Consider the following 57,671-nt stretch of genomic DNA (forward strand, 5'->3'; position numbering starts at 1 on the left):
GCCGTCGGAGATCTCCTTGAGATAGCGACCGGTGCCGGTGATGGTGCCGCCGGTGCCGACACCCGCGACGAAGTGCGTGATGGTGCCGTCGGTGTCGCGCCAGATCTCCGGGCCGGTGGTCTCGTAGTGACTCTGCGGACCGGCGGGGTTGGAGTACTGGTTGGGCTTCCATGCGCCGTCGACCTCGCGGACCAGACGATCGGAGACGCTGTAGTAGCTGTCGGGGTGTTCCGGCGGGACGGCCGTCGGGCACACGACAACCTCGGCGCCGTAGGCGCGCAGGACGTTGCGCTTGTCCTCGCCGACCTTGTCGGGGCACACGAAGATGCACTTGTATCCGCGCTGCTGCGCGACGAGCGCCAGCCCGACGCCGGTGTTGCCCGACGTCGGCTCGACGATCGTGCCGCCGGGCTTCAGCTCCCCCGACTTCTCCGCGGCGTCGACCATCCGCACAGCGATCCGGTCTTTGCTGCTGCCGCCGGGATTGAGGTATTCGACCTTGGCCGCGACCAGCCCCGATCCGGGGGAGGTCACCGAGTTGAGCTTGACCAGTGGTGTGTTGCCCACCAGGTCGACGACGTGATTGGCGATGCGCATACCCCTATGGTCCCAGAGCGTCGCAAGCCGTCCACATTCGACTTGCCGCTAAGCTGGGACGCGTGTCCGATTCGCGTCACGTCCTCCGCGATGTCGGTGCCGCAGCGACCGCGACGGCCGCAGGGGCCGGCGCCACGTGGGCGGCATACAACGTGCTGGTCTGGCAGGCGCAACAAGCCAGAACCACCATCCCGCACCGCACCGACAACGCCCCGAACGGCGACGGCATCTACCTCCCCGACGGCGGCGAACCGCTACGCGTCACCCGCGACACCCCTGCCGATCTGCACCTGACGGTGTTCGGCGATTCGACGGCCGCGGGACTCGGCGTCGAATCGGCAGACGACACCCCCGGCGTGCGCGTCGCCCGTCGCGTCGCGGCCGACACCGGTCGGGTCATCCGCTACAGCAACAAGGCCATCGTCGGCGCGACGTCGAAGGGCCTCGGCGCGCAGATCGACGCGATGTTGATCGCGGGACATCGACCCGACGTCGCGGTCATCCTGGTCGGCGCCAACGACGTGACCGCCACCAATGGCATCCGGGCGTCGGCGAATCGTCTGGGCGCCGCCGTCCGCCGACTGCGCGAGACCGGCGCCGTGGTCGTCGTCGGTACCTGCCCCGACTTCGGCGTGATCACCGCGATCCCGCAGCCGCTGCGGTCGGTGCTGCGTATCTGGGGCCTGCGGCTTGCCGCCCGCCAGCAGTCAGCGGTGCGCAGCGCGGGAGGCGTCGCCGTTCCGCTGGCCGATCTGCTCTCCGAGGAGTTCAAGGCGAAGCCCGATCACATGTTCTCGCCCGACCACTTCCACCCGTCCGCGGCCGGATACGAGCTCGCCGCGGCGATCCTCACTCCCCCTGTCCTCGAGGAGATCGGCGAGTGGGGACCGGCACCGCTGCCCGAGCCCCCCGAGATCTCGGAGACCGTGCCCGCCAGCAAATTCATGTCCCGCCTGCTGCGGCGCGCACGGACCGTCGAATGACGCACATCGATCTCAACAGCGACGTCGGCGAGTCGTTCGGCCGCTGGGAGCTCGGCGACGACGACGCCGTGCTCGAGGTGGTCACCAGCGCCAACGTTGCGTGCGGTTTTCACGCGGGCGATCCGAGTACGTTGGCACGAACATGTCGCAGCGCACTCGCGAACGGTGTCCGCATCGGCGCACAGGTCAGCTATCGGGACCTCGCGGGCTTCGGTCGGCGATTCGTCGACGCCACGCAGATCGAGTTGACCGACGACGTCGTCTACCAGATCGGCGGACTGCAGGCCATTGCTCGCGCCGCTGGCGGCACGGTCAGCTACGTCAAGCCACATGGGGCGCTGTACAACACGGCCGTTCACCACGACGTGCACGCGCGTGCCGTGGTCGAAGCGATAGCCGCGGTCGACCCGCACCTCCCCGTACTCGGCTTGCCGGGTTCGCGGCTGCTCGAGATCGCCAGAGATCGCGGAATCCCCACCGTCCGAGAAGCTTTCGCCGATCGGGCGTACCACTCCGACGGCACCTTGGTCTCCCGACGTGAACCGGGCGCAGTCCTCGACGATCCCGCGGTGGTCGCCGGGCGGGTGATGCGCATGGTCTCCGATGGCGTCGTCGACTCCATCGACGGCGACACGATACGCATCGACGTCGACTCCGTGTGCCTGCATGGCGACAGTCCAGCCGCTGTCGCGATGGCGGTGGCAACCCGTGAACTGCTGACCTCCGAGGGCATCGAGATCACGCCGTTCACGTGAGCGCAGGCCGCGACGGCAGCATCAGCGCGAGCACGGCGCCCACCAGCGCGAACACCACCGACCACCAGAACGCCGCGGAGAAACCTGCTGCCACGGAGGCAGCCGACATGACCACGACGGCGAGGATCGCGGTACCGAAGGAGCCGCCGAGTTGCTGGGTGATCCGGGTGAGCATGCTGGTGTCCTGACGCGCGGAGTCGGGGACGCCGATGAAGCCTGCGGCCATGATCGGCGACAACAGCAACCCGAGCCCGAGGCCACGGAACAGCAGGGCGATCATCAACCAGATCATCGAGGTTCCCGCATCGGCGAACGCGAACGGCACGGTCGCGGCAGCCACGATCACGAACCCGCACGCCGCCACCCAGCGTCCGCCGAACCGGTCGGTCAACTTACCCGCCAGCCCGCGGGTCACGAATGCTCCGACGCCCTGCGGGATCAGATAGAGCGCCGCCCGGAGTACCGAATCGCCGAACACCTGCTGAAAGAACAAGGGCAGCAGGAACATTGCCCCGAACGATGCGATGCCGAACGCGAACAGTCCGGCCGACGACGCGGCAACTGCGCGATGAGCAAGAATCCGGATATCGACGATCCCCTGGCGCGCAAACACCAGGCTGCGCACCACGAACACTCCCAGCGCGATCACGCCCACCGCCAGCGGAATCATCACGCTCTGACTGACGAAGCCCGCGTGGGCGTTGGAGAGTCCGAGCAGGATCAGCGCCAAACCCGGTGCGAGAAGCAGTAATCCGACGACATCGAGGTGAGCGTGGTGCTCGTCGGCGCCGCGGGTGCGGTCGTCGTCGGGGATACGCCGCGCGAGGTAGAGCGCGACCGCCACGATCGGGACGTTGATCAGAAAGAGCCACCGCCAGTTGAGCCAGTTCAGGATCACGCCGCCGAGCACGGGACCCAGGATCGGCCCCAGCGCGGTCGGCATCGACACCAGAGCGATGACCTGTCCGAGCGCCACTCCACGACTCGCCGACACCAGGATCGACATCATCAGCGGCATGATCAGTCCGGCGCCGAGGCCCTGTAGAACGCGAAATGCGATGAGCGACGGGGCATCCCATGCCATTGCGCACAGGATCGAGCCGAGCAGGAAGATCAGCAGCCCCGCGATCCAGGCGACGCGTGACCCGAATCGCGTTGCCGCCCAACCCGCCAACGGCACCGCGACGGCGAGCGCCAGCAGGTATCCGGTACTGACCCACTGGATCGTCGACACCGGAACGTCGAGGTCTCGGCCGAGCGTCTCGAGCGCGATGGTGGTGATCGTGGTGTCGAGAATCGGTGCGATCAGACCGATGATCACAGCCCATGCGACACGACGCGTCGCAGGATCGATGGTCTGCGCCGGGGACGCTGTTGCCGCCATGGGAACCCCTTTAAGAATCAGTTGTGTATCCTATTTCCGACGATAGGCCGGCGCGATAAGATGCGCAAGTGGATCTTGAACACCAGGACGCCAACCCCACACGACGCCGCGGCGCCGAACTCGAGGCCGCCATCCTCGACGCCGCGTGGGAGCAACTGCTCGACCGCGGCTACTCGGGGCTGACCTTCGAGGCCGTCGCCGAACGAGCCGGAACCAGCAGGCCCGTGCTCTATCGCCGGTGGGCAACACGCGGCGACCTGCTGCGCGCCGCGATCTCCCATCGTGGGCGGCAGGTCGAGGTCGTCGTACCCGACACCGGAAATCTGCGTGACGACGTCCTCGAAGCGCTGCGCGACATGAACGACACTCGCGCCGATTTCGTGGTCATGATGGCGTCGAGTCTCGGCGAGTACTTCGCCGAAGGCGGCACCACCCCGCGTGAGGTTCGCGCGCTGTTCATCGGCGATCGTGCGTCGACCATGGCCACCATCGTCGAACGTGCGATCGCTCGGGGCGAGGTGAACCCGGCACATGTGACCGAGCGGGCCATCACTCTGCCTGCCGACCTCTATCGCTACGAGGTACTCATGTCCCTGAAACCCGTGTCCGACGACGTCCTGCGCACCATCGTCGACGACGTCTTCTTGCCTCTCGTCCAACCGGATACCGCATCGAAGGCTCCGCGCTCCGACGAGTGACAAATCCGGCTCATCTGACATCCGAGCTGTCCAGTAACGTGTTTCACATGCCTGAAGCTGTCATCGTTGCCCATGCCCGCTCCCCGATCGGCCGTGCCGGAAAGGGATCCCTCAAAGACGTTCGTCCCGACGAACTCTCTCGCCAGATCGTCACCGCACTTCTCGCCAAGGTCCCCGAGCTCGACCCCAAGGAAATCGAAGACATCCACTGGGGAATCGGCCAGCCCGGCGGCCAGGGCGGCTACAACATCGCCCGCGTGCTCGGCGTCGAACTCGGCTTCGACCACATCCCCGGCGTCACCGTGAACCGCTACTGCTCGTCGTCGTTGCAGACCACCCGCATGGCCCTGCACGCCATCAAGGCAGGCGAGGGTGACGTGTTCATCTCCGGTGGCGTCGAGAGCGTGTCGAGCTTCGCCGTCTCCGGCGGCGCCGACGGTGCGCCCGATTCCAAGAACCCGCTGTTCGACGAGGCGCTGGCCCGCACCGAACGCTCCGCCGAGGGCGGCGCTCCCGCGTGGCACGATCCCCGCGAAGACGGCCTGATCCCCGACGTCTACATCGCGATGGGTCAGACCGCCGAGAACGTCGCGAGCTTCACCGGCATCTCGCGTGAGGACCAGGACCACTGGGGCGTGCGCAGCCAGAACCGCGCAGAAGAGGCCATCAAGGCCGGATTCTTCGAGCGCGAGATCGACCCGATCACGCTCGCCGACGGCACCGTCGTCAGCACCGACGACGGCCCCCGACCGGGCACGACCTACGAGAAGATCTCGCAGCTCAAGCCCGTCTTCCGCCCCGACGGCACCATCACCGCCGGCAACGCCTGCCCGCTGAACGACGGCGCGGCCGCGCTGGTCATCATGAGCGACACCAAGGCAAAGGAACTCGGCCTGACCCCGCTCGCCCGCGTCGTCGCCACCGCCGCGACCGGACTCTCACCCGAGATCATGGGCCTCGGCCCCATCGAGGCCGTCCGCAAGGTGCTTCGTGTCGCGGGTAAGTCGATCTCCGACATCGACCTGTTCGAGATCAACGAGGCATTCGCCGTGCAGGTCATCGGTTCGGCAAACGAGCTCGGCATCGACCACGACAAGCTGAACGTGTCCGGCGGCGCCATCGCGCTCGGCCACCCCTTCGGCATGACCGGTGCGCGTATCACCACCACGCTGCTCAACAACCTGCAGACCTACGACAAGACGTTCGGCATCGAGACGATGTGCGTCGGCGGTGGCCAGGGCATGGCGATGGTGCTCGAGCGCCTGAGCTGACCAGACCCCATCACAGCACCGCGGCCCCGCACTCCACGAAGAGTGCGGGGCCGCGGTGTATCTGAGGGGGCGAACTAGTTGTTGGAGTTGAAGTAGCTCAACAGACGCAGGATCTCGACGTAGAGCCACACCAGGGTGACCGTCAGGCCGAGCGCGACGCCCCAGCCCGCGCGGGCAGGTGCACCAGCACGGATCAGACGATCAGCGGCGTCGAAGTCGACGAGGAAGCTGAAGGCCGCCAACGCGATGCAGACCAGCGAGAAGATGATCGCGATCGGACCACCGTCGCGCAGCACACCAGCTCCGCCGGTGAACAGACCGATGATCAGGTTGCCGATCATCAGCACCATCACACCGATGAGACCGGCGAACAGCATGCGCGTGAAGCGCGGTGTCACACGGATGGCGCCGATCTTGTAGACCAGCAGCATTCCGAAGAACACGCCGAAGGTGCCGAGAACCGCCTGGCCGATCAGCGCGCCCGCACTGGTGTCGCCACTGACCATCCAGTTCGCGAACACGAACGAGATCGAACCGACGAACAGTCCCTCGAAGGCCGCGTAGGCGAGGACGATCGCGGGATTGTCCTGCTTGCGACCGAACGAGGCGACCAACACGAGCACGAGGCCCACGATCGCGCCGATGCCCATGAGGGGTCCGGCCAATGCGTTGTTGTAGCTGCTGATGACGTAGCTGAGGATTGCGGTGACGGTCAGCACGCCGAGAGTGATCGCCGTCTTGGTGACGACGTCGTCGATGGTGAGCTGGCGTCCGACGGCCTGCGGCGGCGCATACTGCGGCGGCACCTGCTGACCGTACTGGTTGTACATCGCGGCCTGCCCGGCCCCGGCCGCGTTCGACCCGAAGCCGGCGTAGCCGCCGGGATTCTGGTTATCGCGGACGACGCCGCGCATCACCGGGTTACTGCTGTCTCGCACAGGTGCTCCTTTTATGGACGTGTACGTCTCATCAACGGGGATCGACCCGTTCGAGTTCCGACTTTACCTTCTCTTGACCAATTGAGTGATCCGACGGCGCACTCAGTGAGTCGAGGAACACGCGGACCTCGTCGGGTGACTCGTACTCACGAATCGACAGCACCGCTCGCCCCAGACAGATCGAGCGCAGGGTCTGCGCGGCAATGGCGAAGTCATCGCCCCAGCCCAGACCGGGCTTCGCGATCATCAACGACGCCAGGCCATGCGCAGCGGTCCACAATTCGAGGACGACGTCACCGACCTCGTCGGGGCCGAAGATCCCGGCGTCTGCGAGTTCGCTGACAGTTCCGGTGAACCGCACGAACGCCGACGCCGCGAGCACCTCGTCGACCTTGCTGCGCTCGGCCACTGGCGAGACGTGATGAAACGCCTCCCGGTAGAGCACGGGCGTGGCGACCGCGAATCTCACATAGGCGATGCCCATCTGCAGAGCCCGTTCCAGCGGATCGTCGATACCTTTCGACGCCGCGGCCAGCTCCTCGTCGAGACGTTCGAAGTATCGAGCGCAGACGGCTTCGAGGAGTGCGTCCTTGTCGTCGAAGTGCAGATAGATCGACGGCGGGGTGACACCCACCCGGTCGGCGACGGCTCGGATGGACACGGCCGACGCGGCTTCGGAGTCGAGCAGCAGTGACGTCGCGGCGTCGATGATCTCGTCGGCCAGCAACTCACCCGACCCGCGGGGCGAGCGGCTTCTGCGACTGGTCCGTGTCACTGTTCTCCTGCGTGTTGTTCTCGTTCTCGGTGGTCTCGTGTGCGCCCGTGTCGGCGACCGTTGTCCGCTGCGGCTCGTCGTCGACCTCCTCGGACAGCCCGAAGCGGTCATGCAGACGTCGCAGCGGTGCGGGTGCCCACCAGTTCACGCGCCCGGCGAGGCGCATGAACGACGGAACGAGCAGCATCCGGATCAAAGTGGCATCCATCAGCACCGCAAGCGTGAGTCCGACACCGAACATACGCATGAACGACACCTCGGACGCCGCGATTCCCGCGAACACGATGCTCATCAGTAGCGCCGCTGCGGTGATGACGCGACCGGTCCTCGCAATACCGAGCGCGACGGCCCTGTCGTTCGCCGCGCGCGACCTGTCCGACGCGAGCCACGATTCGCGAATCCGGCCGAGCAGGAACACCTCATAATCCATGGACAACCCGAACGCGATGCAGAACATCAGGACGGGCATCGTTGCCGCGAGGTACCCGGTTGACGTGGTGCCCAATCCGTCGAGGTGCCCCTCTTGGAAGAACCACACCATCGCCCCGAACGTCGCCGACAATGACAACACGTTGAGCACCAACGCCTTCACCGGAAGCACAACGCTTCCGGTGAAGAGGAACAGCAGCACGAACGTCGCGATGGCGATCGCCCCGAGTACCCACGGCAGGTGCGCGTAAATGGAGTCGACGGTGTCGACGTTGGTCGCCGCAGAACCCGTGAACTTCACTGTCAGTCCCGTGGGCACCGGCACGTCTCGCAGCTGAGCCAGTTGATGCTCGCCCGCGGGCCGCATCGGTTCAAGGTTGGTGGCGACCGTGATCACTCCGACCTCGCCGCGTTGGTCCGCGGGATTCGCCGGGGCAACAGCCTTCCCGTCGACGAAGGTTCCGCCCGCGCCCGACACCGATTTGACGTCGGCAACCCGCGACAGTTCCTGCGCATACGACGCCCTCGTCTGCGCGGAGACGTCTCCGGTCGCGACAACGGTGACCGACGACGAGAGGTTCTGGGCGAAGTCGTCGCGGATCTCGTGCTGTATCTGATGGGCGCTGGCGCTGGTGGGCAGCACGCGGTCGTCGGGGAAGCCGAACTTGATCGACAGGAATGGTGCGCCGAGCACCAGCAGAATGACGACGACCGTCGCGCCGACCGGTGCCGCTCGTTTCAACACCCACGACGCCGCGCGGTACCACCAGCCCTCTTCGACCGGGCGTGGTGTCGGTTCGGGACGGCCCAGCAGCTTGCGGACGCCGCGGCGCACGTCGAGGGAGTCGATCCGGTCGCCGAGGAGCATCAGCACCGCGGGCGTGATCACCAGCGACGTCACGGCGGCGATCACCACGACGCCGAGTCCTGCGTACGCGAAGGAACGCAGGAAATACATCGGGAAGATCGCCAGTGCGGCAAGCGCGAGGGCAACGGTCACCGCAGAGAACGCGACGGTGCGTCCCGCTGTCTGCATTGTGCGCAGGATCGCCGACGCTCTGTCGCGGCCGTCGGCCACTTCTTCGCGATACCTCGTCACCAGCAGCAGCGTGTAATCGATCGCGAGCGCCAAACCCATTGCGGTGGTGAGGTTCAACGCGAAGATCGACACGTCGGTGACGGTGCCTATCAGACGCAGCAGCGCGAACGTCAGCACGATCGCGATGATGCCGACGCCGATCGGCAGCATCGCCGCGATGACGCCCCCGAATACGACGATGAGAACGAGGAAGCTGATGGGGATCGCTATCGCCTCTGCGACGGCGAGGTCGCGCGTGGTCTGCTCGTTGACCTGCTGGAAGACCATGCCCTGGCCACCGACGCGGACCGTGATGCCGTCGCGAGTGCCTTCGAATCGGGAGGCGACCTCCTTGGCATGCGCAGGAGCCTCGGCTTCCCCGCCGTCGAGCGTGGCGATGATCAGCGCCGAACTGCGGTCCTTGCTGACCAGGCCCGGCGCGAGCGTCGGGTCTTGCCACACCGACAGAACCGGTTGCTGCACATAGGGAAGGGCGGCGAGTTCGGAGACGATCGACTTGCCGACCGCGGCGGCCCGCTGGTCCTTCTCCATGTCGGTGCCTGCAGGTGCGTCGAGTTTGATGACGACCTGCAGGCCCCCACGCTTGAAGGTGTCGTCGATTTGCTGCGCTGCCTGCGCCGACTCGCTGTTCGGATCGGAATACCCGCCTGCCAGCAGGTGCTGCGATGCCGACGCTCCGTAGATTCCACAGAGCACGAGGAACAGGAACGCCAGTGCGAGAACACGTTTGGGCGCAGATATAGCCACTCGGGTAAGTCTTGCCAACATGCGAGTCCCCTAGCGCGTCGTGGTCACTTACCCACGTTAAGTTATCGGCATTAAGTCAGCGCGTCAAGGGTTCGTCGGCTGATTGCAGGATGCGCCCTGGGTCACAGGTGCACTGATTTCCGGACAGACAGGGGGCGACCTCTTCTGCGTTACGATGGGGTGTGGTCTACCTCTCACTTGCTCTCGCCGCCGTCGCGGTCGGAGCGTGGGTGCTGTCGTACCACCGATCGTCACAGCCGCGCCGCAGCCCCGATCTGTTCATCGCCCTCTCCGAGCTCAACGACTCGACATCGGACCATCAGCGGCACGCGGCAGAGGTCATCGACGAGAAGCATCACCTCGAGGCGCGCGCAGGCTGGCCGTCGGCAGTGATCGGCTTGCTGTCGGTCATGGCAGTGGTGTTCATGGTCCAAGATCCGTCGAGCACCGTCAACGGAAATCGGCTCGTGTGGATGACAAGCGAATTGCTGGTGATCGCACTGATCTCGGCGGTGTGGACGGTGTGGTGCGTTCAGCGCGCCGCGCGCCTGACTGTGCGCCAAGCCGGGCTCCATCGCTGGTGACGCTCCTCTGCCGCTCCGATTCCGCCGCCTAGGGTTTCGTTCGATCGGGCCGAGGCCACATGGCATGCTTGTCGACGCGCCCCTATAGCCCAATTGGCAGAGGCAGCGGACTTAAAATCCGCACAGTGTCGGTTCGAGTCCGACTGGGGGCACCCGGCGAAAGTTGCGTGGGATCCTCGGGGGCATTTTTGCACCCCTGGATCCCACGCAACTCGACGTCAGCTTGTCTCCAGCGGCCGCGATGGGTCGGACGTCCACGCGTTCATCGAGCCGTCGTAGACCGATGCGTCGTCGCGGCCAACCGCCGCGAGGGCGAAAGCTGCTGCGGTGGCGGCGATTCCGCCTCCGCAGTAGGTGACGGGTCGCACCGAGTCGTCGAGGGCGCCCACCGCGTCGAAGATCGCTCGAAGCGCGGGAACGTCTTTCAACGTGCCCCGCTCGTCGACCAATTCGCCGAAGGGCACGTTCACACTTCTGGGGATGTGGCCGGCCGCGAAGGTGTCTCGGTCGAGGCGTTGATCAATAGCACGCCCGAGTCGTCGACGTCGGTGACCACCTCGTCGGTGGTCTCGATGCGTTCCTCCCGCCTCTGAGCTGTGAATTCTGCAGGCGGATAACCCGATTCGCCGCGGTCGACGGGGAAGCCCGCGTCAACCCACGCCTGCAGGCCCCCGGCGAGCACGGCGACGTTGTCGAAGCCCTCGAGACCGAACTGCCACCACAGCCTGGTGGCCCAGATTCCGTTCTCCGAGTCGTAGACCACGACGCGCGAGTCGTCACCGACACCCGCCGCACCCACGGCTGCAGCGAACTGTTCCGACGACACGACGGCGAACGGCGCCTCCCCGTCGGGGTCGGTGAGCGCGAGCAGTTGATCGACGAACACCGCGCCGGGAATGTGCCCGGCCAGGTACGACTCCTGCCCGGACTCGATCTGCGGCGCTCCGTCACCGAATCGGAGATGCACGGTCGCGTCGACGACCCGCAGCTTGGGATCATCGCCCAGATCGCGCAGGTCAGAAGCTGTGATGAGATGTGGCGTGCCCATACCCCGACACTACCGGCGACCGGCGCACACCCCGCCGATCAACTCTGTTCCCCGCGCAGGTTCTCGAGCAGCCTGAGCCAGATCTCACTGATCGTGGGATACGACGGGACTGCGTGCCACAACCGTTCCAGGGGAACCTCGCCGACGACGGCGACGGTGGCCGAATGCACGAGCTCTGCGATGTCGGGTCCGACAAACGTGGCTCCCACCAAGACGTTTCGCGCGCGGTCTATGACCAGCACCGCGTGGCCGCTGTAGTTCTCGCGTGCCAGCGCCGACCCTGCGACCTCGATGTCGAGTTCGGAGGTGACAACATCGATGCCCGCGTCGCGGGCGGCACGCTCGGTCAGCCCGACCGACCCGACCTGCGGCTCGGTGAACACCACCTGGGGCACCGCCGCGTGGTCGGCTGTGGCCAGAAAACGCTCGCCGTCGAGTGAACGGACTTCTGCGCGTGCGGCGATCACGTCACCGGCGACCCGCGCCTGATACTTGCCCATGTGCGTGAGTGGCGCGCGGCCGTTGACATCGCCGACCGCATACAGCCAGTCGTGCCCGGCGACATTCAGGTGATCGTCGACGTCGAGCTTGCTCTTGGGATCGATGCCGAGTGTCTCGAGTCCGACGCCGACGGTGCGGGGTCGTCGACCTGCGGCGACAAGGATCTCGTCGACCTCGAGTCGATCGACGACGTCGCCGTCGCGGTTGGCGAGTTCGACGACGGCCGGCCCGCCGTGCACTCGCCCGTAGCCGGTGTCGTCGACCTCCGGTCGCGCCACCGACCCAAACGTCGTGCCGAAGCGGATGTCGACTCCCCTGTCTCGCAGACCCGACAAGACTCGTTCCCCGACAAAGGGTTCCATCGACGGAAGCAGTGCGTTGCCTCGCACGACCATCGTGACCACACTCCCGAGCTCCGCGAGCCACGTCGCCGCCTCGCAGGCAACGACACCCCCGCCGAGGACCGCGATGCGTGCGGGAACCTCGACGAGATTCGTCGCATCACGCGACGTCCACGGCGCAGCATCGGCGAGACCCGGGATCGGCGGGATCGACGCGTCGCTCCCCGTCGCCAGCACCACCGCCTCGGTGGCGCGCAGGCGTCGACCCTCCACCTCGACCTCCCGCTCGCCCACCAGCCTGCCGACGCCGCGCACGACGTCGATGCCCGCGCCCCGCGCCCAATCGACCTGCGACGAGTCGTCGCGGTTGTGGGTGAACGAGTCGCGCCACGCCAGCAGACGGCCGGGTTCGGGCTGATCGTCGACGATTCGCGTCCGCGAACCGGGCAGCCCCGTCGCAGCCTCGAGTGCGGCGCCCGCCCCCAACAACGCCTTGCTCGGCATGCACGCCCAGTACGAGCATTCGCCGCCGACGAGTTGACTCTCGACGAGCACTGCACGACGGGCACTTCCGCGGATCGCGTAGTCGGCTGCGTTCTCGCCCGCCGGTCCTGCGCCGAGCACGATGACGTCGTAGGTGTCGGTGTCTGCCATGAAATCCACGGTAGCCCCGCCTGAATGGTGCGGACTGGCTGTAACACTTGCTGACCGCGGAACGACCACTAACACATCGGGTCCGCTCACCGCAGGAGAACCATGCCAATTTCACCCGAATCCGCTGCCGGCGATCCTCGCGATCAGTGGATTACCTACGACGCCCCCGTTGCCGACGAGTCGACGGCCCCGGGTAACCGAACTCCCGGTCCACGCCGAATCCGGCGCAGGCTCGTCGGTCTCGCCACTGTGCTCACCCTGACCGCAGCCCTGCTGGGCCTGAGCGCGGTGATCGGCAAGGACGACCGCGCCTCGGCGCTCGTCGGACACCCCGAGGTCCTGCGCAACGGCTGCACGTGGGACTCGTCGGGAAACTACGTCCAGAACTGCAAAGTGTGGTCGCCGTCACAAAACAAGTGGGTCGTCGTGCAGATCCGAGCGTCGAGCGGCAGCGACAAGGGCGTGTACCTCCTCGACGGCATGCGTGCCCGCGACGACCGCTCCGCGTGGACCACCGACGTGCAGGCCGCCAAGGTCTACGACGGTAAGAGCGACACGACACTGGTCATGCCCGCGGGCGGAGCGTCGTCGTTCTACACCGACTGGGACGCCGGAGCCGGCGACAAGAACGTCAAGATCAAGCAGGAGACCTTCCTGACCGACGAACTGCCCGCATATCTCGCGACCAATTTCGGTGTGAGCCGATCGAACAACGCGATCGTCGGGCTGTCGATGTCGGCCGGGCCTGCTGTCACGCTTGCCGAGCGGCATCCTGAGCAGTTCAAGGTGGTGCAGGCGATGTCGGGCTACTACCAAACCGACAATCCGATCGGCGCGCTCGGAGTGTTGGCAACGCAGACACTCGTCTCCAACTACACCAACGGGATCGTCAACATGTGGGGCGCGCCGGGAAGCGCACGGTGGACCGCGAACGATCCGTCGAAGAACATCGACAAACTCAAGCAAAACGGTCAGACGCTGATCATCTCGTCGGGAAGCGGCTTTCCGAGCCCCGCCGATATGGCGAAGCTCTCGCAGTCGGATCTGATCAACGCCATCGCGTTGGAAGTCCTGTCGGCGGTATCGACGGTGCTCATGCAGTTGCAGCTCGCACAGTCCGGGGTGTCGGTGATCTCGCTTCCGAACTACGGGGTCCACAACTGGGCCAACTGGGATCGCAGCCTGGGCGCAGGCAAGAACGACGTGTTGGGCGCACTCAACAAGACACCTGCGGTGACCGCGAAGACCCAGCTCGTCAGTGCTGCGGGATCGCCGGAACCCGACGGCGTGGCCAAGGCAACTGCTGCCGCGCGTGTCGCGGCGTCGCAGCAGGTGCAGTCCCCGGCGGTACTCGCAGCGGTGGCGGCAGACAAGGCGTCGAGTACATCGAGCACTACATCGACCTCGACCTCGCCGTCGGAATCCGCCCGATCTGCCGGCTCCACAACCGAATCGACGACCAGCACTCCTTCCGAGGAGACCACGACAACCACAACCCCTGCCCCGACGGGCTCCAGCACATCGAGCCCGAGCAACTCGACGCCGCCGCAGTCGACGACTTCTGACTCGACGACGACTACAACAACGACGACAGTCGCCACACCGTCGCCGTAACCCTGCAGGCCGGGGGAAGCCGCTAGGCGCCCAGCATCGTCGTGCCCGTCCGCTGACGGATCGGCTCGAATGATCTACTCAAGGGCATGACGCCTTCACCGAGCGCCCTGGTCCTCGCCGCGGATCAGGGCGAGGTCGCAGTACTCACACTTGCCATCGCGCTCTACTCGGCGGCCATACTCATCGCGATCGGCGTGGGTATCAACGCCGTCAACCGCAAGCGTCGACGCCTCGCCATCGCGATGGCGATATGCGTCGGGGTGCTGGTGGTTGCCGGCGTCGTAGTCGCGGTGATGAGCAGTATCCACTGACGGCTAGCCGTCCCTAGCCACTGACGGCTCTGCCGTCCCAATCCCACTGACGGCTCGCCGTTCACCTGCACCGACGGCCTGCCGTCCACCACCTCGACGCCCCGCGTATGCGCGAACGCTCAACGGTATTCACCGAGGGGGCTTAGACTTCGGCGGTTACGCTCTGCCGCGGGGGACGCAGCCCGTAGACCCGACGGTGGAATCGATCTGATCAGGGGTGTGTATGTCAGAGATGCCGTTCGGTGGGTTGAGTCGTCGCGAGTTCTTGTCGCGAGTTGCCGCGGTCGGCGGGGGCGCACTGCTCACGTCGTGGGCCGCGCCGATCATCGACAAGGCCTACGCCCAGGCCGACCCTGCGGGCACGGGATCACTCGACGACATCGAGCACATCGTGCTGTTCATGCAGGAGAACCGCAGCTTCGATCACTACTTCGGCACCTACTCGGGTGTGCGAGGATTCGGCGAGTCGACGCCGCTGTGGCGCCAGCACGGCTGGGCACCCGGCGTCGGACCGACCAAGTCGGGATACACGATGCCGTTCCGCCTCGACACCGAGAACGACGCCAACCTCGACGGCGAGTGCATCAACGATCCCGACCACTCGTGGGCCGGGCTCCATCACGCGTGGAACGGCGGCCGCAACGACGGTTGGCTCCCCATGTCGATCGATTCGGTCGGTCCCGCCAACGCGCCTGCACTCATGGGCTACTACGAGCGCGAGGACATCCCTGTCCACCGGACGCTTGCCGAGGCATTCACCATCTGCGACGCCTACCACTGCTCAGTACTCGGCCCCACCGACCCCAATCGCCTGTACTGGATGAGCGCAACGCTCGACCCCGAGGGCAAGCACGGTGGTCCGCTTCTCGAAACACCAACGCTCATACCCAAATTCGCCTACAGCTGGCGCACCATGCCGGAGAACCTCAGCGAGGCGGGCGTGAGTTGGAAGATCTACAACAACAAAGACCTCGGCCCGGTCTCGTCGGTTGTCCTCGACGGCATGATGGGCTGTTTCAAGCAGGCGCAGAATCCCAACTCGGAGTTGGCTCGACGCGGTATCGACCCGACCTACCCGAACGACTTCCGCGCCGACGTCGCCGCCAACCGGCTACCCAAGGTGTCGTGGGTCGTCCCACCGGCGATGGAGTGCGAACATCCCGCGCTGCCCGCGGCTTTGGGCGCTGTCGGCATCGTGCAACTCCTCGACATCCTCACGTCGAATCCCGCGGTCTGGGAGAAGACGGCTCTGATCATCAGCTACGACGAGAACGGCGGCTTCTTCGACCACGTCGTTCCCCCGACGGCACCGCCCGGCACCAAGGGCGAGTACGTCAGCGTGCCGAACATCAACAAGGTCTCGTCGTCGAAAGGCATCCGCGGGCCGATCGGACTCGGCTACCGCGTGCCGTGCTTCGTGATCTCGCCGTACAGTCGTGGCGGACTCGTCGCGCGCGAAACCTTCGACCACACTTCGCAATTGCGACTCATCGAGAAGCGCTTCGGCGTCGACGTCCCGAACCTGACCGCGTGGCGCAGGCAGACCGTCGGCGACATGACGACGGCGTTCGATTTCGCGCACCGCCCCAACTCGGCGCGACCACGCCTCGGCGACCCGAACCCCAAGGCACAGAACGCTCTGTTGAAGTGCGGCCCCAACATTGCAGCGGGCACGGCCGGGTATGGCAAGCCGTATCCGGTGCCGCCCAACAGCATGCCGCGCCAGCAGCCCGGCACGCGTAGATCGCCGAGCGGCATCGTCTGACCCGTTCTCACGCCGCGGCGGGCAGACGTCCGTCGAGAACCGCCGCGGCTGTGCGCGTGAACACGGTCGTCCATGCGGCGACGAGAACAACCAAGAGCATCGCCGCGGCAACGCGAAACATGGTGACGTCCAGGGCCGTTGCCAGTGCGGCCAAGCCAGTCACGCAGGTGCCGATCGGAAAGGTGAAGCTCCACCATGTCAGCGCGAACGGCATGGAACGTCGGATGTTGTGCACAGTGACAGCGGTGGCGAGCGCGAACATCACCACGCCCAAGCCGGTCGCCGCGACTCCGTAACCGACACCGAAGATCCGCAAACCCGTTGCGATGGTGTGGGACTCGGAGGTGTACCCGGCGAGCGCGGAGTCGGCATGCGCGGCAAGCGAATTCGCCGCCGTGATGGACTGGCCGATGACGCCGAGCGTGATCCAGATCGTCGGTGCGGCACACCCGGTGGGTACGGTCCCGTGAACCAGGCGGCCATAGATCATCGACAGTGTGATCAGACCCAGGAACAAGCTGAGTCCAAACAGTAAGTAGCACAACAGCAGAAAGCTCACTCGCCACTGCCCCGCCGGAACGTGGTCGACCAGCAGCGCACCCGTCGTCGCCGACACCATCGGCGGGACGACCGGCATCAGCCATGCCGGTAGCGCGACGAGGTCGGAGCGTCGACGATGGCGCGTCATCATGAGAAATGGCACGGCGATCGCCGTGCCGAGCCCCAGGAGGGTCCCGACCGACCACAGGGCCGCGTCGACGACAACCCCCGCGTCAGACCCGAGGAGCGACACCCCAACGGTGATGGTGCCCGCTCCGACGGTCAACAGCGCCATCGGGATCGCGCCGTAGAACTGAACCATCACAGGGTCGGCGGCGTAATGTCGCGCCTGCGCGGGATGCCGCACCCAGTGCACACCGAACGCCGCGGCGATCACTACCAGCAGCACCGCCGCGAGCAACCAGATCGCCGTCGCGAAGCCGCGGACCGCCGGTACATCTCCGGCAACACTGATCGCCGACGTCGCCACGATCCCGGTACCCATCACCGCCGCAAACCAGTTGGGCGTGATGTGGGCGAACGCCTCGGCGCGACGCCTCCCCGACGATCCGCTCGACGGAACGTCGGGGGTCAGCGGGCGGTCGAGGATCTCGGTCATGGTTCCCAGCATCGATCGCCGGGCGACCCGCCGGAAGACGGCTCAACGTTGTGGGGTCACAAGCGCTGGTTGTGGCTCCGCGCGCCCGCTCGACGCGACGAAGCGCCCAGTCGACGGAATACTGCGGCCACTCGGCCGCGCTCCCTGTCGAGTGGGCGCTTCGTTCAGCCCACTGGGCAGGTCAGTCGACAGCCATCTCGCCGAGCTCCGACCAGCCGTCGGCGTCGACGGTCGTGTTGATGATTTCCGGTGTGGCGACGAGGAACTGCGGCAGTTCGGCGGTCGCCTTCGTGAAGTGATCGCTCGAGACGTGAGCGACGGCGGCGTCGTCGTCGAACGCCTCGATGAGGACGTATTCGTTGGGGTCGTCGAGGCTGCGTGACCACGTGAACCATTTGTTGCCCGGCTCCGACCGTGTTGCCTCGGTGAATTCGGCGACCAGGTCGGGCCACTGATCTGCGTACTCGGGCTTGATCTGCCATTTGGCGACGATGTGGATCATGCAACCAGCCTAGGTCGGCGCCACGACAACGCGGAACGGTTGCCGTATCTCATTGTGAGAACAGCGACCGTGAGAACACCGACCGTGAGAACACCGATCGTGCGAACGCCTGGTGCGAGGCGGCGTGCATCACCCAACCCGGGCGGGCGTAACTTGGGTCACACAGCACCACAGGAGGAAAGCGATGCGCGAGATCACCAAGTTCTACGTCGACGGTCAGTGGGTGGAGCCCACCGAGTTGAATCTCATCGACGTGATCAATCCGGCCACCGAAAAGGCCGCCGGCCACGTCGCGCTGGGCACCGCCGCAGACGTCGACGCCGCCGTGAACGCGGCGCGACGCGCCTTTGCCTCATGGGGGCGCAGCTCCATCGACGACAGACTCTCCGTGCTCAACGCCATCATCGCGGAGTATCAGAATCACGCAGACGACCTCGCCGACGCCGTCACCGAGGAGATGGGCGCTCCCGCGGGATTGGCGAAGGCAGCCCAGGTACCTATCGGCCTCGGACACCTCATGACCGCCGCTGCGGCGCTGCCCGAGTACCGCTTCGCGGAGGATCGTCGAACCTCTCGAATCGTCAAGGAGCCCATCGGTGTCTGCGGATTCATCACGCCCTGGAACTGGCCGCTCAATCAGGTCATGTGCAAGGTGGCACCCGCGTTGGCCACCGGCTGCACGATGGTGCTGAAGCCTTCGGAGGTCGCTCCGTTCTCGGCGGCGATCGTCGCCGAGATCTTCGACGCCGCAGGCGTTCCCGCGGGCGTGTTCAATCTGGTCAACGGCGACGGACCCGGCGTCGGCTCGGCATTGGCGGCACACCCGGGCATCGACATGATCTCGTTTACCGGCAGTACCCGCGCGGGTATCGAGGTCGCACGCACCGCAGCCCCGACCGTCAAGCGCGTCGCGCAGGAACTGGGCGGCAAGAGCCCCAACATCATCCTCGACGACGACGACCTCGCACAGAATGTCGCAGGCGGCGTCGCATCAGTCATGCTCAACTCCGGACAGTCCTGCAACGCACCTACCCGCATGCTGGTCCCCAACTCGCGAATCGACGACGTCGTCGAGGCTGTGAAATCGGTCGAACCCTCACTGACAGTGGGAGATCCGACGAGCAAGGTGCGGCTCGGCCCGGTCGTGTCGGAGCCGCAGTTCGAGAAGATCCAGGGCCTCATCGAGCGCGCGATCAACGACGGCGCCACCCCGGTCATCGGCGGTGCCGGCAGGCCAGACGATCTGCCCACCGGCTACTACGTGCGTCCGACCGTCTTCTCCGGCGTCACCAACGACATGGAGATCGCGCGGACCGAGGTGTTCGGGCCCGTGCTGGTCGTCATCGGCTACGACGACATCGACGAGGCACTCGAGATCGCCAATGACACGGAGTACGGTCTCGCGGGCTACGTGTCGGGCAAGGATCTCGACGAGGTGCGCCGGATCGGCGAGCGTATCCGCGCCGGATCGATCTCCCTCAACGGCGCGCAACTCGATCCGTCGGCACCGTTCGGCGGATACAAGCAGAGCGGCAACGGCCGCGAGTGGAGCGACTACGCATTCGACGAGTTCCTCGAGGTGAAGTCGCTTTTGGGCTACGACGCCTGAGCCTGCGTATCCGGATGGGTCACACATGCCCATCCGGATACGCTGCGGGCAACGAAGACTCGGTGACAGTCGCAGAGTAGGTCGACCCCGCGAGGAGCCAAGATGACCGTTGCCCGTGACATCGCCGACGTGATCGAACACCACATCGGCGGTGAGATCCCTGTGCATCTCACCGCATGGGACGGCAGCGTCGTCGGCCCGGACGACGCTCCGCACGTCGCCATCTACAGCCCCGACGCGCTGCGCCGAATCATCTGGCATCCAGGCGAACTCGGCGCAGCTCAGGCCTACGTCACCGGCGAGCTCGACGTTGTCGACGACCTCGACGACGCCCTCACCCATGTGTGGGAGGTCGCCGCCGCTCGCGGGCTCTCTGGTATCCGCCCATCACCGCGTGTACTTTTCGACGTCGCGCGACTGGCTCTCCGCTACCGACTTCTCGGCCTCCCCACAGCCCCGCCTGCCAGCCAGGCACGCGTGCGGGGACGTCTGCATTCCCGCGCTCGCGACCGCGCCGCGATCAGTCACCACTACGACCTGTCGAACGACTTCTATGAGCTGATCCTCGACGAGCACATGGCGTACTCGAGCGCCTACTGGACGTCGGATCACCCCGACTACACGCTGGCCGACGCGCAGGCGGACAAACTCGATCGCGTCTGCCGCAAGGTGGGTCTGGATTCGGTTGCCGGACAGCGATTCCTGGACATCGGGTGCGGATGGGGCTCGCTATCGCTCTATGCGGCAGAGCACTTCGATGCACGAGTGGTCGGCGTGACCATCTCACGCGAACAGAAGGCATTCATCGACGAGCGCATCGCGCAGCGCGGCCTGGCCGACCGCGTCGAGATCCGCGTGCAGGACTACCGCGAGATCCCCGACCCTCCGTTCGACGCCGTGGCGTCGTTGGAGATGGGCGAGCACGTCGGTGAGCAGAACTATGCCACGTACGCACAGGTGTTGCGCGACAAGGTCATTCCCGGTGGACGTGTGTGCATTCAACAGATGTCAAGGCCCGAGGGCAAGCATCCCGGCGGTGGCCCGTTCATCGAGTCGTTCATCGCACCCGACATGTACATGCGCCCCGTCGAGCGAACCGTGCAGTACCTGACCGATGCCGGACTCCGCGTCGACGACGTCGAGGAGATGGCCGAGCATTACGTTCGGACCGTAGACATCTGGTACGACACCTTCGAGAAGAACTGGGCACGTGCCGTCGACCTGGTCGGCGATGAGATGGCACGCGTGTGGCGGCTCTACCTCGTCGGCGGACGCATGGCCTTCCGCGACGGCCGCATGGGCGTCGAGCAGATCACGGCGACGAGACCGCGTTAGCCCTGAGACCGCGTTAGCCCTGAGAGCGTTAACTCGGCGCGACGTGCTGCTCGAGCCACCCGAGCGTCGTCGAGAGCACTCTCTCCTGCTCTGGCTCGTTGAAGATCTCGTGGTAGAGATCGTCGAAGATGACGAGCGTCTTGTCGTCGGAGCCCGCGAGGCGTTCGACCATCTCGCTGCCTGCCGGGTTGGTCAGCCGGTCGGCCGAACCGTGCATCACGAGAAGTGGGATCGTCAGTGAGCCCACGCGGTCGGGGAAGCTCTGCATCGTCGACAGCATCTCCGCACCCAACCGCGCCGGAATACGAGCGCGCGTCACCAGCGGATCGGCTTGGTATGCGGCGACGACGTCGGGATCGCGAGAGACGGCCGTCGAATCCAACGCGATGGTCGGCAGCCAGGGCGCGACCTTTCCGAGAACCTGGGAGACGGCGATGACCGGACCCGGCATGTCGTCGCCGGGCATCACGGCGGCACCGGAGAGGATCAGTCCGTCGAGCTTGCCCTGATGGTCGAGTGCGTAGTCGAGCGCGATGCAGCCGCCCATGCTGTGTCCGAGCAGATAGGTGGGCAGCCCGTCGATCGCGGTCTGCGTGACGACGGTGTCGAGGTCGTCACTGAATTGCTTGAATGACTTGATACGCAACCGTTTTCCGCCGGATCGGCCATGCCCGAGGTGGTCTGGTATCGCGACGGAAAATCCGGCGTCGGTGAACACCTTCGCGACATGCGAGTAGCGTCCGCCGTGCTCGCCGAGGCCATGTGCGATGACGACGAGTCCGCGCGGGTTCGCGGGCGTGAGGGTTGTGTAGAAGATCTGCGCGCCGTGCTTGCCGGAGAAGGTGCGCTCTTCGGTCGTGACGCCAGGTGTGCCGTCTGCGCTGTCAGCCATTGGGCCATTATGGCTCACCGCGCGGCCAGATCAGCAAATTCGGGCCAAGCTCCACCCGGGCACGTCAACCACCGGTCCGCGTCAGACGCCGACCCCGACGAACTTCTCCGACGCCGCCCAGAGCCCGTCGATGAGGTCTCGGCGGTGTGCCTGCTTGTTCTCCCGACCGTTGGGCTTGAGCCGGTCGAAGTAGACGCCGTTGATCTCCGGGTCCGCACCACGACGTGCCAGCGCGATGAGTGGCTGCGCACCCTGCTCAGGGGTGATGGTGCCGAACCGCTTGAGGGGTGTTCGATAGAACAGTCCGACGAAGGCAGAGTCGCGACCGAAGCTGCTGGCGACCACACCGGGGTGTACGGCAGCCGAGACGATCCCGTCGTCGCGCCACCGATCGGCGATACCCCTGGTGAACATGATGTTCTCCAATTTGCTTGTCCCGTAACACCGTAACTCGATCGTGCGTCGTCGCTCGAAGTCCAGGTCGGTGAGATCCACGCTGCCCGCAAGGTTGCCGAAGCTCGAGGTGTTGACCACCAGCGCGCCACCGTCGGCAGCCAACTGCTCCTTGAGCAGGTTCGTCAGGAGAAACCCGCTGAGGTGATTGATCTGGAAGTTCGGCTCGTGTCCGTCCGCCGTCTTCTGTGCCGGCGCGAACGTGCCGCCCGCGTTGTTCAGCAGCACATCGATGGAATCGACCCGTGCGGCGATGTCGCCCGCCAGAGCGCGCACCTCGTCGAAGCGCGCGTAGTCGGCGGTGAACGCCGTCGCACCCACTTCTGCCGCCACAGCCTTCGTCTTCTCCTCCGACCTTCCGACGATGATCAGGTCGACTTCGGGTCCGGCGAGCTCGCGCGCGGCGACAGCTCCTATTCCGTCGCTGGCGCCGGTGATCACGATTGTCCGTGTGTCTGCCACTGAGGTCCCCCGCTTCGTGTCATCGAGCGTCGTGCCCGAACCGTTCTCATCAGGTCTACACGGCGTCGGGTCCAGACGGAGTCGGGCCTGGTCCCATCGCTTGCGGGGCACGACGAGCACGCATCACTCGCGCCAGAACCCCGCTTCTTCCAGCAACTCGACGGCGCGATGGCCCCCACGCAGGAAGTGCCCCTCGATCAGCGTGCGAACGATGCCCGGCGAACGGCCACGCAGAGCGTCGAGGATCTCGCGGTGATCACGCATCGACGAGGCCACCGCGTCCGGGTGGGAATCGAAGAACCCCGACGGAATTGCCCTGCTGAGCAACCGAAGCTCCGCGATCAGCCGCCGTGATGAGGACGCCTTGTTGATCACCCGATGGAAGTGCGAGTTCAGTGCTTCGAGTTCGATGAGGTCGGCGGTTGATTCCATCTGCGCGGCAAGGTTGTCGAGAGTCGCGAAGTCGTCGTCGGAGAGGTTCATCGCGGCACGCTCTGCGGCAAGGCCCGAGATCACACCGAGCATCCAGTAGTGGTCGCGGATGTCGTCGCGGGACAGGTCGGCGACGAACGCCCCGCGCCGCGGGATCGTCTCGATGATGCCTTCGCCCGCCAACGAGATCAGCGCCTCACGGACGGGCAGTTTGCTCATACCCAAGTGGTCGGCGAGCGCATCCTGGTCGATCTTGGCGCCCCGACGTAACTCACCGGCGAAGACGAGGCCCCTGATCGCACGGGCCGCGGCCTCCTTGCGCACCGACGTCGCCACGTCGGACTTCTCGGCGGAGTTCACGGTCATTCGTCGATGCTATCGCCCAGTCGACGCCCCAAGCACCCCGGATTATCATCTTTGACGCTCCGTGCAGACATAGAAAGCGTCTTAGCTGTTGATATGTAAGTCCTCTTGGTGCGCCCGGCGTGTATTTGATAATTTTCACCCCATGACCACCGCAACCGATCAACCGACGCCCGAGGTCGATGCCGACGATTTCGAGCAGATCCGCCAACTGGTCCACGACTTCATCCGCACCAGGGTCGTGCCCCGCGAAACCGAGATCATGCAGTCCAACGAGGTACCGGCCGATCTGCGTGCGCAAGCCGCGGAGATGGGATTGTTCGGATATGCGATCCCGCACGAATGGGGTGGCCTCGGACTCGACCTGACCCAAGATGTCGAGCTGGCAATGGAGTTCGGGTACACCAGCTTGGCGTTGCGATCGATGTTCGGCACCAACAACGGCATCGCAGGTCAGGTGCTCGTCAACTTCGGCACCGACGAACAGAAGAAGCACTGGCTCGAGGGCATCGCGTCGGGCGAGGTGGTCGCGTCCTTCGCACTGACAGAACCGGGAGCGGGCTCCAATCCGGCGGGGTTGCGCACCAAGGCAACCCGCGACGGGCAGGGATGGGTGATCGACGGCCAGAAGCGCTTCATCACCAATGCGCCGATCGCCGACCTCTTTGTCGTCTTCGCACGAACCCGTCCCGCCGATGAGTCGGGAACCGGCATAGCCGTATTCCTCGTTCCCGCAGACACTCCCGGCGTCGAGGTCGGCACCAAGGACGCCAAGATGGGCCAGGAGGGCGCGTGGACTGCCGACGTCACCTTCGACGGGGTACGTGTGCCTTCGTCGGCGCTTGTCGGTGGCGATGAGGAGAAGGGCTACAAGGCTGCGATGACGTCGCTCGCCCGCGGTCGTGTGCACATCGCCGCACTGTCGGTGGGGCAAGCGCAGCGCGCACTCGATGAATCGGTCGCCTATGCCGCCAATGCCACACAGGGCGGAAAGGCCATTGGCTCTTTTCAATTGGTGCAGGCGATGCTCGCAGATCAGCAGACCGGAGTGATGGCCGGACGGGCGCTGGTCCGCGAGGCCGCCGCCAAGTACGTCTCCGGAGAGGATCGACGTATCGGACCGTCGGCGGCAAAACTGTTCTGCACGGAGATGGTGGGCAAGGTCGCCGACCTCGCCGTGCAGATCCACGGCGGAACCGGCTATATGCGCGAGGTACCGGTCGAACGTATCTACCGCGACGTGCGCCTGCTCCGCCTGTACGAGGGCACCAGCGAGATTCAACGACTCATCATCGGCGGCAACCTGATTCGCGCCGCGACGACGTAGACGCGGCCGACAACCACACCTCCACCCGTCCCGAGAAGAGGACATCTCACCATGCCAGGACCGCTCCTGAACGATCAGACCGCCGTGATCACCGGCGCCGCACAGGGAATCGGCTTCGCCATCGCGCAGCTCTTCGTCGACGAGTGCGCTCGCGTCGTGATCGGTGACGTCAATGCGGAAGCCGCCGACAAGGCAGCCGCACAACTCGGCGGCTCCGAGCGTGCGATCGGCGTGCGGTGCGATGTCACCGACAGCGACGACGTCGACGCGTTACTCGCCGCAGCCGCAGACGCTTTCGGCCCCGTCGACGTCATGGTGAACAATGCCGGGATCACTCGCGACGCCACCATGCGCACCATGACCGAAGACCAGTTCGACCAGGTCATCAACGTGCATCTGAAGGGCACCTGGAACGGCACGCGCAAAGCCGCGGCGATCATGCGCGAACGCAAGAGCGGCGCCATCGTCAACCTGTCGTCGCTGTCGGGCAAGGTCGGCATGGTCGGGCAGACCAACTACTCCGCGGCCAAGGCCGGCATCGTCGGGATGACCAAGGCCGCCGCGAAAGAGATGGCGCACCACGGGGTTCGAGTCAACGCCGTCGCGCCGGGCCTCATCCGCTCGGCCATGACCGAAGCCATGCCACAGAAGGCATGGGATCAGAAGATGGCCGAGATCCCGATGGGACGCGCGGGCGAGGTCAGCGAAGTCGCCACTGTGGCACTGTTTCTCGCGAGCCACCTCTCGTCGTATATGACCGGCACCGTCATGGAGGTCACCGGCGGGCGGTTCATGTGACCACCGGGCGCAGTCAGGTGTCTCGTCCGCTGGCAGGCGTTCGCGTCGTCGAGGTGTCGAGCTTCGTCGCATCGCCCCTGTGCGGCTTGACACTTGCGCAACTCGGCGCCGAGGTGATCCGGGTCGATCCGACCGGCGGTGCCGCCGACGTCCACCGCTGGCCGCTGACCGATGACGGCACCACCTCCATCTACTGGACCGGCCTCAACCGCGGCAAGAAGTCGATCACCGCCGACCTGCGATCACCCGACGGCCAGGAGTTGATTCGACGACTCGTCGTCGAATCAGGTTGTGGCGGTGGGATTCTGGTGACCAATGCGGCAGGCCGGGACTGGATGAGCCACGAGACGCTGGCAGCGCTGCGCAGCGACGTGATCACCGTGGAGCTGTGCGGACTTTCCGACGGCTCCCCCGCAGTCGACTACACGGTCAACGCGGGCATCGGCTTTCCGATGATCACCGGTCCGCTCGATCATGCGGGTCCGGTCAACCATGTACTCCCCGCGTGGGATGTGATCTGCGGACTCTATGCCGCCGTGTCACTCACCGCCGCGGTACGCAAACGCGAACACAGCGGCGACGGTAGCCGTATTCGGCTGGCGCTCGAGGACACCGCGTTGTCGATCGCCGGAACGCTTGGCTATCTGACCGAACCGCAGGTGAATTCGACGTCGCGGCCCGCCACGGGGAACGACGTCTACGGGACGTACGGCACCGACGTCACGACCGCGGACGGAGATCGATTCATGATCGTCGCCCTCACCGCACGCCACTTTCGCGACCTGGTGCGCATCACCGGAACCGACGGCGTCGTCGGCGCACTCGAACGCTCACTCGACGTCGACTTCACCACCGAGGCCGACCGCTTCACCCATCGCGACGTGTTGAACGCGCTGTTCCGCACGTGGTTTGCCAACCAGCCGACCGAGAGAGTCGCCGAGCTCCTCGAGGAGTCGTCGGTGCTCGCACAGCGCTACCGAACATTCGACGAGGTGGTGGCGTCCGGCGCGCTCGCGGCGAACCCACTGTTCACCGATCTCGACCAGCCCGGCGTCGGCACCTACCTCGCCGCGGGACTACCTGCAGGCTTCGACGGCGAACACTTCGCGGCAGGGCCCGCGCCAACACTCGGCGCCGACACGCCCACGTGGGCCGACGACCCCGACACCCCGTGACGCCGACAACCCCGTGACACCACCGACGACGTCTCCGGAATAACACCGCACCTCGGCAGGTTGACTGAACCAGTTGCTCAGATTTGAGCAAACAGCCGACCAGGAGGTTCCGATGCCCGCCATCACCGCCGACACCACAACACTGCCCCGCCTCACCGCGCCGGCACTCGAGGCAACCGAACGACCCGTGAAGTCACTGACCCGTGGCCCACGCGGATACGAGGGCGAAGGGTTTCCCGTGGTCAGAGCCTTCGCAGGCGTTCCGGCAGCGGTCCTCGACCCATTCATCCACATGGATCAGATGGGCGAGGTCGACTACGAGCCGGGCGAACCGAAGGGCACCGACTGGCATCCGCACCGCGGCTTCGAGACCGTCACCTACATCATCGACGGCCGCTTCCAGCACCAGGACTCCACCGGTGGCGGCGGGTTGATCGAGAACGGCGCCACGCAGTGGATGACTGCCGGTGCCGGCATCCTGCACATCGAGACCCCACCGGCCGAGTTGGTCGAGTCCGGCGGCCTGTTCCACGGCATCCAGCTCTGGGTGAACCTGCCGGCCAAGGACAAGTTCCTCACACCGCGCTACCAGAACCTCGAAGCCGGGAACGTCGCGCTCGTCGCCTCGCCCGACGGTGGCGCACTCGTCCGCATCATCGCCGGTGAGCTCGACGGCCACGCCGGGCCGGGTGCCACACACACGCCGATCACGGTGGCGCACGCGACCGTCGCGCCGGGTGCATCCGTGTCGGTGCCGTGGCGTGAGGACTTCAACGCCCTCGCCTACGTCCTGTCCGGACGTGGCACCGTCGGCCCAGATGCGCGTCCGATCGAGCAGGGTCAACTCGCCGTATTCGGCAAGGGTGACCGTCTGACTGTCGCCGCCGATGCCGGACAGGACAGCAACCGCCCCGCCCTCGAGGTCCTCCTTCTCGGCGGGCAACCGATTCGCGAACCCGTCGCACACTACGGTCCGTTCGTGATGAACACCCGCGAGCAACTGATCGAAGCCATCGAAGACTTCCAGGCCGGTCGTCTCGGCGTCATTCCGCCGGATGCGATCATGCCGCACACCAGCACTCGATGACCGCCAACCCCTCGATCCAGAAGGTCGCCGCGTCGAAATCCCAGGCGTGGCGGCTCTTCATCGAGACCAGCGCCCGACTCCAGACCACGCTCGACGACGAACTCCGTGCTCACTGCCGAATGTCGTTGGCGGACTATCACGTTCTGTTGATCCTCCACGAATGCCCCGGTGGCCGTGCACGAATGCGCGACCTCTCCCACCGCATGGTGTTCTCGACGTCGCGTCTGTCCTACCAGATCGACGCGATGGTCCGACGCGGCTGGCTTCGTCGCGAGGCGGCCCCGGAGGACAAACGCGGCAGCTACGCGGTACTGACCGACGACGGACGCACGGCGTTCGCGGCGGCGGCACGCGACCACGGTGCGGCCGTCGACAGGTTGTTCACCTCCGCGCTGTCGGATTCCGAGGCAAGCGGACTCGCCGACCTCATGGAGACACTGACCAGTCACCTCGACGCCGAAACTCCCCTCACCCCAAGCACATCCGCGAACCGAGCGAAATGACGACATCATGACCGACACGCAGACCCCACAGATCACCGACGTCGCCCGCTGCCGCCTCATCCGCGCAGCCGACCGCCACATGTGGAACGACGAGGCCATCGACTCGCGGCAATCCTTTCCTGCCACGGGCAGTTTCGACCTGGCGGCCAACGCGCACGGAATGCTGCTGGTCCACAACGACGACATCGTCGACGCGGGCGCAGGCTTCGACACCCATCAGCATCGCGACGCAGAGATCGTCACGTGGGTCGTCGAAGGCGCTCTGCACCACAGAGACTCGCAGGGTAGCGAAGGTGTTCTCACACCCGGCGTCGTGCAGAGCATGTCTGCCGGATCGGGAATCCGGCATTCCGAACGCAACGCGTCGACGCGCGCCGAGAACCAGCGGCTGCGCGTCGTGCAGATGTGGATCGCACCCGAGTATTCGGGCGGCACACCGAGTTACGCGGAAGCGAGCGTCAACGAGGCGCTAGCCGACGGCGGGCTGGTCACCATCGTGTCGGGACTCGACCGCGACGCGGGCGGGCAGGCGTTGTCGGTCGGCAACAGCTACGTCGCGCTGCATGCGGCGCGCCTACTCCCCGACCGCCCGGTCACCCTGCCGTCTGCACCGTTCGGGCACCTGTTCGTGGTCTCCGGCACCGTCACGGTGTCGGGCCTGCCGAGCGACGAGACAGCCGACGACCACCTCACGCTCGATGAGGGCGACGCGCTGCGTACCGCGGGCACCGCCGCACTGACCGTCGCCGCAGACGCGCCGGCCGAGATCCTCTTCTGGGAAATGCACACGTCGTTCGACGCCGCGCGCGCCTGACCGCTCGACGAACGCGATCAGAGTTGTGGCGCAACCGCTGTGGAGATCAGCTCGAGATGCTCGAGATCGTCAAGGTCGAGCATCTGCAGATACAACCTGGTGACTCCGATGGCCCGGTAGGACTCGATCTTCTCGACGACCTGATCGGGCGTACCAGCGAGTCCGTTCTCCCGGAGCTCGCCGACCTCGCGCCCGATTGCGTCGGCACGTCGTGTGACGTCTGCATCGCTTTTGCCCACGCAGATCGTCAACGCTGCCGAATACGTGAGTTCGTCGGGTCCGCGACCCGCCGCCGTGCACGCATCGCGCACGACGTCGAATTGCGCTGCGACGACGTCGGTCTTCGCGAACGGCACGTTGAACTCGTCGGCAAACCGCGCGGCCAACGCGGGGGTGCGCTTCTTACCCATGCCGCCGATGATGATCGGGGGCCGCGGTGACTGCACCGGCTTGGGCAACGCGGGTGAGTTGGTTACCTGAAAGTGCTTGGCGCGGTAGTCGAAGAGATCGCCGGCGGGCGTCGACCAGAGCCCGGTGATGATCTCGAGGTTCTCGGTCAGCTTCTCGAAGCGTTCTCCGAGCGGTGGGAACGGGATCGCGTACGCCTCATGCTCCTCGGCGAACCATCCTGCGCCGAGTCCGAATTCGATTCGGCCACCGCTCATCTCATCGGCCTGCGCAACCTGGATCGCGAGCTGACCGGGATGGCGGAACGTCGCCGACGTCACCAGGGTGCCGAGACGGATCGTCGAGGTCTCCCGACCGAGCGCCGCCAACGTGAGCCACGCATCGGTCGGCCCCGGGAGCCCCTCGGTGTTCATCGCCAGGTAGTGATCGGATCGGAAGAATGCTCCGTAGCCGAGGTCTTCGCTCGCCCGCGCGACGCGCAGGAGCGTCTCGTACGTGGCACCCTGCTGAGGTTCGGTGAAGATTCGCAATTCCATGGAATTCAACCTACGCGTCGCGAACTCGGGTCTGTCCGGCGTGCCGTCCTCTCTGGGGACGCGTCACGCCTCCGGCGTGATCTGGCCCGCGGGCACCAGCGACGGCTCGTCGACGGTCGAGAGGGTGAGGACGGCCTCGACGATCGCGTCCTGCGTCTCGATCTGCGCTTCAAGCCTTCGCAACCGGAATGCGACGTCGTGCTCGGCGAGGTCGCCGGTGATGTCTACGGCTGCCACCAGGTAGAACTCCATCGGACCGACGTACTCCGCATGCAGATAGGTGACCCGATCGATGTCGGCCATGTCGAGCAGACGAACGAGGATGGCGTCGCGAATCGGCGCCATGGCCTCCTGGCCGAGAAGAAACTCGCTGTTGCGTCGGATCAGGAAGATGGCGATGAAGCCCAACAGCAGACCGACGAGGATCGATCCGAGCGCATCCCAGACTGCGTTGCCGGTGATCTGATGCAGCGCCATGCCCGCAGCAGCGATCGCGAGTCCGACGAGTGCCGCGGAGTCCTCGGCGAACACTGCTCGCAGAGTGGTGTTCGACGTCCGGCTGACAAATCGAAGCGGGTGCATCGACATCCGACGTCCGCCCGCCTTGGCTTGGCGCACCGACTGTATGAACGAAATACCCTCCAGCACAGCGGAGATCGCGAGCACGATGTAGCCGACGAGATAGTTGGTGTCTTCTTCCGGGTGTACCAGCGCGGTGATGCCGTTGACCACCGACACGGCAGCGCCGACTGCGAACAGTCCGAACGCCGCGAACATCGACCAGATGTAGGTTTCCCTGCCGTGCCCGAACGGGTGACTCCTTGTCCTGCCACGGTTTCCGCGGCGCTCGGCGATGAGCAGAAAGATCTCGTTTCCCGAGTCCGCCCAGGAGTGCATGGCTTCAGCCGTCATCGATGCCGATCCCGTGACGATCGCAGCAATCGTCTTGGCAATGGCGACCGCAACATTGGCGACGAATGCGATGACGACCGTCGTCATCGAATCCTGATCGTTGATAGGGGTGACGAGTTGCTCATCGGTCCGCGGCGCATCCGTGTCAGCCATGATCCGATCGTCTCACGGCATGCGTTTGCCGACACTCGATCCGGACACGCCCTCGCCGAGAAATGACCGCGCGGCGCACCCAGCCGAAGGTGCACCGCGCGGTCGTCGAATCCAGACTCGGGTGAGAGGTTATCCGAGGCTGAAGGGCTTTCCGTAGAACGTCACGATCTGTTCTGCGTTGGGTGTGTTCACATACACGTCGGCAAACGAGCGAGCCTGCGCATAGCCCGCGCAGCCGTTGATCCCGATCTGCTCGTCGGTATAGCTGAGCTTCGCGTGGTTGGTGGCCTTGTACCCGACCTTGTTGCTCAGCTTCTGGTTGCCGAAGTCGTCGGCGGACTCGACAGTGTTCACGTAATAGGCGACCGCCTGGCCCGGACCGACCGACAGCGAGGTTCCGGCGCCGGCCGTTGCCGAACTGATTGCGGGCGGACTGTCGATATTCGGACCCGGTTTGCCGGATGCGGCACCGTTGCCGCTACCAGTGACACCGGAGATGTTGACCTGGCAGCCGACGATGTAACCCGCCCTGATCTTGATGTTCTTGGCGTCTTTGCTGGTCTTGACAGCGTAGGTGGCCGACACCCATGCGTTGCGGTGTAGCGGGGTTCCGCCGAGGGACGGGTTGATGTTTGCCCTCTCGTTACTCCTCGTCACCGACACGACGGTGCCGTCGCCCAGGGTCTGCTGGTCGGTCTGTGACGGGAGCGCGACGTGGACGTCCGCGTGTGCGATGGCCGGTGCCATCAGTGCGGCGACGGTTGTCAATGCCGCGGGCGCGCCGATCGTGACGAGCCGCTTCAAGCTGATATTCATTTCTTCCTCGTATGTCGTCAGTCGTTCAGGGAGGTGTCAGCCGATGGAGAAGGGCTTGCCATAGAGATTGATCTTCTGATGATCGCTACCTGTGGTCTCCACGACCACGTACGAGCGAGCCTGCGCGTAGCCTGCGCAGTTGTTGATGTTCAGCTGCGTGCGGTCCCAATTGAAGTAGTACGTGCCCTTTTTCTCGATGTCCTTGTAATCGAGCTGAGCAAACACCACCTGGCCGGGCGTCAGCGGAATGCTGAGACTGCCCGAACCCGATACCGCGCCGGCGCTGAGCAGGTTGAGTGTTCCGGTGGCACCGACCGTCATGGATCCGACGTTCACCTGGCAACCGACGATGTAGCCCACCGAGAGCGTCGCCGCGGCGCCGTCCGTCGACACGCCGCCGGTGCCCGGGTAGGTGGCCTCGCCGTTCGAACCGACGCCGTTGTTCGGTCCCGCCTTGGAGTCCTTCAGGCCTGGTGCCTTGAGAACAACGCTTCCGCTCACCCACGCGGTGCGGCCAAGGCCATTCGCCGCAAGAGACGGCGAGATCTGTGCAGATTCAGAGGTGCGGGTCAGGGTCAGCCCGTCGCCGTTGGCCGTTCCTCCCGGCAAACGAACGAAGGCGTCGCCGTGTGCGGGAGCCGCGGCCAGGCCGACGGCGGTCGCGACGGCACCGATGGCCAGTGCGCCGACGGCACCCCGTCGCATCCGTGACTCGTTGGTGGTCATGTAGTCCCCTCAAGATGAATTCATTGCTCGGCTCGCTCGCTCCGCGCGCTGCGCCGGTCGTCGCCCCAGCGGCAACTCCGCGCGAACTGTACTGAGATGACGGAGAACAAAACGTGAACAAAGAGCAGCCACACGGCGGCGCGTTGACCAATTTGTGATCTTCGAATCCGTTGCACGACAGGATGTTTCGTTTTGCACCGTTTGCACTGCCAAATATCGGACATAAGCGACGCTTGCTGATCGTCCGCAAATGAGTACAGGCTTCGCGATACCAAATCGAGGTTCGTCCGGTTAGTGTTTGCGAGTGAGCTCCGACGTTTCCGACCACCGAATGCGGCAATGGCTGCTCTCCGATATCTCACCGGAGCCCGCAGGCCTCATGGGACCGCACCGCATTCCGAGCGAAGAATCGCACACACACCGGTGGTGGCAGGTGATGTGCCTGACCGGCGTCGACTATTTTTCGACGCTCGGCTACCAGCCGGGCATCGCTGCGCTCGCAGCGGGAACCGTCGCCCCTGTCGCGACATTGGTGCTGGTCGCACTGACGCTCTTCGGCGCGCTTCCCGTCTATCGCTACGTCGCAGCCAAATCGCCCAAGGGCGAGGGCTCTATCGCGATGCTCGAGCGACTGCTCCCCAAGTGGGGCGGAAAGATCTTCGTTCTCGTCCTCCTCGGCTTCGCGGCAACCGACTTCCTGATCACGATGACGTTGTCGGCCGCGGACGCGACTGCCCACTTCGTCGAGAATCCCCTTGTCCCACGCGGCTTCTCCAACCACACGGTCCTGATCACACTGATCCTGCTCGCGCTGCTCGCCGCGGTGTTCCTACGCGGCTTCACCGAGGCGATCACCATCGCTGTCGTCTTGGTCGTCGTGTATCTGAGTCTCAACGTTGTCGTGATCGCGACCGCGCTGTGGCACATCGTCGAAGCTCCACATCTCGTCATCGACTGGCAGTCGGCGATGTTCACCGAGCACGGCAATCCGTGGATGGTGGCAGCGATCGCCGTCCTCGTTTTTCCCAAGCTGGCGCTGGGATTGTCGGGCTTCGAGACGGGCGTCGCGGTCATGCCGCAGGTCGACGGCTCACCGGCCGATCCACCCGATCATCCGATCACCCGCATCCGTGGCACACGACGCCTCCTCACCACATCAGCACTGATCATGAGTGTCTTTCTCATCTCGAGCAGCCTGGTGTGCACCATCCTGATACCCGAGAACGAGTTCCAGCCCGGCGGCAAAGCCAACGGTCGTGCGCTCGCCTACCTCGGACACGACTACCTCGGCAGCGGTTTCGGCACCGTCTACGACATCAGCACCATCCTCATCCTCTGGTTCGCCGGGGCGTCGGCGATGGCCGGTCTGCTCAACCTGGTGCCGCGCTACCTGCCGCGCTACGGCATGGCTCCGGACTGGGCGCGCGCCACCCGCCCGCTGGTTGTCGTCTTCGCACTCATCGCCTTCGGCGTCACCATCTATTTCGACGCCAACGTCGACAAACAGGGCGGCGCATACGCCACCGGCGTGCTGGTTCTGATGACGTCCGCGGCCATCGCCGTCACGCTCTCGGTGCGCAAACGCAGGATCCGACGACTGACGCTGATGTTCACCACGATTTCGGTGATCTTCATCTACACCACCGTCGCGAATATCATCGAACGCCCCGAAGGTGTGCAGGTGGCGGCATTCTTCATCGCGGCGATCCTGATCGTGTCGTTTGCTTCCCGAATCAACCGATCGTTCGAATTGCGAAGTGGCATCATCACTTTCGACGAGACAGCACAACGCATCATCGACGAGGCAGCGGCCTCCGGGGAGATACAGATCGTCACCCACGACCCCGACGAACGGTCGCTGCACGAATACCACGACAAAGAACTGCAGCAACGCGCCGAAAGCCACATTCCCGACGCCGATCAGATCGTGTTCCTCGAAGTGAACGTGACCGACTCGTCGGAATTCGCCACCGACCTCCTGATTCACGGACGCTACCGCGAAGGTGGCTACCGGATCCTCTGGGTTGATTCGGCGGCGGTGCCCAATACGATCGCAGCCACGTTGTTGGCCATCCGCGAACGGACCGGAATCGTTCCCAACGTGTACTTCGAGTGGAGCGAGACCAACCCGCTGCTCAACCTCCTCCGGTTCTTGTTCATCGGCGAAGGCGAGGTGGCGGCTGTCACGCGAGAGGTCGTCCGACGAGCCGAGCCGGAGATCAGCCAACGGCCGGTCGTACACGTCGGCTGACTTCCCGACACCGGCATCCCAGGCCCCGCCCATGACGATTGTCATGGGCGAAACATGACATCTGCTCTGTGTGTGGACGCCCGCGCGGGGCGACTCTTGATGTCATGAACAACACGGACTCCTCCGCGATTCGCACATCGGCGCCGACACACACCGTGCCGGCACTCGTCATCGACGGCGTCACGAAGACCTTCCGCAGCGGCAACAGTTCTCAGGTCACCGCCGTCGACGACCTCAGCCTGACGATCCGCCAGGGCGAGGTCGTGGCCTTCCTCGGGCCGAACGGCGCAGGCAAGACCACGACGCTCGACATGGTTCTCGGCCTGACACAACCGGATTCGGGCACGGTCGAGGTCTATGGGTCGTCGGCCAGGAAGGCCGCGCGGACCGGTAGGGTCGCCGCGGTTCTGCAGAGCGGCGGTCTGCTCCCCGATTTCACGGTCGAAGAGACCATGCGCATCATCGCGGATCTGCACGGGCGCACGCGCGACGTCGAATCAGCAATGGCTCGCGCCGGCATCTCAGACATCGCCGGGCGCAAGGTTTCCCGGTGCTCGGGTGGCGAGCAGCAACGCCTCAAGTTCGCGTTGGCGATGCTGCCCGACCCCGACCTCATCGTGCTCGACGAGCCGACCGCCGGAATGGATGTGGAGTCACGACGCGCCTTCTGGTCGGCGATTCGTGCGGATGCCGGTGCCGGTCGCACCGTCGTCTTCGCCACTCACTACCTCGAAGAGGCCGACGACTTCGCCGACCGCATAGTGATGGTCTCGCACGGACGCGTCGTTGCCGACGGTTCGACCGCCGAGATCCGCAATGTCGCCAGCAGACGGGTGGTGTCGGCAATCGTCGACGACACCGGTATCGCCGCAGTGGGTACGGCCATTCCCGATCTCGAGGTGGTCGAGCGTCGAGGCGGACGAACCTATCTGTCCGCCAACGATTCCGATGCACTTGCGAGGTTTCTACTGACCGCGACCGACGCACGTGAACTCGAGGTCGCAACCCACAACCTCGAAGACGCCTTCATCGCGCTCACCACCGACTGACCACCACGACCCTCACAGCCGCCCAACCCCAGCACATCGAAAGGCTCGACCACCATGAACGTGCATGCTGCCGACGCACCGACGACGACCGGAGCGGACTCCCTTCGCGGGTTCTTCGCCTCACCCACCTATCTCCGTCTCGACATCCGTCGCGTCATGCGCAATCGCCGCGCGATGATCTTCACCGTCGCGATGCCCGCCCTGCTCTACCTGGTCTTCGGTGCAACCCAGAAGACAAGCGATGCAGTGGGATCCGGCAACGTCGCCTTCTACGTCCTCATCGGCATGGCCGTCTACGGGGCGATCCTGGCCGCAGCCACGAACGCCGCATCGGTCGCGATCGAACAGCAAGCCGGTTGGACCAGAACGCTCATGATGACGCCGCTACAACCCGCGGGCTACGTGGCGACGAAAATCGGTGTGGCCCTTGCGATGGGTGCACTGCCCATTGCGGTGCTCTGCATCGCGGGCATCGCCACCGGTGTGCGCGCACCCGCCGGCGCGTGGATCGCATGCCTGCTGCTCGGATGGATCGGCGCGTCGGTGTTCGCAGCGTTCGGCTTGGCGGTAGGCAGCCTGATGCGGTCCGACGGTGCGATGCAGGTGATGGGTGGCGTACTGGCACTCCTCGCCTTCGCAGGCAATGTCTTCGTCCCACTCAAGGGAACCATGCTGACCATCTCCCAGTTCACCCCGATGTTCGGGGTCGTGACTCTGGCCCGCTACCCCCTCGACCACGGGGTGACCGTCTACGGCACGCACATCGGACTCTGGGTCGCCATCGCCAATCTGGGCTTCTGGGCCGCAGTGTTCTCGATCGCCGCCGCGGTCTTCTACAGTCGCAGTACACAGCGCCAGTGAGTCAGCGGCCCAGTGAGTCAGCGGGCCAGTGAGTCAGCGGGCCAGTGAGCCAGTGAGCGACCGAACCGACGACGGAACAGCAGGAGAACATCGCCCATGACGGTCGAGAGTGCGTGATGGCACAGCGGTTGGGCCTCAAGGCTGGCGCGGTGGCACCCTGGCGCAATCTGCGCTGGGTGTTCACTGCTGTCTGGCTGATCTTTCTCGCCTACCCTATCGGCGCGGTGGCGACCTCCGATCACTCGCCCGCGACAAAGGCGATCGGATTCGCCCTCCTGACGCTGTTCGCACTGTCCTACCTGTGGGCCAGCGTGTACCTGCTCACCGGCCGGTCAGCGACCGATCTGCGCGGCGTGCCCTTGTTCGCGCTGCTCGCGCTCCTGATGGTGGGGTTACTGCCGATCATCGGCGAGAACGCCTTCGGTGCAGCGCCATTCCTGATGGTCGTCGCCGCCTTCTGCTTTCCGACACGGTGGGCGCTGATCTGCGTCGGCGCCGTCGTCGTTGCCTCGGTTGCCGTCCCCCGTCTCTTCGGGTGGCACACCGATGCCAGCATCGTGCTCGTCCTGCTGGCCGTGGGACTGACCATGCTCGGATTTCGAGCCGTCGCGGTGCGAGAGGGAGAGCGCGAACGCGAAGAGGAGCGTCGAAGAGAACTCGACGCACGGCTGGCCGTCGTCGCAGAACGCGAGCGTGTGGCGCGCGACGTCCATGACATCCTCGGCCACTCGCTCACGGTCATCAGTGTGAAAACCGAACTCGCACAGCGGCTCGTCGAACTCGATCCGGAACGCGCGCAACGAGAACTGGGCGAGATCAATCAGTTGACCCGCGATGCGCTCGCACAGGTGCGCACGACCGTCGGCCGCATGCGCACACCCGATCTGCCCGACACCATCGCGGGGGTCGACAGCGCGTTGCACGCGGCGGGCATCGCGGCCACGTTGCCCGAGCCGACCGTCGACACCGAACACGCCGAACTCTTCGCCTGGGTCCTGCGGGAAGCCGTCACCAATGTCGTCAGACACAGCGGCGCACAGCACTGCGAGGTGCTGATCGACGAATCGTCGATGTCTGTTCACGACGACGGTGCCGGCCTGGGCGACGCCGAGCACGGCAACGGGCTGCGTGGACTGCGCGAGCGCGTCGAATCTGCCGGCGGCACAGTACACTTCGACTCCGATCCGACGGGAACGACAGTGCGGGTACATATCTCATGACCGACTCGATCCGACTACTCCTCGCCGACGACCAGGCGCTCGTTCGGGGCGCGCTCGCCGCACTGCTCGACCTCGAACCCGATCTGGAGGTCGTCGCCCAGGTCGGACGGGGCGACGAGGTGGTCGACGCCGCCCGCGAATCCGGCGCGCAGGTCTGCCTCCTCGACATCGAAATGCCCGGAGCCGACGGCATCGAGGCCGCTGCCGCGATTCGGATACACCTCCCGGACGTGCGCTCGTTGATCGTCACGACGTTCGGCCGTCCGGGCTACCTCCGTCGCGCGATCGACGCGGGAGCGTCGGGATTCGTGGTGAAGGACACTCCCGCGGCCCAACTCGCCGATGCCGTCCGACGCGTACACGCGGGACTGCGCGTCGTCGATCCGACGCTCGCGACGGAAAGCCTTGCCAGTGGCGACAATCCGTTGACCTCGCGAGAAACAGACGTGCTGCGTGCCGCGCTGTCGGGCGCGACGGTGGCGACGATCGCAGCGCAGGTCCACCTGTCCGCGGGCACCGTGCGCAACCATCTGTCGTCGGCCATCGGAAAAACCGGTGCGAGCACACGCGGCGAGGCCGCGCATATCGCGCGCGATCGCGGCTGGATCTGACGTCTTCTGCGCGCAGAAACCTGCACCCCACGGGCCCCTCGCATGTACCGGTACGTACGGCGGCACCGAGAGGCGTCACTTTCTGCACGGCTGTTCCCATCCGCGGTCCACACCTGCTCCGAATCGCTGGTGCTCATCCACCGACACACTGACAAGCAAGGAGCTTCACATGCGGAATACAGCCCGAATCGCATTGGGTGCACTGGTCGCAACGGCAGGCGCGGGAGCGATCGCGTTCGCCGCAGCACCCGACGCTGCTGCCGCACCCACGATCTGTCCGGCCCTGCCAGGACAGAGTTCGACAATGCATGGCTGCACAGCGGATTCCGGCCCAACAGGACTGAGCCTGGCGGTCGTCGACAACGGCGGCACTGCGTCGTCCAAGGCAGACAACTACGCCGGTCCTGCGGCAATTGCGTTGGGTCCCAAGGCATCAGTGACGATGACCGGTATCAAACCGGGTCTCGCGATCGGCATCGCCGGACCGGGTGCCACCGTCGTCGTCGACGGCAAGAACGGACCCACCTGCACCGGCGGCACCTCGTTCGCAGGCGACTTCCAAACCTTCAAGGGCTGCTGGAAGCCCTGAGCCAGAACGTCTTTCACCCACCTGTGACCGCCTACGCCCGGCGGTGTCACAGGTGTAGTCCACGGAGATAGGCGGCCTGCCCGAGGTGTTTCGCGTCGTCGTCGACGATGCTGACCAATCGGACGCCGAGCGTGACGGGAGGATCCCACCGCTCGTCCACGATCCGGTCGAGGTCGGCGTCGTCGAGCGTCGTGAGGTAGGCGACCGATGCGTCGTGTGTGGCGTCGTAGTAGCCGAGCAACTGGCCGGGTTCGGCTACTACGCGTCGCGTCTGTTCGGGCGACTGCCCGTAGCCGGTGGCCTCCTTGTCGAACGGCAGGGCGAAACTCTCGTACCAGCCATCTCTGATCCAGACCTGGTCGAAGTCGGCGACATCGGCGATCTGCGCGTCCTGGACTCGGGTGAGGTGCCAGATCAGCCAGGCAATGGTGTTGGCTCCCGGTGCCACCGTGAGGCCCAGTCGCTCTTCGTCGATCCCGTCGAGGACACCGTGTACCCCGTCTTTGATGCGGCCCAATCCGTCGAGGAGAACTTCCGAGGCGTTCATGCCAACCATTCGTACCCCTTTGGCCCGCGGTGCGCACAAACCTGGCGTGACCCGACGTGAGGCCGGACGATCAGCCGAGTGTCTGACAGCCATCACGTTCCCGCCCCCAGCTCGCGGGCAAGCACGCCGCGACCCATCCGCTTCAACGCATTCGACATGAATTGCGTCGCCCACCAATCGCCGGGTCTGTGGCGTCACCCCGCGGATCGATCGTGGGACTACAACACACTCGACTACTGGGTCGAGTTGGCCCGGCTCCTGGAAACGGGCGGATTCGACGGCCTGTTCATCGCCGACGTACTAGGCACCTACGACGTCTACGCGGGCACAGACGAAGCCGCGATCAGGCAGGGCGCGCAGATTCCTGTCAACGACCCGCTGTTGCTGGTGTCGGCAATGGCTCACGCGACGGAGCACCTCGGCTTCGGGATCACCACGGGCACCGGATTCGAGCATCCGTATCCGTTCGCGCGCCGATTGTCGACGCTGGACCATCTCACCAAGGGCCGGATCGGCTGGAACGTGGTGACCGGCTATCTGCCGTCGGCAGCGCGCAACATGGGCGACGACGATCTTCTGGCGCACGACGACCGCTACGACCACGCCGACGAATACCTGACGGTGCTCTACAAGCTCTGGGAGGGCTCGTGGGAGCGCGACGCGGTACTCCGCGACCGCACCTCCGGGGTGTTCGCCGACCCGTCGAAAGTGCACCACGTCGGACACCGCGGTAAGCATTTCACCGTGCCGGGCATTCACCTGTCCGAGCCGTCACCACAGGGCTCGCCGGTCATCTACCAGGCGGGGGCCTCACCTCGCGGCCGACGCTTCGCCGCCCAGAACGCCGAAGCCATCTTCGTCGCGGCTCCCACCAAGCAGATCCTCCGCGACACCGTCGCCAAGATCCGCGACGAACTCGTCCTCGCAGGTCGCGATCCCTACGACGCACGGATCTACACGCTCCTGACGATCATCACCGACGCCACGCCGGAAGCCGCACGCGCCAAGGCGGCCGAGTATCAGCGACTCGCCAGCGACGAGGGATCACTGGTGTTCATGTCGGGCTGGATGGGCATCGACCTCGCGTCGTATGACCTCGACGAACCGATCGGCAACGTGGCGAGTAACGCGATCCAGTCGGCGGTGGCCGCATTCCAGCAGGCATCCGACACCGGCGAGCAGTGGCGGGTGCGCGACATCGCTGCGTGGGGTGGCATCGGCGGAATGGGTCCGGTGCTGATCGGGTCGGGAGACGAGGTCGCAGGGGCCCTTCTCGACTGGGCCGCCGACACCGACGTCGACGGCTTCAACCTCGCATATGCCGTGACGCCCGGCACCTTCTCCGACGTCATCACCCACGTGGTGCCCGCACTGGAGCGGCGAGGTGCCTACGAACGGGAGTACGTGCCGGGTACGTTGCGCAACAAGCTGTTCGGACGCGGCGACCTGCTTCCGGACAACCACCGCGGAGCGTCGTACCGCGTCGGCGGCAAGGGATCGACCATCGACGACTCGGTCCGTGACGTGGCGGCACGAGTCGACGCCGTCGGCGCCACACCGAGCTGACTCGCCGCCTATTGTGGCGGGGTGAGTCGCGATCCCGGACCCCACCGCACACACGTCGGACACTCGCACAGCCATTCGCTGTCGGAGATCCCGGCGGCCTTGTCTCCGTTCGCGAAACGATTCGTCGTCGTCACGCTGACGATCGCCGGTATCGCCGTCATCGTCGGCATGGTGCTGCTGTGGCCGTCCGGTGGGAGCCATCCGATTCCGCCGCAGTTCCGAGGCGCAGACGGCGGAGCGATCACGACGGTGTCGGGCAAAGTGGTCGGGCAATCGCGTGGTCCCTGCCTCAACCAGCTCGTCGGAACGGCGCAGGATTCGCCCGATTTCGGCACAACGCCGACGCCGAACGGCCCGTGCATCGAGAACACCGTCAAGCTCGAGTCGGGAAGCGCGTCAGGCAAATACACATTGCTCGAGATCCCGACGAATCGGGCGCAGGCCGGCAGCGGCCCGGACAGTGTCGCACCCGACCCGTCGACCCTCGACGAACCGCAGGCGGGCCAACCGTCACTCTCCCCCGGCGACGCCATCCGGCTGAGCACGGTACCGGGCCCCGACGGCGCGCCGCGCTACACGTTCTTCGACTTCGCGCGCGGGATACCGACACTGATCTGGGCGGTGCTGTTCGTCGGCGCGGTGGTCCTGGTTGCGGCCTGGCGTGGCTTGCGGTCGATCATCGGCCTCGTCTTCGCCTTCGCTGTCCTCGGCGTATTCACCTTGCCCGCGATTCTCGACGGTGAGTCGCCCGTCGCGGTGGCCGTGGTGTCCTCGGCTGCGATCCTGTTCGTCGTCTTGTATCTGGCGCACGGCATCAGCCTGCGGACGAGTTCGGCGCTCCTGGGCACGTTGAGCTCACTCGTGCTCGCGGGCGTGCTGAGTTGGCTGGCCATCAGGACCATGCACCTCACCGGATTGTCGGGCGACCAGACCACCAATTTGCAGGTCTACCAGGGCAGCATCTCGATCAGCGGCCTGCTGCTCGCCGGATTCATCATCGGCACCCTTGGCGTTCTCAACGACGTCACGATCACCCAGGCATCAGCGGCATTCGAACTCGCAGGCGCGGGAGAGCCGACGAGACTCGCGACCTTCCGGGCCGCGATGCGCGTCGGCCGAGACCACATAGCGAGCACCGTCTACACCCTCGTCTTCGCGTACGCGGGCAGCGCGCTACCGCTTCTCCTCCTGTTCTCCGTTGCGCGACAACCGTTCTCGTCGCTGCTGACCACCGACGCGGTCGCCGTCGAACTCGCCCGATCGTTCGTCGGCGGCATCGCCATCGCGCTGTCGGTGCCGCTGACCACAGCGATCGCCGCCGCCCTCACCCATCCGACGCCGCGCGCGGTGGAGCCCGCGCGCACACATTCCGGTGCGGCGAAGCCGGGGCGCCCGCAGTCCGGCGCAGTGGGACCGGGAACACGCACGACGTCCGGCGCGCCAGACGCCTCGGTGCGCGCAACCCGTCGCATCGACAACGGGCGGCCCGTCAACGACCATCCCCCAACCGAGTCGGCGACCCGTGCCGCACCCCACGAGGCACATGAGCAACCGAGCCCCCACGACCGGGACGTCGACCCGTCACCTCCGCGCACCGGTCGCCACTCCATGCCAGACTGACACTGCCGACCGGCCGGCCCAGACTGCCGTGCGCCTCAGATTGCCGAGTGTGCGCCGTTCAGAGGGCGGGACACTTCCCCGCAGGAATCAATGTGAAGTTCCGGCCGAGCCAGTCGCCGACCTTGGTCAGCATCTTTGTGCCGTCCTCGAATGTTCCGCTCGTCGGACGAGCAGCCATCGAGACCGCGACCTCCCCCTGATCGGTCGCGATGAGGCCGAGCTGGCGCACCAGGTAACCAGGTGCCGCATCGGTGGCAGGCCCCCAACCACCCTTCACCGCGGTGACCGCGTGCTGCTTGGGACCGAGATCAGCGATGCCCCACCGTTGATTCGGCGCCACCGAACCCATGTGGTCGAGGATGTTCTTGGTGTTCGGCATGCATGGCAGGTGCGCCCCGAAACGCGCCTGATCAGCCAGCGCCCACTGCGTATAGCCCGGATACGAACGCGGAGTATCGATCTCCGAACTCACCCGAGTCGTCACATCATGGCCTTCGCGCAGCACCGCGGTCACCGCGTCGACCGATGCCCTGCCGCCGCCGAGCGATCCCCAGAGGTCGCCTGCGGCGTCGTTGTCGGAAAAGGTGATCGCCTTGTCCTCCTTGGCGAGGATCGATGCACCGTTCTTGCGCTCGGCCGCCAGCGCGACGGGAACCTTGAAGGTCGACCACGCCCGCCCCGTCTTGAGCGACCCGAACGACTGTGCGGCGTCGGACCCGACGGGTACCAACGACACTCCGATTTGGCCGGGAATCGACTTACGAATCGACTTCTGCGCAACCGCCCAGCTGTCTGCGAGCCTCTTCGCCGGAGGTACCGGCGGACGCAGCCACGTCGCAATCGGCTCGGGTAGTGGCGGCGGTCGAAACCGGGCCGGGGCCGCATGCGCGCTCCCTGCACCGAGGACGATCGTCGTCACCGCGACGGCGATCAGCACGCAGAGTCGTTTCGAAATAGTCACATCTGTCCCTCTAGTCACTTGAGTAACAGACGTTACGGCCCGGTCGCGCCCCAAGCGACCCCGAGGGCGTCACAACTCGGTCACACCCGGCCTGCACTGAGGAACACCACCGTGCACGGGCGTGGCGTGGCTGTCAGGAGGGCTGCCCGACGCCCCTGCCCGACGCGACCGCGAGCCGCACCAGTTCGGCACCGGCAACAGCCCTCTCGAGTTCTTTCGCTCGCGCCACGTCGTCGGCGGCCGAGGACGTCTGCCACACAGCGACCGGAGACAGAGAATCGTCGAGGAACAACTCGCGACACCGCCCACGTTGGATCTTGCCGCTCGATGTCGTCGGAATCGACTGCGGCTCGACGAGAAACACCGAATGAGGATCGACGCCGTATCGATCGGCAACCACAACACGCACGCTCTCGCTGATCTCGGCGAGGGCGTCCGCATCGAGTGAGCCCACACCACCGTGGTCGACGTCCACCTCCTGGACGATGACAAGTCGTTCGACCGCGCGCAATCCCGGCGTGAACGCGAACGCCGCGCCACGACCGGATGTCAGGGATGCGTGGCAACCTTGCACGGTGAATTCGATGTCGTTGGGATAGTGATTGCCACCGCGGATGACGACGAGGTCTTTGCACCGACCGGTGACGAACAACTCGCCGTCACGCAGAAATCCGAGATCGCCGGTGCGTAGGAACGGCCCTGCCCCGGTGTCGGCAATCGACGCGCCGAAAGTGTGCTCCGTCTCCTCGGGCCTGCGCCAATATCCCGCCCCGACACTCGTACCCGCACACCAGATCTCGCCGACCTTTCCCTCTCCGCACTGCACGTGCATCACCGGGTCGACGATCACCACCTCGCCTGCGCGTGGCTCGCCACACCCGACAACAGTCATCGCACCCGCCGGGTCGTCGCGCTCGACGACTCTGTCTTCGGCGAGCACCTCACGATCGAGATGCATCGCGCGAGGCTGCGCCGAACCGGGCCGACCGGAAACGAGAAGCGTCGCTTCAGCCAAACCGTAGACCGCAGAAAATGCCTCGCGCGCGAATCCCGCGGGCGCGAAGGCTTCGGCGAACCGCCGCAGGGTTGCCTCCTGCACGGGTTCAGCGCCATTCATCGCGGTGTGCAGCCTCGAAAGGTCAAGTGCTGCACGTTCTTCGGAGGTGCTGTGTTCGACGCACAACTCGTAGGCGAAATTGGGCGCAACGGTGTAGGTCGCGGCACACGAGGAGAGTAGTTCCATCCATGCCATCGGCCGTTTGATGAACGCCGTCGGCGACATGAAATGTGCTGTGCAACCGAGATAGATCATCGACAGCACCCCGCCGATCAACCCCATGTCGTGATGAGACGGAAGCCAAAAGGCGCCGACGTCGGAGTCTGTGCCCTCCCACGACGATCGGATCGCCTCCATGTTCCGCATCAGGTTGTCATGTTTGAGGACAACGCCTTTCGGCGTCGTGGTCGATCCGGACGTGTACTGAATCATCGCGACCGTAGTCGCGTCGATGTTCGGCGCGACCCAGTCGTCGGCATCCGCCGAGACCACGTCCATCAGACCCCAGGTCAGGTCGCCGCCCTCGCCGAGCGTGTCGAGCATCGTCTTGATGGCCGGCTGCGTCTCCGACACTCCCAGCGCGAAACGTGCGCGCGCATCCGGCACGACCGAAGACAGTCGCGGAGCCAATCGCTCGTGCACCGGAACCGCGACCGCGCCGGCATAGACACATCCGAAAAAGCCTGCGATATGGTCTAATCCGGGTCGACAGAGCACCAGTACGCGCTCGCCTGCCGCACCCTTACTCTGCAACTCGGCAGCGATCGCGCGCGCCCTGTAATCCAGATCACGGTAGGTCAGCACACTCGCTTTCTCGCCGTCGCCGTTGTACGAGAAGTCGAATGCCACCTTGTCGGCGTACCGATCCGCCCGCTGCCGAAGCAGTTCGAGCAGAGTGTCTTCGGTGAGTTTTGCGTGCTTGGACATCGGCCACCTTCGTCGATCGTGATCTCGGCGCCGCGTCGAGTCCGCGGCCCCGTAAGACGACGACCCATCGTTCGCATTCCGTCCGGGCCGCCGGGCGCGAGGGACATTACCCGAGCATCGGTTGCAGGATGCCGTTTTTCTCAGGTTCTACGCCCACTACGACACCGAAACCTACTCTTCAGTACCACGCTATCGCGAATCTTTGACTAACTATCGCAAGCGATTACAGCGCGCTGAGCTGGTTCTTTAATGATCTAACGACACCAGACGAGTCCAGTTAATGGTTCGTGTACAAAAGCAAATTTACCGAAACGGCCCTCTCTCAGCTTGCTCTGGCTCTACGTTCAGACTGCACTCAAGTTCTTGCACATGTCCCCGAGGAGAGTCCGTGCAGCGTTCCGCTCCCATCGCCCTGCAAGGCGATATCGAAGTTCCGAAAAAAGCCCCCCGCGCGTGGGTTGCCGCTGGTGTCGCCATCGCAGGCGCGAGCGTCATGGCCGTTGCGCCCGGCGTCCATTCCGAGGTGCCCACCGCGTACAAGGCCACCACCGAAGCGACCGTGCGTCTCGCCGCCGACTGGAAGCCACTCGAGCCGTATATCGACGCCTTCAATGAGGCATCGAAAAACGCTGCGACTCTTGCCCATAATTATTTCCTGGCTCCCGGGCTGCCACTGCAACAGATCATCGCCAACCAGTCGAAGTACCTCAACGACGTTCTGAACGATCCGTCACAGGCCGACGACGTCCTCAAGAAGATGCGCGCCAACCTCGAAGCCGTGATCAGCGGCGTCACCGGGATCGGCGTGGCTGGTAGTGCGCTCGACACGATGAAGAACCACAGTGTCGACAGCCTGCACGGTCTCGTCCTCGGGCTGCTTCCGTCGCTTCTACCCGCGGGTGGATCGATCGATCCAGAAGTAATCACCGCAGTCATGAACGTGCTGGCGTCACCGATGAGTGGCGTGCTCATGGGCCTCGTCGGTCCAGTGATCAGCCCGGCCGTCGCAGTCCTGAACAGCGGCATCGCCATCGCCGCCGCGATCCAAGCGGGCAATCCCGATGCTGTCTTCTCCGACGTGTTCTCGGCTCCTGCCAACGTCGTCGGAGCGGTATTCAACGGTGCCACACTCGATCTCACAGCCCTCACTCCTCTCATCAACGACAGCGGCCTCTTGGGAACCACCAAGCTCAACTCCCTCGACATCGCGTTCGGAGGACTGTTCACTCCCGGTACGGTGGGACGAGGCTCCTACGATGGCCCCGTCGACCCCGACAACCCCGACAACAAGATCCCCGCACCGGGCGGGTCGATCTTCAACAGCATCGGTCTGGGGGTCGATCTCAATGGGATCGAAATTGGCATTCCCGGGCAGGCCATCGGTCCGATCGGCGCGTTGGAAGGCGTTTCCCAAACCGTCGGCGCCCTTCTCGGTGATGGCTGGGATGGCAAGAGCGGCAAGCCCGTCCCGCCGCTAGCCGGTGTGGAGTTCCCGACCATCTCCGACGATGCCGCCGACAATTGGGCTGCGGCCATTCAGAAGCTCGCCGACACACTGCTGGGCAAGAAGGATTCCGAGACAACAACCCCCTCGCCGGATCCCGCCAAGACCGCAGCCGCCGTCGCGGTGACAAGCGTCGCGCCGAACTCTGTCGATTCGGCGAAGGTCGATGCAGAGAAGGTCGATGCTGAGAAGGCCCAGTCCGAGAAGACTGCGCCGGTAACGACCGAGTCGGCGCAGGCCGAAGTCGTAGAGACACAATCGAGTTCGGCGCCGACGGGCTCGTCCAGCGAAGTCCAGAACTCCTCCGAGGCAAAGGAATCCACCTCGTCGAGTTCGTCGACCGCCCCGGCCTCGTCATCGACCGGTAGTTCTTCTGACTCGACTCAGAGCTCCACGTCCAGCGGATCGTCGACGTCGAACTCCGGCACCGACGCTCACACCACCAGCTCTGTGAACGCCACGGGCTCTGCGGACGCCGAAAGCAGTTCATCCTCGGACACGTCGAGCACCTCCGGCGACTCGAGCGGCGCGTCGTCGACCTCGGGCAACTCTACGTCGTCTGCCAGTACCGACTGAGGTCGCCACCGCACCGCCATCGTCAACGGCAGAGCGCCGGATCCGCCACCGGGTCCGGCGCTCCGCTCGTTGCCTTACCGCCGAGGGATGGATGCGAAAGGCCCGCACTACACCTTCAGCAGGTACCGCGGGGAAGCCGAGCGACGTTGCGGTTGAGCCAATTACCGATCGTGTTGAGCGCGGCGATGCCTCCCGACATCGAGCCACCTGCGGCACTCATGGCGACGGCGGTCTGACGTCCGTCGGAGGACGTGATGAGTCCGATCTGCCTGACCAGGTAGGAGCCATCGACACCCGGACCCCAACCGCCCTTCACGGCAGTCGATTTCGGCGTCGACATCACCTCGATGCCCCACTGCTGGTTGCCTGCGACCTGTCCCATCAGCGACACGACGTGCGATGTTCCCGGCATGCATGGCAGATGGGCGGTGAACGTGGCGGCGGCAGGCAACGTCCACACGGTCTGCCCGAAGACCGTGAATCCGGCGCGCAGCCTCTGTGCGGGCACGGTCGACTGAGTGTCGCCGCCCTCACGCAGGACCGCGGTGACCTTACGAGCGGCGACGGCATCGCTCCCCAGCGACGACCACAGCGACTCGGCAGAAGCGTTGTCGGAGTTGATGATCGCGTTCGATTCGGCGGCCGACGGACCGTTCTCGCGTTCGGCAGCGACAGCAAGCGGAACCTTGATCGTCGACCATGCCACCTGAGGTGTGTTGTCGCCCAACACAATCGGATCACTGCCGCCTCGGCCAACGGGGGCCAGTGCAACTCCGACGGGTACTCCGACCTGCGCGGCGACCGCTGCGAACCCGCGTGCCAGCGGGTTCGCGACAGGAGCACTCGACGGCACCGACGCAGACGCCTGCGACGTCGTCGAACCGGTCACCGTCACCGTGACCGGCGTGATCTGGTTGTCACCGCGATCCGTCGTCGAACAGCTCGAAACGCCAAGAGCGCACACGGTGACTAGTCCGACAACACCGACCAGACCGCGCAGGTCAGTAGACATAGACCACCGCGTTGTTGCCGCCGCGACAGGCGACCACACCACCTTCTGGACCGCAGGACATAACGTAGCTCATTCCCGTGACCGGGCTGTAGGCGCTGATCACCCGCGACTGTCCCTGCACCCCGGTGCGCAGATACTCGTCGCGGACGGCCTGCGCGAACGAGCAACTCGTCACCGACGTACCCGCCGACACTCCGGCGCCGCAACTGACCGCTCCCGGCGGCGGGGTCGCAGGCGGCGCGACCGTCACAGTGGAGGTCGGCGCCGGATTGACCGTCTGCGTGACAGTTGGCGTCGACTGCGTGTCGGTCGACGAATCCGAGCTTCGATTGAGCAGGAAGTACGCACCGGCGATGAGCAGACCGATGATCACCAGAGCGGCAACGCAGATCAGCACGATCAGCAACGACTTGTCCCGACCCTGCGGACGGCGAGGCGGCGGATACTGCTGCGGATATGCGGACTGGGGATAAGCGGGCGGGGGGTACGACATCGATGCCGGGGCCGATGGATACGCGGGACCAGGCTGGGCCGGTTCGGACCGGGGCGGCTCAGGATAGGAGTAGTCGGCGTACATCGGCGGCTGGTAGGCGCTCGGGTCGGCATCCTGTGACGTCCCCGGGTAGAACGACGGATCCGTATACGCATTCGTGGAGTTGCGGTGGTCGGCGGAGTCGTAAGCGGTGGAGTCGTGGCCGGTGGGGTCGTAGCGTGAGTCACCGCCCCCGGGATACTCACCCCCGGGACCTGACTGATCGTGCGGTGTCGGAGTCACACTGGCCACGTCCCATTCGTGAACATAGAGAAGAGAATATCCGGGATAGCAGATGATGCACGCCGGATTAGCGTAGCTACACCCTCATTCAGATGACGTGGCCCCAGATATCGACACTCAGATCACACCGTGAGTCGGAGGGCTCTCCCCACGCAACACCCAGCGACCGATGTGCTGGTACTTCCAGCGCACCGGATCGTGCAGCGTGTGTGTCCTGGCGTTTCGCCAGAACCGATCGAGAGAGAGCTCGGCGGAGGCGCTGCGCGTGCCCGCCACCTCGAAGAGCGCAGAACTCACCGAGTTCGACGCACGATCGGCGACGGCCTTGGCGACAGCGACGGCAATCGACGCCTGAGCGGTGAGCGCTGGATCGTCGACGTCCTCGGCCGTCGCCGCGTCGACAGCTCTGCTCGCGGCATCAAGCGTTGCTTCTGCCGCCGCGACCTCGACGCCGAGCTCGCCGAAGCGTTGCACCGTCAACGGGTCGGCGTCGGCGCGCTCGACTCCTGCCTCGAACCACGGCCGCGACTTCGTGCGCACGAAGTCGGCGGCTGCATCGAGTGCGCCGCGCGCGATACCGACGTCGATCGCGACGTGCAGTAGCTGGGCGAATGCGCCGTAGCCGGTCGGTTGTGCGACCGCCGGTGCGCGAGCCACGAGGTCGCCCGGGTCGACGTTGACCCCGGCGAGCCTGACTGTCCCCGAACCGGTCGTGCGCTGACCGAGGCCATTCCAGTCGTCGACGATCTCGACCCCAGGAGCGTCGGCCGCCACGAATGCGACGTACTCCCCCGGCTCGAACCCGACTGCGGCCTCCCCGGTTTCGGTCCCTTCGGGCAAGCGCGCCAGCACTGCCAGGGTGTGCGCGAACAACGACCCTGTCGCATAGAACTTTTCGCCGTCGAGTACGAAGCGGTCGCCTTGCCGACGCAGCGTGGTGTTGATATCCGCGACAGTCTTGCCACCCCGCTCCGACTGCGCATTCGCAACCCGGCCGCCCTGCAGAACGTGACCGAAGATGCGCTGCGCCAACGCATCCGGCGCGGCCAGGCGAAGCAGGTTCAGATAGACGAAGTGGCTGTGCGGAATCTGCGCGATGTTGGGGTCTGCGGCCGCGAGTAGTCGGGTCACATCCGCGACGACGCTCGGCCCCAAGTCGGGACCGCCGAACCGCTGAGGAACGGTGATCGCCAGAAGCCCCGACGCGGACAGCTCGTCGATCTCCGCATACGGGAGTCGGCGGTCGCGGTCGCGCACCGCGGCGTCGACCTCGATCCGCGCCGCTACCTCGCGTGCCTTCGCCAACGCCTCCGCAGCACTGGTCGGTACGACCACTGGATTCGCAGTCGGTACGACCGCTGGATCCGCAGTCGGTCCGGTCACTGCCGGTTGAGCAGTGAAACCGCTTGTCGTCGTCGATATGTGGCGGTCTGGCGACACCGTCAGACCGTCGCGCCGCGGTCGGCGAGTTCGAGTTCACGCACCAGCGGCAGCACACGCTCGCCGAAGTACTCGATCTCCTCCTGGAAATGCAGGAATCCACCGAGTACCAGGTCGACGCCGAGCTTCTTGTACGCGACGATCCGCTCGGCGACCTGCTCCGGTGTACCGATCAGTTGCGTACGGAAGCCGTCGTTGTACTGCACCAGATCCTCGAACGACGAGTCGGCCCACATGCCCTTCTTGTCGCCGGTCGAGCTGCCCGCCTGCTGCACCGCACTCCGAAAGCCCTCCACCGCAGGCTTGTTCGCCTTCTCGACGATCTCGCGCAGGGTGTCACGCGCCTCGGCTTCGGTGTCACGCGCGATGATGAATCCGTTGAGTCCGAAACGCACTTCGCGGTTGTGTGCGCGGGCGACGGCACGCAGATCGTCGAGCTGCTCAGTGACACCGTCGAAATCTTTGCCGTTCGAGAAATACCAGTCGGAGTAGCGACCGCCGTTGTTGCGTGCCGCCGTGGAGTTACCGCCTTGGAACAGTTCGGGATTGGGGCGCTCCGGAGTGTTGAGCGGCTTGGGCTTGAGGGTGAAGTCGTGGATGCGGTAGAAGTCTCCGCGGTAGTCGACATTGTCCTCGGTCCAGATCTTGCGGATCACCTCGAGGAATTCGCCGCTGCGTCGGTACCGCTCGTCGTGCTCGAGCCACGGCTCACCGAGGTGGGTGAACTCGTCTTTGAACCAACCACTCACCACGTTGATCGCAAAACGCCCGCCCGACAAGATGTCTGCGGTCGCACCGAACTTGGCGAGCACTGCCGGATGCCACAGTCCGGGGTGAATGGCCGCGATCAGCTTCAGGCGTTCGGTCGCACCGAGGAGCGCGAGGCTGAACGACGTCGACTCGTGCTGGAACTCGGCCCCGTAGCTCGCCTCGTACCGCACCTGGCTGAGTGCGTACTCGAATCCGTTGTTCTCGGCGGTCTGTGCGAGGCGCTTGTTGTACTCGAAGTCCCACCCGGTCCGCTGCTCGATGTCGCTCGTCACGAGCCCACCGGACACGTTCGGGACCCAATACGCGAACTTGATCTCGTCGGCGATCTTCTCGGTGGACATGACACTCCTGTTGCTCGGCGGACGTCCGCTCTCGGACACAATCGACAGTCAGTGTCCTCGACGACGCCGCACCCGCCCACAGTTGTAATCGGCATGGATTCAAGTCGACGAAATGCGCCGACCTGTTCCCTGTCCGACGATCAGCGGTCGTCGGACGGCTCCCACTGCGCCATACCGAGGAACACGATGACCAACTGGCGCTGAGTGCGTTCGATGATCGCCGACTCCGCGCCTCGGCCGCGGTGCTCGCCGTCGAGGATGTCGGCGACGGCGGTCAGCATGATGCTCACGATGAGTTCCGCGGCGAGTTCGAGGTCGTCAGCCGTCCAGTCGGCGAGGTCGGGTATCCGCGACAGGTCGATGGCCAATTCTTTCGAGAACAACCGCAACTCGGTGTCGATGGCCCGCCTGATCTCCGCCAAACCGCCGTGCTGTTCGCGGATCAGGAAACGAAACGCCGGCTCGTTGTCGTGCACGTGCTGCAGGAGGATGTCGAGTGAGTTCTTCGCGGTCGGCAGTGCCTGCCGCGCGGCGAGGTCGCGACGCCCTTCACGCAACGTGCGTCGCAGCACTCGCATCGAGTCCTCGACGAGCGTGACGCCCAGGTCTTCCATCGACGCGAAGTGCCGGTAGAACGCGGTGGGGACGATGCCTGCACCCCGCGCGACCTCCCGCAGGCTGATGCTTCCGAAGCTGCGTTCGGCGACGAGATCGAGGGTTGTACTGATCAACGCCTGCCGGGTGCGGTTCTTGCGATCGGCGCGAGTCTCGGCGTCAGCCTCCCGACCGCCATGGGCGGAGCCGGAGCGTCGAGTCCTGGTCACCTGCCCGAGCTTATCTTGCCGCAGGTCAGGCCGACCCACCGCCGTCGCTCACGCTGACGCACCGCCACCGGCGCGGCGACCACTCAGCCGGCGACCTCGAACAGCCCAGCGGCGCCCATACCTCCACCGATACACATCGTCACCACGCAATAGCGGACGCCGCGTCGACGACCCTCGGTCAACGCATGCCCGACGCACCGCGCACCCGTCATGCCGTACGGGTGACCGACCGAGATACCACCGCCGTCGACGTTGAACCTCTCCGGATCGATACCGATCTCGTCGCGGCAGTAGAGGGCCTGCGACGCGAAAGCTTCGTTGAGCTCCCACTGACCGATGTCGTCGACGGTCAGCCCGTGCTGCTTGAGCAGTTTCGGCACCGCGAATACCGGCCCGATCCCCATCTCGTCGGGTGCACATCCCGCAACAGCCATGCCCCGGTAGACACCGAGCGGTTCCAGTCCACGTCGTGACGCTTCGCGGGCTTCCATCAACACCGACGCCGACGCGCCGTCGGACAACTGCGACGCATTTCCCGCCGTGACGGTCGACGTCGCGGTGACCGCTCCGTCGGGAAGCACCGCGCGCAAACCGGCGAGCGACTCGCTCGTCGTCGACGGACGGTTGCCCTCGTCGCGATCGAGCATGACCTCCTGCTCCGACGTTTCACCCGTTTCCTTGTCGACGACCAGCTTGGTGGTCCGCAGCGGCACGATCTCGTCGTCGAACCGGCCGGCCTCCTGCGCTGCCGCTGTTCGCTGCTGGGAGATCAGTGCCAGCTCGTCCTGGCGCTCCCGGCTGACGCCGTACCGTTCCGCGACGATCTCCGCGGTCTGCAGCATCGGCATGTAGATGTCGCCGACATTGGCAACGAGCCACGGGTCCTGAGCCCGGTAGTTGTTCGCATGGTCGTTCTGTACCAACGAGATCGACTCGACGCCGCCACCGATGGCGATCTCCATGCCGTCGTCGACGATCTGCTTGGCGGCCGTCGCAATGGCCATCAGGCCGGACGCGCACTGCCGGTCGACGCTCATGCCCGACACCGAGTTGGGCAGTCCCGCACGCAGCAGCGCCTGGCGGGCGATGTTGAACCCGGTCGAGCCCTGCTGCATGGCGGCACCGAGCACGACGTCCTCGACCTCGCCGCCCTCAATACCTGCCCGCGACACCGCATGTGCGATGGAGTGCCCGGCGAGCTCTTGTGCCTGGGTGTTGTTGAACGCTCCTCGGTACGCCCTGCCGATCGGGGTGCGTGCGGTGGAGACGATGACTGCTTCGCGCATGAGTGTCCGTTCTTTCTGGTGCTGGTGCTTCTCGCGTGCTGGTGTTTTGCTTTGAGGTGTATGGCGGGCTCAGGGAATGAACACGAGGCGACCGACGGTCGTGCCCTCGCCAAGACGACCAACACCGTCGGCAACGGCGGACAGCGCAAGTCGTTCGCCCACAAGAGGTTTGACAAGACCCTTGTCGGCCAACCTGGTCAGTTCGGCGTGGCACTCGTCGATCACCGCCGGGTTCTTGGTCTGGTAGAGACCCCAGTGCAGCCCGACGATCGAGTAGTTCTTGATCAACGCATGGTTGAGTGCGGGTTGCGGAATGGTGCCTCCTGCGAAGCCGATCACCACAATGCGCCCCTCGAATGCGATGCACTTGGTCGATCCGGCGTACGCGTCGCCGCCCACCGGGTCGAAGACGATGTCGGCGCCGTGTCCGCCGGTGAACTCCTTGACCGCGGACACGAAGTCCTCGGAGCGCCGATCGACGACGATGTCTGCACCGAGTTCCTTGGCGTACAAAGCCTTTTCCGGTCCACCAACGACACCGATGACCTGCGCACCCGCAGCCTTGCCCAATTGAACTGCCGCACTGCCGACGCCTCCTGCGGCCGCGTGCACGAGCAGGTAGTCGCCCTCGGCGATCTGCGTCCGACGGTGCAGCGCGAACCATGCGGTCTGGTAGCCGATGCTCAGAGCGGCTGCCTCTGCGTCGTCGAGTGCATCGGGAGCGTGAAAGACGTTGGCCTGATTCATCAACGCGTACTCGGCGAACGCGCCGCCCGGCAGATTCGGGTTTCCCACGACCCGCTCGCCGACGACGGCACGATCGACTCCCTCACCGATGGCGACAACCTCACCACACAGTTCGACGCCGGGCGTGAACGGCAGCGGCGGTTTGATCTGGTACTTGCCCTGGCAGAGCAGGACATCGGGGAAGTTGGCCGGCGTGGCAAGAACTTTCACCAGAACCTCGCCGGGGCCTGCCGTGGGTGTATCGACCTCTTCTAGGGTCAGAACGTCGCGGGGATCACCGAGTTCGTTGACGCGCCAGGCTTTCATGGATGTGTCTCCTTCTATGGACTTCGAATGATGTTGTGGGATAGGCGGTGCCGAGGGCCGCGCCTTCGACGAGCAGGAGTCAGGCTGCGAGGTCGATCAGTTCGGCGAGGCGTCGGCGATGCCAGTAGCCGGTTCCGAACGCGAGTTGATCGGCCTTGGCCCGTTTGAGGTAGAGATGCGCCGGATACTCCCAGGTCATCCCGATACCGCCGTGAAGCTGCACGCATTCCTCCGCAGCGCGTACGGCGACGTCTCCGCAATACGACGCCGCCATGTGCGCAGCGATGGTCGCATCGAGGTCGCCGTGCGCCGCGGTGTCGGCGGCATAGCGGGCTGCCGCGCGTGCCGAACTGACTTCGAGCCAGAGGTCTGCCAGTCGGTGTTTGATCGCCTGGTACGAGCCGATCACCCTGCCGAACTGTCGACGCTCCTTGACATACGCGAGCGTCGTGTCGAGGCACCACTGCGCCACGCCGTACTGTTCGGAGGCCAGTAGTGCCACCGCGGTGGTGACGGCCGCCGTCAGCGCGGTTGCGGCGTCGGCGGTGTCGACTCGATTGGCGCGGACCCCGACCAGCTCGACGTCCGCGAGCGGACGCGTCATATCCAGCGACACAACGGGTTCGACGACGACTCCGGTGGCATCGGCGGCCACCACATGCAGCTCCAGCCCGTCCGGTCCGTTGACCGGGATGACGAGCAGATCCGCCTGTGCCGCACCGGCTACCGTCTCGACCCTGCCGTGCAGGACGCCGTCGACAGCATCGACCGACGCCGCAACGGCACCCGGCGTCGTCGAGAACGGAATCAACAGTGCGCCCGTCTGCTCTCCCCCGGCGAGAGCACTGACCGTGTCTACGTCGCCCGCGTGCAGGAGCGCCTCGGTCGCGAGCACCGCGCTCGTCAGGAACGGGGTGGGCGCCACGACGCGACCGATCTCCTCGAAGACCACAGCGGCCTCCCGCTCGGTCGCCCCTGCGCCGCCGAGGCGTTCGGGCACAAGCAATCCCGCGACGCCGATCTCACCGGCAAGCGACCTCCAGAACGCAGCAGTGTCGATGGCCGGCTCGTCGTAGCTCGCCGACAGCGCAGCAGGGTCGAGTCGGTCCTCGAAGAGCCTGCGCACCGCGGCACGCAGCGCCTCCTCGGTATCGCCATAGGCAAGGTCCGGCTGCCCGGACTGCGGTGCAGTCGTCGGTTGCACAGACTGCGGTGCAGTCGTCGGCGCGGCGCCAGATGCAGTAGCAGTTGCGGTTGTGGTTGTGGTCACCGTGGTAGGTCCTTCCATGCGATTCCCTTGTCGACGCGGTGTTCCGGCGGCAGGCCGAGCACGCGCTCGGCCACGACGTTGCGCAGGATCTCCGACGTTCCGCCCTCGATCGAGTTGCCCTTTGCCCGCAGATATCGGTATCCCGGCCCGCGTCCGGTGAAGTCGACGGTGTCCGGGCGTCGCAACGTCCAGTCGTCGTAGCGCAGTCCTTCGTCGCCTGCCAACTCGAGTTCGAGTCCCGAGATCGCTTGTGCCTGACGGGCAAAAGCCAGCTTCATCGCGGAGCCCTCGGGGCCCGGTTGGCCCGCCGCGAGCTGTTGGCGGAGGCGTTCTCCGGCGAGGCGGGTGACCTCTGCGTCGATCCACAGTTGCATCACCCGATCCAATGCCGCGGGCTCGCGGTCGTCCGGATTCTGGCGCCACCACTGCGCGAGCTTGCCGATCATCCCGCCCTCCCGGGGATTACCGGAGCCGATGGCAACCCGCTCGTTGTTGAGAGTCGTGGTGGCAACCCGCCATCCGTTGCCGACGTCGCTGATGCGGTCGGCGTCGGACACACGGACGTCGGTGAGGAAGACCTCGTTGAACTCCGCTTCTCCGGTGA

At 65.4% G+C, this 57,671-nt stretch carries 52 protein-coding genes, 1 tRNA gene and 1 pseudogene (2 of these 54 running past the window's edge); 26 read left to right on the forward strand and 28 right to left on the reverse strand.

The window, feature by feature from the left end; translation table 11 throughout:
• Positions 1–597 carry the 5' portion of a cystathionine beta-synthase gene (locus tag GOSPT_RS01400; protein ID WP_005202088.1) on the reverse strand. The gene continues 804 nt to the left of window position 1, outside the view, so only the first 597 of its 1,401 coding nucleotides appear in the window; the start codon lies at positions 595–597; its stop codon lies off the left edge, out of view.
• Between the two features lie 62 nt (positions 598–659).
• Here GOSPT_RS01400 and GOSPT_RS01405 point away from each other — a divergent pair, with 62 nt between their 5' ends.
• Complete coding sequence (locus GOSPT_RS01405) at positions 660–1,580, forward strand: SGNH/GDSL hydrolase family protein (RefSeq protein WP_039854243.1); 921 nt, start codon at positions 660–662, stop codon at positions 1,578–1,580.
• Complete coding sequence (locus tag GOSPT_RS01410) at positions 1,577–2,335, forward strand: LamB/YcsF family protein (protein ID WP_005202092.1); 759 nt, start codon at positions 1,577–1,579, stop codon at positions 2,333–2,335. The genes GOSPT_RS01405 and GOSPT_RS01410 overlap by 4 nt, the downstream gene beginning before the upstream one ends.
• Here GOSPT_RS01410 and GOSPT_RS01415 read toward each other — a convergent pair.
• Positions 2,328–3,719 (reverse strand): DHA2 family efflux MFS transporter permease subunit, encoded by a 1,392-nt coding sequence (locus GOSPT_RS01415; RefSeq protein ID WP_005202093.1) that lies wholly within the window; start codon positions 3,717–3,719, stop codon positions 2,328–2,330. The two genes, GOSPT_RS01410 and GOSPT_RS01415, sit on opposite strands and share 8 nt — an antisense overlap.
• Before the next feature lie 68 nt (positions 3,720–3,787).
• Here GOSPT_RS01415 and GOSPT_RS01420 point away from each other — a divergent pair, with 68 nt between their 5' ends.
• Together GOSPT_RS01420 and GOSPT_RS01425 are read left to right on the forward strand one after the other, a co-directional pair.
• Positions 3,788–4,417, forward strand: a complete 630-nt coding sequence (locus GOSPT_RS01420) for a TetR/AcrR family transcriptional regulator (RefSeq protein WP_005202094.1) — start codon at positions 3,788–3,790, stop codon at positions 4,415–4,417.
• A 47-nt stretch (positions 4,418–4,464) separates the two neighbouring features.
• Positions 4,465–5,688 (forward strand): acetyl-CoA C-acetyltransferase, encoded by a 1,224-nt coding sequence (locus GOSPT_RS01425; protein WP_005202096.1) that lies wholly within the window; start codon positions 4,465–4,467, stop codon positions 5,686–5,688.
• A 74-nt stretch (positions 5,689–5,762) separates the two neighbouring features.
• On the opposite strand, the gene GOSPT_RS01430 is transcribed toward GOSPT_RS01425, so the two are convergent.
• The 3 genes from GOSPT_RS01430 to GOSPT_RS01440 are packed head-to-tail and all read right to left on the reverse strand — an operon-like array spanning position 5,763 to position 9,697.
• A complete protein-coding gene (locus GOSPT_RS01430; protein WP_005202099.1) occupies positions 5,763–6,626 on the reverse strand; it encodes a Bax inhibitor-1/YccA family protein in 864 nt (287 codons plus the stop codon).
• Positions 6,627–6,657: 31 nt separating this feature from the next.
• Entirely contained in the window at positions 6,658–7,401 is a 744-nt protein-coding gene (locus GOSPT_RS01435) for a TetR/AcrR family transcriptional regulator (RefSeq protein ID WP_039854246.1), read from the reverse strand.
• Positions 7,355–9,697: an MMPL family transporter gene (locus GOSPT_RS01440; protein ID WP_005202105.1), complete on the reverse strand. Its 2,343-nt coding sequence runs from the start codon at positions 9,695–9,697 to the stop codon at positions 7,355–7,357. The genes GOSPT_RS01435 and GOSPT_RS01440 overlap by 47 nt, the downstream gene beginning before the upstream one ends.
• Positions 9,698–9,858: 161 nt before the next feature.
• Here GOSPT_RS01440 and GOSPT_RS01445 point away from each other — a divergent pair, with 161 nt between their 5' ends.
• Positions 9,859–10,260, forward strand: coding sequence for a hypothetical protein (locus GOSPT_RS01445; protein WP_005202108.1), 402 nt, complete (start codon positions 9,859–9,861; stop codon positions 10,258–10,260).
• 78 nt (positions 10,261–10,338) lie between these two features.
• Positions 10,339–10,412: transfer RNA gene (locus GOSPT_RS01450), tRNA-Leu, on the forward strand.
• Positions 10,413–10,478: 66 nt separating this feature from the next.
• Here GOSPT_RS01450 and GOSPT_RS01455 read toward each other — a convergent pair.
• Both GOSPT_RS01455 and GOSPT_RS01460 read right to left on the reverse strand, forming a co-directional pair.
• A pseudogene (locus tag GOSPT_RS01455) lies at positions 10,479–11,308 on the reverse strand (sulfurtransferase).
• 38 nt (positions 11,309–11,346) lie between these two features.
• Positions 11,347–12,804, reverse strand: a complete 1,458-nt coding sequence (locus tag GOSPT_RS01460) for a dihydrolipoyl dehydrogenase family protein (RefSeq protein ID WP_039854247.1) — start codon at positions 12,802–12,804, stop codon at positions 11,347–11,349.
• A 102-nt stretch (positions 12,805–12,906) separates the two neighbouring features.
• Between GOSPT_RS01460 and GOSPT_RS01465 the strand changes: the two genes are divergently transcribed.
• The 3 genes from GOSPT_RS01465 (at position 12,907) to GOSPT_RS01475 (ending at position 16,494) form a co-directional block, all read left to right on the forward strand.
• Positions 12,907–14,418 carry an alpha/beta hydrolase gene (locus GOSPT_RS01465; protein ID WP_005202112.1) on the forward strand — a complete coding sequence of 504 codons (1,512 nt, stop codon included), beginning with the start codon at positions 12,907–12,909 and terminating at the stop codon, positions 14,416–14,418.
• 86 nt (positions 14,419–14,504) lie between these two features.
• Positions 14,505–14,729: a hypothetical protein gene (locus tag GOSPT_RS01470; RefSeq protein WP_005202113.1), complete on the forward strand. Its 225-nt coding sequence runs from the start codon at positions 14,505–14,507 to the stop codon at positions 14,727–14,729.
• Between the two features lie 223 nt (positions 14,730–14,952).
• Entirely contained in the window at positions 14,953–16,494 is a 1,542-nt protein-coding gene (locus GOSPT_RS01475; RefSeq protein ID WP_039854250.1) for an alkaline phosphatase family protein, read from the forward strand.
• Positions 16,495–16,501: 7 nt separating this feature from the next.
• Here GOSPT_RS01475 and GOSPT_RS01480 read toward each other — a convergent pair whose 3' ends face one another.
• A complete protein-coding gene (locus GOSPT_RS01480) occupies positions 16,502–17,653 on the reverse strand; it encodes a TDT family transporter (protein WP_039854252.1) in 1,152 nt (383 codons plus the stop codon).
• A 181-nt stretch (positions 17,654–17,834) separates the two neighbouring features.
• The gene (locus GOSPT_RS01485; RefSeq protein ID WP_005202116.1) at positions 17,835–18,155 is read right to left on the reverse strand and encodes a putative quinol monooxygenase; all 321 of its coding nucleotides are present in this window, start codon (positions 18,153–18,155) and stop codon (positions 17,835–17,837) included.
• Positions 18,156–18,339: 184 nt separating this feature from the next.
• Here GOSPT_RS01485 and GOSPT_RS01490 point away from each other — a divergent pair, with 184 nt between their 5' ends.
• Positions 18,340–19,764, forward strand: a complete 1,425-nt coding sequence (locus tag GOSPT_RS01490; protein ID WP_005202117.1) for an aldehyde dehydrogenase family protein — start codon at positions 18,340–18,342, stop codon at positions 19,762–19,764.
• 102 nt (positions 19,765–19,866) lie between these two features.
• Positions 19,867–21,099, forward strand: coding sequence for an SAM-dependent methyltransferase (locus GOSPT_RS01495; protein ID WP_005202118.1), 1,233 nt, complete (start codon positions 19,867–19,869; stop codon positions 21,097–21,099).
• Positions 21,100–21,127: 28 nt separating this feature from the next.
• Here the strand turns inward: GOSPT_RS01495 and GOSPT_RS01500 are convergent, their stop codons facing one another.
• The 3 genes from GOSPT_RS01500 to GOSPT_RS01510 form a co-directional block, all read right to left on the reverse strand.
• On the reverse strand, positions 21,128–21,991 hold the full coding sequence (locus GOSPT_RS01500; RefSeq protein ID WP_005202119.1) for an alpha/beta hydrolase: 864 nt from the start codon (positions 21,989–21,991) through the stop codon (positions 21,128–21,130).
• 81 nt (positions 21,992–22,072) lie between these two features.
• Positions 22,073–22,906, reverse strand: a complete 834-nt coding sequence (locus tag GOSPT_RS01505) for an SDR family NAD(P)-dependent oxidoreductase (RefSeq protein WP_039854254.1) — start codon at positions 22,904–22,906, stop codon at positions 22,073–22,075.
• 123 nt (positions 22,907–23,029) lie between these two features.
• Entirely contained in the window at positions 23,030–23,704 is a 675-nt protein-coding gene (locus GOSPT_RS01510) for a GntR family transcriptional regulator (protein ID WP_005202121.1), read from the reverse strand.
• Positions 23,705–23,846: 142 nt separating this feature from the next.
• Between GOSPT_RS01510 and GOSPT_RS01515 the strand changes: the two genes are divergently transcribed.
• From GOSPT_RS01515 to GOSPT_RS01540, 6 genes are all read left to right on the forward strand, one after another.
• Entirely contained in the window at positions 23,847–25,028 is a 1,182-nt protein-coding gene (locus GOSPT_RS01515) for an acyl-CoA dehydrogenase family protein (RefSeq protein ID WP_005202123.1), read from the forward strand.
• A 51-nt stretch (positions 25,029–25,079) separates the two neighbouring features.
• A complete protein-coding gene (gene fabG / locus GOSPT_RS01520; protein ID WP_005202133.1) occupies positions 25,080–25,826 on the forward strand; it encodes a 3-oxoacyl-ACP reductase FabG in 747 nt (248 codons plus the stop codon).
• Complete coding sequence (locus GOSPT_RS01525; RefSeq protein ID WP_005202135.1) at positions 25,823–27,001, forward strand: CoA transferase; 1,179 nt, start codon at positions 25,823–25,825, stop codon at positions 26,999–27,001. Before fabG ends, GOSPT_RS01525 begins: the two co-directional genes overlap by 4 nt.
• A 112-nt stretch (positions 27,002–27,113) precedes the next feature.
• On the forward strand, positions 27,114–28,088 hold the full coding sequence (locus tag GOSPT_RS01530) for a pirin family protein (RefSeq protein ID WP_005202136.1): 975 nt from the start codon (positions 27,114–27,116) through the stop codon (positions 28,086–28,088).
• Positions 28,085–28,591 carry a MarR family winged helix-turn-helix transcriptional regulator gene (locus tag GOSPT_RS01535; RefSeq protein ID WP_005202137.1) on the forward strand — a complete coding sequence of 169 codons (507 nt, stop codon included), beginning with the start codon at positions 28,085–28,087 and terminating at the stop codon, positions 28,589–28,591. Before GOSPT_RS01530 ends, GOSPT_RS01535 begins: the two co-directional genes overlap by 4 nt.
• A 7-nt stretch (positions 28,592–28,598) precedes the next feature.
• The gene (locus tag GOSPT_RS01540; RefSeq protein ID WP_005202138.1) at positions 28,599–29,405 is read left to right on the forward strand and encodes a pirin family protein; all 807 of its coding nucleotides are present in this window, start codon (positions 28,599–28,601) and stop codon (positions 29,403–29,405) included.
• A 17-nt stretch (positions 29,406–29,422) separates the two neighbouring features.
• Here the strand turns inward: GOSPT_RS01540 and GOSPT_RS01545 are convergent, their stop codons facing one another.
• The 4 genes from GOSPT_RS01545 to GOSPT_RS01560 all read right to left on the reverse strand — a co-directional run bounded on the left by GOSPT_RS01545 (position 29,423) and on the right by GOSPT_RS01560 (position 32,956).
• Positions 29,423–30,349, reverse strand: a complete 927-nt coding sequence (locus GOSPT_RS01545) for an LLM class F420-dependent oxidoreductase (protein ID WP_005202139.1) — start codon at positions 30,347–30,349, stop codon at positions 29,423–29,425.
• 63 nt (positions 30,350–30,412) lie between these two features.
• On the reverse strand, positions 30,413–31,414 hold the full coding sequence (locus tag GOSPT_RS01550) for a cation diffusion facilitator family transporter (protein WP_005202140.1): 1,002 nt from the start codon (positions 31,412–31,414) through the stop codon (positions 30,413–30,415).
• Between the two features lie 129 nt (positions 31,415–31,543).
• Positions 31,544–32,230, reverse strand: a complete 687-nt coding sequence (locus tag GOSPT_RS01555) for an MspA family porin (RefSeq protein ID WP_005202141.1) — start codon at positions 32,228–32,230, stop codon at positions 31,544–31,546.
• Between the two features lie 36 nt (positions 32,231–32,266).
• Positions 32,267–32,956 (reverse strand): MspA family porin, encoded by a 690-nt coding sequence (locus GOSPT_RS01560; protein ID WP_005202142.1) that lies wholly within the window; start codon positions 32,954–32,956, stop codon positions 32,267–32,269.
• Between the two features lie 379 nt (positions 32,957–33,335).
• Between GOSPT_RS01560 and GOSPT_RS01565 the strand changes: the two genes are divergently transcribed.
• The 6 genes from GOSPT_RS01565 (at position 33,336) to GOSPT_RS01590 (ending at position 39,537) form a co-directional block, all read left to right on the forward strand.
• On the forward strand, positions 33,336–35,207 hold the full coding sequence (locus GOSPT_RS01565; RefSeq protein WP_085941908.1) for an APC family permease: 1,872 nt from the start codon (positions 33,336–33,338) through the stop codon (positions 35,205–35,207).
• A gap of 104 nt (positions 35,208–35,311) precedes the next feature.
• On the forward strand, positions 35,312–36,256 hold the full coding sequence (locus tag GOSPT_RS01570) for an ABC transporter ATP-binding protein (protein WP_005202150.1): 945 nt from the start codon (positions 35,312–35,314) through the stop codon (positions 36,254–36,256).
• Between the two features lie 54 nt (positions 36,257–36,310).
• Positions 36,311–37,117 (forward strand): ABC transporter permease, encoded by an 807-nt coding sequence (locus GOSPT_RS01575; protein ID WP_005202152.1) that lies wholly within the window; start codon positions 36,311–36,313, stop codon positions 37,115–37,117.
• 116 nt (positions 37,118–37,233) lie between these two features.
• A complete protein-coding gene (locus tag GOSPT_RS01580; RefSeq protein WP_051993717.1) occupies positions 37,234–38,337 on the forward strand; it encodes a sensor histidine kinase in 1,104 nt (367 codons plus the stop codon).
• A complete protein-coding gene (locus GOSPT_RS01585; RefSeq protein ID WP_005202155.1) occupies positions 38,334–38,948 on the forward strand; it encodes a response regulator transcription factor in 615 nt (204 codons plus the stop codon). The genes GOSPT_RS01580 and GOSPT_RS01585 overlap by 4 nt, the downstream gene beginning before the upstream one ends.
• Before the next feature lie 169 nt (positions 38,949–39,117).
• The gene (locus GOSPT_RS01590) at positions 39,118–39,537 is read left to right on the forward strand and encodes a DUF6764 family protein (RefSeq protein WP_005202156.1); all 420 of its coding nucleotides are present in this window, start codon (positions 39,118–39,120) and stop codon (positions 39,535–39,537) included.
• 46 nt (positions 39,538–39,583) lie between these two features.
• On the opposite strand, the gene GOSPT_RS01595 is transcribed toward GOSPT_RS01590, so the two are convergent.
• Complete coding sequence (locus GOSPT_RS01595) at positions 39,584–40,084, reverse strand: mycothiol transferase (protein WP_039854255.1); 501 nt, start codon at positions 40,082–40,084, stop codon at positions 39,584–39,586.
• 156 nt (positions 40,085–40,240) lie between these two features.
• Between GOSPT_RS01595 and GOSPT_RS01600 the strand changes: the two genes are divergently transcribed.
• A complete protein-coding gene (locus GOSPT_RS01600; protein WP_005202159.1) occupies positions 40,241–41,650 on the forward strand; it encodes an LLM class flavin-dependent oxidoreductase in 1,410 nt (469 codons plus the stop codon).
• Positions 41,651–41,671: 21 nt separating this feature from the next.
• Positions 41,672–43,270 carry a YibE/F family protein gene (locus tag GOSPT_RS01605; protein ID WP_051993718.1) on the forward strand — a complete coding sequence of 533 codons (1,599 nt, stop codon included), beginning with the start codon at positions 41,672–41,674 and terminating at the stop codon, positions 43,268–43,270.
• A 58-nt stretch (positions 43,271–43,328) separates the two neighbouring features.
• Here the strand turns inward: GOSPT_RS01605 and GOSPT_RS01610 are convergent, their stop codons facing one another.
• A complete protein-coding gene (locus tag GOSPT_RS01610; RefSeq protein WP_141630773.1) occupies positions 43,329–44,231 on the reverse strand; it encodes a serine hydrolase in 903 nt (300 codons plus the stop codon).
• A 133-nt stretch (positions 44,232–44,364) separates the two neighbouring features.
• Positions 44,365–46,215 (reverse strand): fatty acyl-AMP ligase, encoded by a 1,851-nt coding sequence (locus GOSPT_RS01615; protein ID WP_005202163.1) that lies wholly within the window; start codon positions 46,213–46,215, stop codon positions 44,365–44,367.
• Positions 46,216–46,603: 388 nt separating this feature from the next.
• On the opposite strand from GOSPT_RS01615, the gene gjpA reads away from it, so the two are divergent.
• On the forward strand, positions 46,604–48,295 hold the full coding sequence (gene gjpA / locus GOSPT_RS01620) for an outer membrane porin GjpA (protein ID WP_005202164.1): 1,692 nt from the start codon (positions 46,604–46,606) through the stop codon (positions 48,293–48,295).
• Between the two features lie 115 nt (positions 48,296–48,410).
• Here gjpA and GOSPT_RS01625 read toward each other — a convergent pair whose 3' ends face one another.
• From GOSPT_RS01625 to GOSPT_RS01665, 9 genes are all read right to left on the reverse strand, one after another.
• Complete coding sequence (locus GOSPT_RS01625; RefSeq protein WP_039854259.1) at positions 48,411–49,307, reverse strand: serine hydrolase; 897 nt, start codon at positions 49,305–49,307, stop codon at positions 48,411–48,413.
• Entirely contained in the window at positions 49,297–50,082 is a 786-nt protein-coding gene (locus GOSPT_RS01630; RefSeq protein WP_005202167.1) for a hypothetical protein, read from the reverse strand. Before GOSPT_RS01630 ends, GOSPT_RS01625 begins: the two co-directional genes overlap by 11 nt.
• 117 nt (positions 50,083–50,199) lie before the next feature.
• Positions 50,200–51,417, reverse strand: a complete 1,218-nt coding sequence (locus GOSPT_RS01635) for an SfnB family sulfur acquisition oxidoreductase (RefSeq protein WP_005202169.1) — start codon at positions 51,415–51,417, stop codon at positions 50,200–50,202.
• A gap of 107 nt (positions 51,418–51,524) precedes the next feature.
• Positions 51,525–52,634 carry a dimethylsulfone monooxygenase SfnG gene (sfnG, locus tag GOSPT_RS01640; RefSeq protein ID WP_005202170.1) on the reverse strand — a complete coding sequence of 370 codons (1,110 nt, stop codon included), beginning with the start codon at positions 52,632–52,634 and terminating at the stop codon, positions 51,525–51,527.
• Positions 52,635–52,774: 140 nt separating this feature from the next.
• Positions 52,775–53,458: a TetR family transcriptional regulator gene (locus GOSPT_RS01645; RefSeq protein ID WP_005202172.1), complete on the reverse strand. Its 684-nt coding sequence runs from the start codon at positions 53,456–53,458 to the stop codon at positions 52,775–52,777.
• Positions 53,459–53,541: 83 nt separating this feature from the next.
• Positions 53,542–54,744, reverse strand: a complete 1,203-nt coding sequence (locus GOSPT_RS01650; protein ID WP_005202177.1) for an acetyl-CoA C-acyltransferase — start codon at positions 54,742–54,744, stop codon at positions 53,542–53,544.
• Positions 54,745–54,813: 69 nt separating this feature from the next.
• Positions 54,814–55,797 carry an NADPH:quinone oxidoreductase family protein gene (locus GOSPT_RS01655; RefSeq protein ID WP_005202179.1) on the reverse strand — a complete coding sequence of 328 codons (984 nt, stop codon included), beginning with the start codon at positions 55,795–55,797 and terminating at the stop codon, positions 54,814–54,816.
• Positions 55,798–55,876: 79 nt separating this feature from the next.
• The gene (locus tag GOSPT_RS01660) at positions 55,877–57,001 is read right to left on the reverse strand and encodes an acyl-CoA dehydrogenase family protein (protein ID WP_005202181.1); all 1,125 of its coding nucleotides are present in this window, start codon (positions 56,999–57,001) and stop codon (positions 55,877–55,879) included.
• Positions 57,002–57,063: 62 nt separating this feature from the next.
• A protein-coding gene (locus tag GOSPT_RS01665) for an acyl-CoA dehydrogenase family protein (RefSeq protein ID WP_005202183.1) crosses the window boundary here: on the reverse strand, positions 57,064–57,671 show its 3' portion. 601 nt of this gene lie beyond the right edge of the window; 608 of the gene's 1,209 nt are visible here — the last part of the coding sequence; its start codon lies beyond the right edge, outside the window — the gene reads right to left on this strand; its stop codon occupies positions 57,064–57,066.

This window comes from Gordonia sputi NBRC 100414 (assembly GCF_000248055.1).
Lineage (GTDB): Bacteria > Actinomycetota > Actinomycetes > Mycobacteriales > Mycobacteriaceae > Gordonia > Gordonia sputi.

Coding starts and splice junctions, on each gene's coding strand:
- GOSPT_RS01410 (WP_005202092.1), top strand. CDS start 1,577: ATGACGCACATCGATCTCAACAGCGACGTCGGCGAGTCGTTCGGCCGC.
- GOSPT_RS01415 (WP_005202093.1), bottom strand. CDS start 3,719: ATGGCGGCAACAGCGTCCCCGGCGCAGACCATCGATCCTGCGACGCGT.
- GOSPT_RS01425 (WP_005202096.1), top strand. CDS start 4,465: ATGCCTGAAGCTGTCATCGTTGCCCATGCCCGCTCCCCGATCGGCCGT.
- GOSPT_RS01440 (WP_005202105.1), bottom strand. CDS start 9,697: ATGTTGGCAAGACTTACCCGAGTGGCTATATCTGCGCCCAAACGTGTT.
- GOSPT_RS01460 (WP_039854247.1), bottom strand. CDS start 12,804: ATGGCAGACACCGACACCTACGACGTCATCGTGCTCGGCGCAGGACCG.
- GOSPT_RS01465 (WP_005202112.1), top strand. CDS start 12,907: ATGCCAATTTCACCCGAATCCGCTGCCGGCGATCCTCGCGATCAGTGG.
- GOSPT_RS01470 (WP_005202113.1), top strand. CDS start 14,505: ATGACGCCTTCACCGAGCGCCCTGGTCCTCGCCGCGGATCAGGGCGAG.
- GOSPT_RS01475 (WP_039854250.1), top strand. CDS start 14,953: ATGTCAGAGATGCCGTTCGGTGGGTTGAGTCGTCGCGAGTTCTTGTCG.
- GOSPT_RS01480 (WP_039854252.1), bottom strand. CDS start 17,653: ATGACCGAGATCCTCGACCGCCCGCTGACCCCCGACGTTCCGTCGAGC.
- GOSPT_RS01485 (WP_005202116.1), bottom strand. CDS start 18,155: ATGATCCACATCGTCGCCAAATGGCAGATCAAGCCCGAGTACGCAGAT.
- GOSPT_RS01490 (WP_005202117.1), top strand. CDS start 18,340: ATGCGCGAGATCACCAAGTTCTACGTCGACGGTCAGTGGGTGGAGCCC.
- GOSPT_RS01495 (WP_005202118.1), top strand. CDS start 19,867: ATGACCGTTGCCCGTGACATCGCCGACGTGATCGAACACCACATCGGC.
- GOSPT_RS01500 (WP_005202119.1), bottom strand. CDS start 21,991: ATGGCTGACAGCGCAGACGGCACACCTGGCGTCACGACCGAAGAGCGC.
- GOSPT_RS01510 (WP_005202121.1), bottom strand. CDS start 23,704: ATGACCGTGAACTCCGCCGAGAAGTCCGACGTGGCGACGTCGGTGCGC.
- GOSPT_RS01515 (WP_005202123.1), top strand. CDS start 23,847: ATGACCACCGCAACCGATCAACCGACGCCCGAGGTCGATGCCGACGAT.
- fabG (WP_005202133.1), top strand. CDS start 25,080: ATGCCAGGACCGCTCCTGAACGATCAGACCGCCGTGATCACCGGCGCC.
- GOSPT_RS01530 (WP_005202136.1), top strand. CDS start 27,114: ATGCCCGCCATCACCGCCGACACCACAACACTGCCCCGCCTCACCGCG.
- GOSPT_RS01535 (WP_005202137.1), top strand. CDS start 28,085: ATGACCGCCAACCCCTCGATCCAGAAGGTCGCCGCGTCGAAATCCCAG.
- GOSPT_RS01540 (WP_005202138.1), top strand. CDS start 28,599: ATGACCGACACGCAGACCCCACAGATCACCGACGTCGCCCGCTGCCGC.
- GOSPT_RS01545 (WP_005202139.1), bottom strand. CDS start 30,349: ATGGAATTGCGAATCTTCACCGAACCTCAGCAGGGTGCCACGTACGAG.
- GOSPT_RS01550 (WP_005202140.1), bottom strand. CDS start 31,414: ATGGCTGACACGGATGCGCCGCGGACCGATGAGCAACTCGTCACCCCT.
- GOSPT_RS01555 (WP_005202141.1), bottom strand. CDS start 32,230: ATGAATATCAGCTTGAAGCGGCTCGTCACGATCGGCGCGCCCGCGGCA.
- GOSPT_RS01560 (WP_005202142.1), bottom strand. CDS start 32,956: ATGACCACCAACGAGTCACGGATGCGACGGGGTGCCGTCGGCGCACTG.
- GOSPT_RS01565 (WP_085941908.1), top strand. CDS start 33,336: ATGGGACCGCACCGCATTCCGAGCGAAGAATCGCACACACACCGGTGG.
- GOSPT_RS01570 (WP_005202150.1), top strand. CDS start 35,312: ATGAACAACACGGACTCCTCCGCGATTCGCACATCGGCGCCGACACAC.
- GOSPT_RS01575 (WP_005202152.1), top strand. CDS start 36,311: ATGAACGTGCATGCTGCCGACGCACCGACGACGACCGGAGCGGACTCC.
- GOSPT_RS01580 (WP_051993717.1), top strand. CDS start 37,234: ATGGCACAGCGGTTGGGCCTCAAGGCTGGCGCGGTGGCACCCTGGCGC.
- GOSPT_RS01585 (WP_005202155.1), top strand. CDS start 38,334: ATGACCGACTCGATCCGACTACTCCTCGCCGACGACCAGGCGCTCGTT.
- GOSPT_RS01590 (WP_005202156.1), top strand. CDS start 39,118: ATGCGGAATACAGCCCGAATCGCATTGGGTGCACTGGTCGCAACGGCA.
- GOSPT_RS01595 (WP_039854255.1), bottom strand. CDS start 40,084: ATGAACGCCTCGGAAGTTCTCCTCGACGGATTGGGCCGCATCAAAGAC.
- GOSPT_RS01600 (WP_005202159.1), top strand. CDS start 40,241: ATGAATTGCGTCGCCCACCAATCGCCGGGTCTGTGGCGTCACCCCGCG.
- GOSPT_RS01615 (WP_005202163.1), bottom strand. CDS start 46,215: ATGTCCAAGCACGCAAAACTCACCGAAGACACTCTGCTCGAACTGCTT.
- GOSPT_RS01625 (WP_039854259.1), bottom strand. CDS start 49,307: ATGTCTACTGACCTGCGCGGTCTGGTCGGTGTTGTCGGACTAGTCACC.
- sfnG (WP_005202170.1), bottom strand. CDS start 52,634: ATGTCCACCGAGAAGATCGCCGACGAGATCAAGTTCGCGTATTGGGTC.
- GOSPT_RS01650 (WP_005202177.1), bottom strand. CDS start 54,744: ATGCGCGAAGCAGTCATCGTCTCCACCGCACGCACCCCGATCGGCAGG.
- GOSPT_RS01655 (WP_005202179.1), bottom strand. CDS start 55,797: ATGAAAGCCTGGCGCGTCAACGAACTCGGTGATCCCCGCGACGTTCTG.